This window comes from Nocardia aegles, from assembly GCF_052545135.1.
In genome coordinates, this window is record NZ_JBQWRI010000007.1 from 229,777 (window position 1) to 287,088 (window position 57,312).

Annotated in this window: 47 protein-coding genes and 3 tRNA genes (2 of these 50 cut by a window edge); 20 read left to right on the forward strand and 30 right to left on the reverse strand. The window is 68.0% G+C overall.

The annotated features are described in order from the left end of the window. Together pks13 and ACT89H_RS20615 are read left to right on the forward strand one after the other, a co-directional pair. Positions 1-1,525: the 3' end of a polyketide synthase Pks13 gene (gene pks13 / locus ACT89H_RS20610; RefSeq protein WP_445110250.1), read on the forward strand. 3,815 nt of this gene lie to the left of the window's left edge; the window shows 1,525 of its 5,340 coding nt (coding positions 3,816-5,340); its start codon lies beyond the left edge, outside the window; its stop codon occupies positions 1,523-1,525. Beyond that, positions 1,522-3,066 (forward strand): acyl-CoA carboxylase subunit beta, encoded by a 1,545-nt coding sequence (locus ACT89H_RS20615; protein WP_445110251.1) that lies wholly within the window; start codon positions 1,522-1,524, stop codon positions 3,064-3,066. Before pks13 ends, ACT89H_RS20615 begins: the two co-directional genes overlap by 4 nt. A gap of 67 nt (positions 3,067-3,133) precedes the next feature. Here the strand turns inward: ACT89H_RS20615 and ACT89H_RS20620 are convergent, their stop codons facing one another. Continuing rightward, entirely contained in the window at positions 3,134-3,631 is a 498-nt protein-coding gene (locus tag ACT89H_RS20620) for a peptidylprolyl isomerase (RefSeq protein WP_445110252.1), read from the reverse strand. A 223-nt stretch (positions 3,632-3,854) separates the two neighbouring features. On the opposite strand from ACT89H_RS20620, the gene ACT89H_RS20625 reads away from it, so the two are divergent. Beyond that, complete coding sequence (locus tag ACT89H_RS20625; protein WP_445110253.1) at positions 3,855-7,220, forward strand: arabinosyltransferase domain-containing protein; 3,366 nt, start codon at positions 3,855-3,857, stop codon at positions 7,218-7,220. Positions 7,221-7,465: 245 nt separating this feature from the next. Here ACT89H_RS20625 and ACT89H_RS20630 read toward each other — a convergent pair whose 3' ends face one another. The 5 genes from ACT89H_RS20630 to dprE1 all read right to left on the reverse strand — a co-directional run bounded on the left by ACT89H_RS20630 (position 7,466) and on the right by dprE1 (position 15,867). Then, positions 7,466-7,624 carry a hypothetical protein gene (locus ACT89H_RS20630; protein WP_169332658.1) on the reverse strand — a complete coding sequence of 53 codons (159 nt, stop codon included), beginning with the start codon at positions 7,622-7,624 and terminating at the stop codon, positions 7,466-7,468. A 261-nt stretch (positions 7,625-7,885) separates the two neighbouring features. Then, positions 7,886-11,233, reverse strand: coding sequence for an arabinosyltransferase domain-containing protein (locus tag ACT89H_RS20635; protein WP_445110254.1), 3,348 nt, complete (start codon positions 11,231-11,233; stop codon positions 7,886-7,888). 223 nt (positions 11,234-11,456) lie between these two features. Further along, complete coding sequence (locus ACT89H_RS20640; protein WP_445110382.1) at positions 11,457-13,412, reverse strand: galactan 5-O-arabinofuranosyltransferase; 1,956 nt, start codon at positions 13,410-13,412, stop codon at positions 11,457-11,459. Between the two features lie 209 nt (positions 13,413-13,621). Next, a complete protein-coding gene (dprE2, locus tag ACT89H_RS20645; protein WP_445110255.1) occupies positions 13,622-14,383 on the reverse strand; it encodes a decaprenylphospho-beta-D-erythro-pentofuranosid-2-ulose 2-reductase in 762 nt (253 codons plus the stop codon). Further along, positions 14,380-15,867 (reverse strand): decaprenylphosphoryl-beta-D-ribose oxidase, encoded by a 1,488-nt coding sequence (dprE1, locus tag ACT89H_RS20650; RefSeq protein WP_445110256.1) that lies wholly within the window; start codon positions 15,865-15,867, stop codon positions 14,380-14,382. Before dprE1 ends, dprE2 begins: the two co-directional genes overlap by 4 nt. A gap of 208 nt (positions 15,868-16,075) precedes the next feature. Between dprE1 and ACT89H_RS20655 the strand changes: the two genes are divergently transcribed. After that, positions 16,076-16,513: a GtrA family protein gene (locus ACT89H_RS20655; protein ID WP_445110257.1), complete on the forward strand. Its 438-nt coding sequence runs from the start codon at positions 16,076-16,078 to the stop codon at positions 16,511-16,513. Positions 16,514-16,751: 238 nt separating this feature from the next. Here ACT89H_RS20655 and ACT89H_RS20660 read toward each other — a convergent pair whose 3' ends face one another. Beyond that, entirely contained in the window at positions 16,752-16,967 is a 216-nt protein-coding gene (locus ACT89H_RS20660; protein ID WP_445110258.1) for a hypothetical protein, read from the reverse strand. 326 nt (positions 16,968-17,293) lie between these two features. Between ACT89H_RS20660 and ACT89H_RS20665 the strand changes: the two genes are divergently transcribed. After that, positions 17,294-17,734: a MarR family winged helix-turn-helix transcriptional regulator gene (locus ACT89H_RS20665; RefSeq protein WP_445110259.1), complete on the forward strand. Its 441-nt coding sequence runs from the start codon at positions 17,294-17,296 to the stop codon at positions 17,732-17,734. Between the two features lie 208 nt (positions 17,735-17,942). Here the strand turns inward: ACT89H_RS20665 and ACT89H_RS20670 are convergent, their stop codons facing one another. From ACT89H_RS20670 to ACT89H_RS20680, 3 genes are all read right to left on the reverse strand, one after another. Then, on the reverse strand, positions 17,943-18,575 hold the full coding sequence (locus ACT89H_RS20670) for a pyridoxamine 5'-phosphate oxidase family protein (RefSeq protein WP_445110383.1): 633 nt from the start codon (positions 18,573-18,575) through the stop codon (positions 17,943-17,945). Positions 18,576-18,797: 222 nt separating this feature from the next. Then, entirely contained in the window at positions 18,798-20,984 is a 2,187-nt protein-coding gene (locus tag ACT89H_RS20675; protein ID WP_445110260.1) for a molybdopterin-dependent oxidoreductase, read from the reverse strand. A gap of 189 nt (positions 20,985-21,173) precedes the next feature. Next, positions 21,174-21,692, reverse strand: a complete 519-nt coding sequence (locus ACT89H_RS20680) for a hypothetical protein (RefSeq protein WP_445110261.1) — start codon at positions 21,690-21,692, stop codon at positions 21,174-21,176. Between the two features lie 329 nt (positions 21,693-22,021). Here ACT89H_RS20680 and ACT89H_RS20685 point away from each other — a divergent pair, with 329 nt between their 5' ends. After that, positions 22,022-22,600, forward strand: coding sequence for a DUF4282 domain-containing protein (locus tag ACT89H_RS20685; protein WP_445110262.1), 579 nt, complete (start codon positions 22,022-22,024; stop codon positions 22,598-22,600). A gap of 106 nt (positions 22,601-22,706) precedes the next feature. Here the strand turns inward: ACT89H_RS20685 and ACT89H_RS20690 are convergent, their stop codons facing one another. Beyond that, positions 22,707-23,135, reverse strand: coding sequence for a MarR family winged helix-turn-helix transcriptional regulator (locus ACT89H_RS20690; protein ID WP_445110263.1), 429 nt, complete (start codon positions 23,133-23,135; stop codon positions 22,707-22,709). Positions 23,136-23,220: 85 nt separating this feature from the next. On the opposite strand from ACT89H_RS20690, the gene ACT89H_RS20695 reads away from it, so the two are divergent. Beyond that, positions 23,221-24,687 carry an MFS transporter gene (locus tag ACT89H_RS20695; protein WP_445110264.1) on the forward strand — a complete coding sequence of 489 codons (1,467 nt, stop codon included), beginning with the start codon at positions 23,221-23,223 and terminating at the stop codon, positions 24,685-24,687. A 277-nt stretch (positions 24,688-24,964) separates the two neighbouring features. Here the strand turns inward: ACT89H_RS20695 and ACT89H_RS20700 are convergent, their stop codons facing one another. Beyond that, entirely contained in the window at positions 24,965-25,540 is a 576-nt protein-coding gene (locus tag ACT89H_RS20700; RefSeq protein ID WP_445110384.1) for a dTDP-4-dehydrorhamnose 3,5-epimerase family protein, read from the reverse strand. Positions 25,541-25,542: 2 nt separating this feature from the next. After that, complete coding sequence (gene rfbA / locus ACT89H_RS20705) at positions 25,543-26,415, reverse strand: glucose-1-phosphate thymidylyltransferase RfbA (RefSeq protein ID WP_445110265.1); 873 nt, start codon at positions 26,413-26,415, stop codon at positions 25,543-25,545. Between the two features lie 222 nt (positions 26,416-26,637). Here rfbA and ACT89H_RS20710 point away from each other — a divergent pair, with 222 nt between their 5' ends. Continuing rightward, positions 26,638-27,627 carry an alpha/beta hydrolase gene (locus ACT89H_RS20710; RefSeq protein ID WP_445110266.1) on the forward strand — a complete coding sequence of 330 codons (990 nt, stop codon included), beginning with the start codon at positions 26,638-26,640 and terminating at the stop codon, positions 27,625-27,627. A gap of 300 nt (positions 27,628-27,927) precedes the next feature. On the opposite strand, the gene ACT89H_RS20715 is transcribed toward ACT89H_RS20710, so the two are convergent. Beyond that, complete coding sequence (locus ACT89H_RS20715; protein WP_445110267.1) at positions 27,928-28,626, reverse strand: DUF8020 domain-containing protein; 699 nt, start codon at positions 28,624-28,626, stop codon at positions 27,928-27,930. A 306-nt stretch (positions 28,627-28,932) separates the two neighbouring features. On the opposite strand from ACT89H_RS20715, the gene rfbB reads away from it, so the two are divergent. After that, positions 28,933-29,949 carry a dTDP-glucose 4,6-dehydratase gene (gene rfbB / locus ACT89H_RS20720; protein WP_445110268.1) on the forward strand — a complete coding sequence of 339 codons (1,017 nt, stop codon included), beginning with the start codon at positions 28,933-28,935 and terminating at the stop codon, positions 29,947-29,949. 27 nt (positions 29,950-29,976) lie between these two features. Here the strand turns inward: rfbB and ACT89H_RS20725 are convergent, their stop codons facing one another. Both ACT89H_RS20725 and ACT89H_RS20730 read right to left on the reverse strand, forming a co-directional pair. Then, a complete protein-coding gene (locus ACT89H_RS20725) occupies positions 29,977-31,569 on the reverse strand; it encodes a DUF2142 domain-containing protein (RefSeq protein ID WP_445110269.1) in 1,593 nt (530 codons plus the stop codon). Beyond that, a complete protein-coding gene (locus ACT89H_RS20730; protein WP_445110270.1) occupies positions 31,566-32,534 on the reverse strand; it encodes a glycosyltransferase in 969 nt (322 codons plus the stop codon). Before ACT89H_RS20730 ends, ACT89H_RS20725 begins: the two co-directional genes overlap by 4 nt. A 147-nt stretch (positions 32,535-32,681) precedes the next feature. Here ACT89H_RS20730 and ACT89H_RS20735 point away from each other — a divergent pair, with 147 nt between their 5' ends. Together ACT89H_RS20735 and ACT89H_RS20740 are read left to right on the forward strand one after the other, a co-directional pair. Beyond that, complete coding sequence (locus ACT89H_RS20735; protein WP_445110271.1) at positions 32,682-33,218, forward strand: GtrA family protein; 537 nt, start codon at positions 32,682-32,684, stop codon at positions 33,216-33,218. Positions 33,219-33,352: 134 nt separating this feature from the next. Continuing rightward, positions 33,353-35,263, forward strand: a complete 1,911-nt coding sequence (locus ACT89H_RS20740) for a glycosyltransferase (RefSeq protein WP_445110272.1) — start codon at positions 33,353-33,355, stop codon at positions 35,261-35,263. A gap of 15 nt (positions 35,264-35,278) precedes the next feature. Here ACT89H_RS20740 and ACT89H_RS20745 read toward each other — a convergent pair whose 3' ends face one another. The 7 genes from ACT89H_RS20745 to ACT89H_RS20775 form a co-directional block, all read right to left on the reverse strand. Next, a complete protein-coding gene (locus ACT89H_RS20745) occupies positions 35,279-36,148 on the reverse strand; it encodes an SDR family oxidoreductase (RefSeq protein WP_445110273.1) in 870 nt (289 codons plus the stop codon). 111 nt (positions 36,149-36,259) lie between these two features. Beyond that, positions 36,260-36,973 carry a chromosomal replication initiator protein DnaA gene (locus tag ACT89H_RS20750; protein ID WP_445110274.1) on the reverse strand — a complete coding sequence of 238 codons (714 nt, stop codon included), beginning with the start codon at positions 36,971-36,973 and terminating at the stop codon, positions 36,260-36,262. A gap of 56 nt (positions 36,974-37,029) precedes the next feature. Next, a complete protein-coding gene (gene rsgA / locus ACT89H_RS20755) occupies positions 37,030-38,076 on the reverse strand; it encodes a ribosome small subunit-dependent GTPase A (RefSeq protein ID WP_445110275.1) in 1,047 nt (348 codons plus the stop codon). A gap of 256 nt (positions 38,077-38,332) precedes the next feature. Next, entirely contained in the window at positions 38,333-39,340 is a 1,008-nt protein-coding gene (gene glfT1, locus ACT89H_RS20760) for a galactofuranosyltransferase GlfT1 (protein WP_445110276.1), read from the reverse strand. A 220-nt stretch (positions 39,341-39,560) separates the two neighbouring features. Beyond that, complete coding sequence (wzt, locus tag ACT89H_RS20765; protein ID WP_445110277.1) at positions 39,561-40,397, reverse strand: galactan export ABC transporter ATP-binding subunit Wzt/RfbE; 837 nt, start codon at positions 40,395-40,397, stop codon at positions 39,561-39,563. Positions 40,398-40,407: 10 nt separating this feature from the next. Further along, positions 40,408-41,289, reverse strand: coding sequence for a galactan export ABC transporter permease subunit Wzm/RfbD (gene wzm / locus ACT89H_RS20770; RefSeq protein ID WP_445110278.1), 882 nt, complete (start codon positions 41,287-41,289; stop codon positions 40,408-40,410). 225 nt (positions 41,290-41,514) lie between these two features. Further along, positions 41,515-42,117, reverse strand: a complete 603-nt coding sequence (locus tag ACT89H_RS20775; protein WP_445110279.1) for a bacterial proteasome activator family protein — start codon at positions 42,115-42,117, stop codon at positions 41,515-41,517. Positions 42,118-42,368: 251 nt separating this feature from the next. On the opposite strand from ACT89H_RS20775, the gene ACT89H_RS20780 reads away from it, so the two are divergent. Further along, complete coding sequence (locus ACT89H_RS20780; RefSeq protein ID WP_445110280.1) at positions 42,369-43,571, forward strand: cysteine desulfurase-like protein; 1,203 nt, start codon at positions 42,369-42,371, stop codon at positions 43,569-43,571. 7 nt (positions 43,572-43,578) lie between these two features. Here ACT89H_RS20780 and ACT89H_RS20785 read toward each other — a convergent pair whose 3' ends face one another. Beyond that, entirely contained in the window at positions 43,579-44,583 is a 1,005-nt protein-coding gene (locus ACT89H_RS20785; RefSeq protein WP_445110281.1) for an NAD(P)H-quinone oxidoreductase, read from the reverse strand. A gap of 117 nt (positions 44,584-44,700) precedes the next feature. Between ACT89H_RS20785 and ACT89H_RS20790 the strand changes: the two genes are divergently transcribed. From ACT89H_RS20790 to ACT89H_RS20810, 5 genes are all read left to right on the forward strand, one after another. Then, the gene (locus ACT89H_RS20790) at positions 44,701-45,879 is read left to right on the forward strand and encodes a lactate 2-monooxygenase (RefSeq protein ID WP_445110282.1); all 1,179 of its coding nucleotides are present in this window, start codon (positions 44,701-44,703) and stop codon (positions 45,877-45,879) included. 131 nt (positions 45,880-46,010) lie between these two features. Then, a complete protein-coding gene (locus ACT89H_RS20795; protein ID WP_445110385.1) occupies positions 46,011-46,421 on the forward strand; it encodes a MarR family winged helix-turn-helix transcriptional regulator in 411 nt (136 codons plus the stop codon). Between the two features lie 24 nt (positions 46,422-46,445). Continuing rightward, positions 46,446-46,530, forward strand: a tRNA-Ser gene (locus tag ACT89H_RS20800). 284 nt (positions 46,531-46,814) lie between these two features. After that, positions 46,815-47,861: a Nickel transporter NicT gene (nicT, locus tag ACT89H_RS20805; RefSeq protein WP_498049539.1), complete on the forward strand. Its 1,047-nt coding sequence runs from the start codon at positions 46,815-46,817 to the stop codon at positions 47,859-47,861. Positions 47,862-47,933: 72 nt separating this feature from the next. Next, positions 47,934-49,004 (forward strand): alpha/beta hydrolase, encoded by a 1,071-nt coding sequence (locus ACT89H_RS20810; RefSeq protein ID WP_445110283.1) that lies wholly within the window; start codon positions 47,934-47,936, stop codon positions 49,002-49,004. A gap of 18 nt (positions 49,005-49,022) precedes the next feature. Here the strand turns inward: ACT89H_RS20810 and hisC are convergent, their stop codons facing one another. Further along, on the reverse strand, positions 49,023-50,096 hold the full coding sequence (gene hisC / locus ACT89H_RS20815; protein WP_445110284.1) for a histidinol-phosphate transaminase: 1,074 nt from the start codon (positions 50,094-50,096) through the stop codon (positions 49,023-49,025). Positions 50,097-50,214: 118 nt separating this feature from the next. On the opposite strand from hisC, the gene ACT89H_RS20820 reads away from it, so the two are divergent. The 3 genes from ACT89H_RS20820 (at position 50,215) to ACT89H_RS20830 (ending at position 51,203) form a co-directional block, all read left to right on the forward strand. Continuing rightward, entirely contained in the window at positions 50,215-50,919 is a 705-nt protein-coding gene (locus ACT89H_RS20820; RefSeq protein WP_445110285.1) for a dienelactone hydrolase family protein, read from the forward strand. An 88-nt stretch (positions 50,920-51,007) separates the two neighbouring features. Next, positions 51,008-51,097 (forward strand) — tRNA-Ser (locus ACT89H_RS20825). 33 nt (positions 51,098-51,130) lie between these two features. Beyond that, positions 51,131-51,203 (forward strand) — tRNA-Arg (locus tag ACT89H_RS20830). 411 nt (positions 51,204-51,614) lie between these two features. On the opposite strand, the gene ACT89H_RS20835 is transcribed toward ACT89H_RS20830, so the two are convergent. The 5 genes in view from ACT89H_RS20835 to ACT89H_RS20855 are tightly spaced (at most 51 nt apart) and all read right to left on the reverse strand, a layout consistent with a single transcriptional unit that may run on beyond the window. After that, positions 51,615-52,739 carry an MSMEG_0565 family glycosyltransferase gene (locus tag ACT89H_RS20835; protein ID WP_445110286.1) on the reverse strand — a complete coding sequence of 375 codons (1,125 nt, stop codon included), beginning with the start codon at positions 52,737-52,739 and terminating at the stop codon, positions 51,615-51,617. Continuing rightward, the gene (locus ACT89H_RS20840) at positions 52,739-53,590 is read right to left on the reverse strand and encodes a carbon-nitrogen hydrolase family protein (RefSeq protein ID WP_445110287.1); all 852 of its coding nucleotides are present in this window, start codon (positions 53,588-53,590) and stop codon (positions 52,739-52,741) included. The genes ACT89H_RS20835 and ACT89H_RS20840 overlap by 1 nt, the downstream gene beginning before the upstream one ends. A 9-nt stretch (positions 53,591-53,599) precedes the next feature. Next, positions 53,600-54,871 carry an MSMEG_0569 family flavin-dependent oxidoreductase gene (locus tag ACT89H_RS20845; protein ID WP_445110288.1) on the reverse strand — a complete coding sequence of 424 codons (1,272 nt, stop codon included), beginning with the start codon at positions 54,869-54,871 and terminating at the stop codon, positions 53,600-53,602. A 51-nt stretch (positions 54,872-54,922) separates the two neighbouring features. After that, positions 54,923-55,846 (reverse strand): carbon-nitrogen hydrolase family protein, encoded by a 924-nt coding sequence (locus tag ACT89H_RS20850; protein ID WP_445110289.1) that lies wholly within the window; start codon positions 55,844-55,846, stop codon positions 54,923-54,925. Then, positions 55,843-57,312, reverse strand: partial view of an MSMEG_0567/sll0787 family protein gene (locus ACT89H_RS20855; RefSeq protein ID WP_445110290.1) — the 3' portion only. It continues 12 nt past the right edge of the window; only the last 1,470 of its 1,482 coding nucleotides appear in the window; its start codon lies off the right edge, out of view — the gene reads right to left on this strand; its stop codon occupies positions 55,843-55,845. Before ACT89H_RS20855 ends, ACT89H_RS20850 begins: the two co-directional genes overlap by 4 nt.

Below are 57,312 nucleotides of genomic sequence, written 5' to 3' on the forward strand. Positions count from 1 at the left end.
GTTCGACATCCCACAGTTGCAGGTGCAGGCCGTGCGGGACGCCAGCCTGCACGAGGTCGGCAAGGTGCTGCGCTACGCCATCGAGCACCGCGACGAGGTGCAGGCGATGGCCGATCAGCAGGCCGCCGACAAAGCCGCGGGCGGTACGGGCGAGTTGGCCGTCGACGCCGATTTCATCGCCACGGCCCGTGCGGCCCTGGCCACCGGCGCCGACCCGGTCGCGGCGGTGACGGGCGCCACGTCCACCTCGCCGGACGCCGGTACGGCCACCGTCACACCGGCAACCACTGTGACCGAGGCGGATACGGCTCCCGGAAGCCAGGAGAAGGCTGTCGAAGGGGAATCGGCACTCGTGGCCGAACCGGTCGCTCAGGCTGCCCCGGCTCCGGCCACGCCCGCGGCTGTGTTCGGCGGCGGCGCGCAGCAGTCCGCCGACGAGGACGACGTCCCGCCCCGCGACGCCGCCGAGCGCCTGACCTTCGCCACCTGGGCGGTGGTCACCGGTAAATCGGCCGGAGGCATCTTCAACACGCTGCCGATCCTCGACGAGGACACCGCGGAGAAGCTGGCCGCGCGCCTGACCGAGCGGGTCAAGGCCGAGGTCACCGTGGATGATGTGCTCGACTGCGAGACCATCGAGCAACTGGCGGACATCGTCCGCGAGTTGCAGGACAGTGGCGCGGACGTGGACGGATTCGTTCGTCCGCTGCGGGCGCGGCCGGAAGGCTCGAATGCCGTGCCGGTCTTCGTGTTCCATCCCTCCGGGGGCAACACGCTGGTGTACGAACCCCTGCTGAAGCGGCTGCCCGCCGATACGCCGATGTACGGCTTGGAACGGGTGGACGGCTCCATCGAGGAACGTGCCCGTCAGTACCTGCCCGAGCTGCGCAAGCTCCAGGGCGATGGTCCGTTCGTGCTGTACGGATGGTCGCTGGGTGCGGTGCTGGCCATGCAGACCGCGCAAATGTTGCGTGCCGAGGGTGCGGACGTCCGCGTGGTCGGCCTGATCGATCTGGCCATTCCGACGCAGGGCGAGGACAACAGTCCCGAGGAGCGGGTACGCCGGATCGAGCGCTACCAGGTGTTCGCCAAGAAGACTTACGGCGTCGACGGCGAACTGGACCGCGAACAGCTCGAGACGCTGGCCGCGGCATCCGACGAAGAGCAGTTCAAGATGATCAGCGACCTGATCAAGATCAGCGGTACCAAGATTCCCGGTGGTGTGCTCGAGCACCAGCGCACCTCGTGGATCGAGAGCCGTGAGCTCGCCAAAACCCAGCCGTCTCATTACGACGGCAATGTGGTGCTGTACCTCGCCGATCGCTATCACGACGGGATGATCGAACTGGAGCCGCGCTTCGCCGATCGCTTGCCCAACGGCGGCTGGACCGAGTACATCCCGAATTTGGAGGTCGTCCACATCGCCGGCGACCATCTGCAGATCATCGACGAACCGCGGATCGGCAAGATCGGAGCCGACTTGACCGCGAAGCTCGCCGCGATCGAGGCGAAAGGGGCCAAGTGAGCACTACTGCCGAAAAACTCGCCGACCTACGCAAGCGCCTGGAACTGGCGCAGGAGCCGGCGGGTGAAGCAGGCGTGGCCAAGCGGGCGAAGAAGGGCATTCCCAGCGCCCGCGACCGGATCAACATGCTGCTCGATCCGGGAACCTTCGTGGAAATCGGTGCGCTGGTACGTAACCCGGGCGATGCCGCTGCGCTCTACGGCGACGGCGTCGTGACCGGGCACGGCTTGGTCGAAGGCAGGCCCGTGGCGGTGTTCTCGCACGACCAGACCGTCTACGGTGGTTCGGTCGGCGAGATGTTCGGCCGTAAGGTGGCCGGGATCCTCGAGTACGCGGCCAAGGTCGGGTGCCCGGTGGTCGGCATCAACGATTCCGGCGGTGCGCGCGTGCAGGAAGCGGTGACCTCGCTGGCCTGGTACGCCGAGCTGGGGCGGCGGCAGGAGCCGCTGTCCGGCCTGGTTCCGCAGATCTCGATGATCCTCGGCAAATGCGCTGGTGGCGCCGTCTACGCCCCGATCAATACCGACGTGGTAGTGGCGACCGAGCAGGCGTACATGTTCGTCACCGGGCCGAAGGTGATCCGGGAGGTCACCGGCGAGGAGGTGAGCCTCGAGGAGCTCGGCGGCGCGCGCAGTCAGGCCGAGTACGGCAATATCCACCACGTGGCCAAGGACGAGGCGGCCGCGTTCGAATGGGTGCGCGAGTACCTGAGCTATCTGCCGACCAGTTGCCAGGAGTTGGCGCCGATCGTGAATCCGGGCTTGGAGCCGGAGATCACCGAGACCGACCTGGAGCTGAACTCGATCGTCCCGGATTCGGACAACGCCGGGTACGACATGCACGAGATCCTGCTGCGCATCTTCGACGACGGCGCCTTCCACGAGGTCGGCGCTTCGGCGGGGCGCAACGTGATCACCGGCTTCGCCCGGGTGGACGGCCGCAGCGTCGGCGTGGTGGCCAACCAGCCGATGGTGTACGCGGGCGCGCTGGACGCACGCGCCTCGGACAAGGCGGCGCATTTCGTTCGGCTGTGTGACGCGTTCGAGATCCCGTTGGTGTTCGTCGTGGACACGCCGGGGTTTCTGCCCGGTGTGGAACAGGAGAAGATCGGCGTCATCAAGCGTGGTGGACGGTTCCTGTTCTCCTATGTGGAGGCGTCGGTGCCGAAGGTCACCGTGGTGATCCGCAAGTCCTACGGCGGCGGTTACGCCGTGATGGGCTCCAAGCAGCTGGGCGCCGACGTGAATCTGGCCTGGCCCACGGCGCGGATCGCGGTCATGGGCGCCGAGAGCGCGGTCAGCTTGATCGGAGCCAAGCAGATCGACGCCGCGCCCGAGGAGCAGCGGGCGGCGATTCGCAAGCAGATGATCGACTTCTACAACGCCACCGTGGCGACGCCGTGGGTGGCCGCAGAACGCGGCTACATCGACGCGGTCATCGAGCCGTCGGCGACCCGGCTGGAAATCCGGCGTGCGCTACAGCTGTTGCGGGACAAGGCGGTTGCCCGCAATCCGCGCAAGCATCACCTGCTGCCTTTGTAGCAACCGGAATACGATCGGGCCGCACCCCTTGGGGCGCGGCCCGATTCGCGTTGTGCGTCTCGAATGATCAGCTGACGGTGGCGGATTCGATGACGACGTCATCGACCGGCACGTCCTGATGCATGCCCGCCGAGGATGTGGCGACGCCCGCGATCTTGTCGACCACGTCGGTGCCCTCGGTCACCGCGCCGAAGACCGCGTAGCCCCAGCCCGACGGGGTGGGAGCGGAGTGGTTGAGGAAATCGTTGTCGGAGACGTTGATGAAGAACTGCGCGGTGGCCGAATGCGGGTCGTTCGTGCGCGCCATCGCGACGGTGTACTTGTTGTTCTTCAGGCCGTTGTTCGCTTCGTTCTGGATCGGGGCTTTGGTGCCCTTCTGGCGCAGGCCGGGCTCGAACCCGCCGCCTTGGATCATGAAGCCGGGGATGACGCGGTGGAAGATGGTGCCGTTGTAGTGGCCGGCGTTCACGTAGTCCACGAAATTGCGCACCGTGTTCGGCGCTTTCTGATCGTCCAGTTCGAGCACGATCGATCCGTAGTTCGTCGAAATATTCACCTTGGTCATACGCTTACCTTTCCATCCCCGGGTAGCCGGATGCGTCATATGGGTACTTTTACGGTGCCCGGTCCGGACAAGGGCGGCTGGTCTCGACCTACTTGGGTAACTCGCCGGGAACGCCCGGAACCCGCGCGGCACCGGCGCAGGACCTGACCGCGACTTCTGTGCTGCCCGACTGGCACGGCCTAAAGACCCGGAGCGGCGGGGGAGGCAGCTAGCATTGCCAACCGTGCCCGACGCCGCAACCGCTGTTCTCACCAAACCGCCCGCCGCCCCGATAGTGACCCCGAACGATTTCCGGGCCGCCCGGCTCATCGCGCTGGTGGCCGGAGTGCTCGGCGCGCTGTTCGCGCTGGCGACGCCGTTCCTGCCGGTCACGCAGACGACCGCGGTGCTGAACTGGCCGCAGGGCGGGACGCTGAACAACGTGCAGGCGCCGCTGATGTCCCAGGTCCCGATCGACCTGAAGGCGACGATCCCGTGCGTGACGATCGCCCAGCTACCCGAGCGCGGCGGCATGCTGCTGGCGACCGCGCCGCCGCAGGGTGATCGGGCCGCGCTGGAGGCGATGTTCGTACGGGTCTCGGAGACGTCGGTGGACGTGGTCGACCGCAACGCGGTGGTGGTGTCGGCCGACCGGAGCCGCATGGGCGAGTGCACGGCGCTGACCATCGACTCGAACAGTGACCGCACCTTCGCCGGGTTCACCGGGCTCACCAGGCGGGTGGAGCGGCCGGTCGAAGGCGGGGCGTCAGGGGCGACGGAATCGGTCATCGTGCCGGTGGAAGGGCAGCTCGGCGGTGATCTGCGGCCCCAGGTGGTCGGTGTGTTCTCCGACCTGAAGGGCGCGGCGCCGACCGGTTTGTCGTTCACCATGACCGTGGACACCCGGTTCTCGTCCAGCCCGACCGCGATCAAGCTGATCGCGATGATCGCGGCGGTGCTGTGCACGCTGATCGCCCTGGCGGCGCTGGCCCGGCTCGACAGCAGCGACGGGCGCGGGCACCGCCGGTTCCTGCCCGCGAACTGGCTGAAGCCGACCTGGGCGGACGGCGCGGTGGTGGGCACGCTGCTGCTGTGGCATTTCGCGGGCGCGAACACCTCCGACGACGGCTACATCCTCAGCATGGTGCGGGTGGCCCCGCACGCGGGCTACATGGCCAACTATTTCCGCTGGTACGGCGTGCCGGAGGCGCCGTTCGGCTGGTACTACTACGTGATCCAGATCTTCTCGCAGATCTCCACCGCCAGTCCCTGGGTCCGGTTGCCCGCGCTGGCCTGCGCGATCCTGTGCTGGCTTGTGATCAGCCGCGAGGTGGTGCCCCGTCTGGGCCGCGGGGTGCGCACCAGCAAGGTGGCGCTGTGGACCGGTGGACTGGTGTTCCTGGCGTTCTGGCTGCCGTTCGACAACGGTCTGCGCTCGGAGCCGATCGTCGCGCTCGGCGCGCTGCTGACCTGGGTGTCGATCGAGCGGGCCATCGCGACCGGACGACTGCTGCCCGCCGCGGTGGCCGTGCTGGTGGCGGCGTTCACCCTGGCAGCCGCGCCGACCGGTCTGATGTGTGTGGCGGCGCTGCTGGCCGGTATCCGTCCGATGGTGCGCATCGTGGTGCGCAAGCACCGGCAGTTCGCCGCGCTCGGTGCCGGGCGGTGGGGCTCGACGCTGCCGCTGCTCGCGCCGATCGCCGCGGCCGGCGTACTCGTGCTGACGGCCGTCTACACCGATCAGACCTTCGCGGGCATCCAGGAGGCCAACCGGGTGCGCCAGGTGACCGGGCCGAACCTGGCCTGGTATGAGGACTACCTGCGCTACTACTACCTGTTCGTGGAGACCGTCGACGGCTCGCTGTCGCGCCGCTTCGCCTTCCTGGTGATGCTGCTGTGCCTGTTCACCACCATGCTGGTGCTGCTGCGGCGCAGGCAGGTGCCGGGTATCGCGAGCGGGCCGACCTGGCGGCTGATGGGCGTGGTCTTCGGAACGATCTTCTTCATGATGTTCAACCCGACCAAGTGGACCCACCACTTCGGCGCCTACGCGGGCATCGCGGGTTCGCTGGCGGCGGTCACCGCGGTCGCGGTCTCGGCGAGCGCCCTGCGGGCCCGCAAGAACCGGGCCATCTTCCTGGCCGGGTTGCTGTTCGTGCTCGCGGTCGCGTTCTCCGGCATCAACGGGTACTGGTACGTGTCCAGCTTCGGCGTGCCGTGGTTCGACAAGCGCGTCTCGCTGCACGGCTACCAGTCGAACACCTTCCTGCTCGTGCTGTTCGGCGTGGCCTTGGCGCTGGTCGGCTGGTACGCGCTGCGGGAGGACTACACCAAGCCGCAGCCGTCGGCCAAGACGGCGCGCGGCAGGCGGATCCGCCGGTTCGCCGCGATCCCGCTGACCGTGGTCGCCGCGCTGATGGTCGCGCTCGAGGTACTCTCGCTGGTGAAGGGCGCGGTCTCACAGTATCCGGCGTACTCACTGGCCCGGTCGAATATCGACGCGCTCGGCGGCAGCACCTGCGGCCTGGCCAACGACGTGCTGGTCGAGCCGGACCCGAACGCGGGCAAGCTGGAGCCGATCATCGATCCCGCGCATCCACCGACCAATCCGTCCGATCCGCTGGCCGGCGTCGACCCGGTCGGATTCGACCCGAACGGCGTGCCGAACGACCTGTCCGCAGACACCGTGGAGGTGAAGCCGGGTACCGGCAACACCTCCACCCAGTCGGTCGGCGCGGCGTTCGCGGAAGGGCAGAGCGCGGGCACCGGCGGCGGTCAGGGCGTGCGCGGCGTCAACGGCTCCACCGTCGCCCTCCCGTTCGGCCTGGACCCGGCGACCACGCCGATCCTCGGTAGCTACCAGAACGGCATGCAGCAGCCCGCGAACGTCACTTCGAGCTGGTACCAACTGCCCGCGCGTTCGGCGGACAAGCCGCTGGTGGTGATCTCCGCCGCCGGTCGCATCCTGTCCTTCGACGGCACCGGGGCGATGAAGTACGGCCAGTCGCTGACCGTCGACTACGGCAAGCGGCAGCCCGACGGCAGCGTGCAGAAGCTCGGCACCTACCTGCCGCGCGACATCGGCCCGTCCCCGTCCTGGCGTAACCTGCGTGTGCCGCTGGACGAAATCGCGCCCGACGCCGACGCCGTGCGCATCGTCGCCAACGACCCGATCCTGATCGGTGACCAGTGGCTGGCGTTCACGCCGCCGCGGATGCCCGAACTGCGGACCCTCAACAGCCTGCTGGGTTCCCAGCAGCCGATCCTGCTGGACTGGGCGGTGGGCCTGCAGTTCCCGTGCCAGCGGCCGTTCGACCACCGCAACGGTGTGGCCGAGGTGCCGGGCTACCGCATCCTGCCGGATCGCCCGCTGGCCGTCAGCTCGACCAATACCTGGCAGGCCGAGGAGTTCGGCGGTCCGCTCGGCTTCGCGCAGATGCTGGCCAAGTCCACCACCGTGCCCACCTACCTGAAGGACGACTGGGCGCGCGACTGGGGTTCCCTGGAGCGCTACGACCAGTACGATCGCAACGCCGTCCCGGCCAAGCTGGACACCGGCACCGCCACCCGCTCGGGCTTGTGGTCTCCGGGCAGTATGCGGGTGTTCTGACGTTCGGGACCAGTCGGCTAGAGGGCCGTCGCGCAGGAAACCTGTGCGACGGCCCTTTGTTGTCACGCGTCAGGTACGGCGGCGCGTCGCGAATCGCCGGGGTATGAGTGCTGCGGACGTGCCGATACCCGTCGATGTCGCGTTCAGCGAGCCGACTATGGGCTAAGTGCCCAGACGCAGGGCCGCCGCGCAGGTGAATCCTGCGCGGCGGCCCTGCCGTATGTCGCCGGTGCGATGCCGGGCGCTCAGACCTTCAGCCGAAGGCCGAGCTCGCGCCGGAGCACCTCTTGCGAAGGGAGGCGGCCGAGCACGCGCAGCACCGCAGGCCGCAGCTCCCGTTGTTCCTCTTCGTTGAGCAGTCCGACAAGATCGCGCAGATCCATTTCATCGAATGCCGTTGTCATGGCAATCAGATTAAGGCCACCGGTCCGATTCGTCATGCGATGCGTAGCCACAGGTGGGGGCGCATTTTCAGACCGGACAACCGGTTTTCTGCGCGGTCGAGGCGTAGCGTTTTCCGCGCGGCGATGATGTCGTCCATGCGGGCCTCCGCCGACCCTTCGACCGCACTCACGACCGGCTGCGGGCTGTGCCCCAGCGGGGCGAGTTCGCAGCACGCTGCGGCGAATCGTGAGAAGGCACTCCGCCATGTGTCACTCGCGGGTTCAGCGGACGCGGATGGGGTCGTCGGTGGCGAGGCCGCTACGGGTTTCGACCGTGACCCCGATGGTGGCGGGGGTGGTTTTCGGGTCGTAGGGGGTGAAGCGTTCGAGGGAGCCCCAGTCGCGGGCCCAATCGCGGTTCAGGTAGGCGGGGACGGTTTGGGCTTTCAGTAACAGGCCGGTCCAGCCGAGCGGGCCGCCGCCGATGTCGTCCTGCCAGGCGTTGGAGGCGTCGGAGCCGACCCGGTCGGGCAGGATGCGCCACTGCGGGATCTCGCCGACGCCGTCCTTGTGGTCGAACGGCCGCTGGCACGGGAAGGCGAGACCGACGTGCCAGTCGAGCAGCACCGGAGCCTGCGACCCGACCACGGAGTTCAGCGTGGCAAGCTTGGGCAGCCGGGGCGGGGTGACGGCCAGCCACTGCTTGGGCGTGATGTCGTTGTCGATCGCCACCAGCCGCACCGCGTTCACTTCCGCGGGCAGCCGGTCCAACGGCACCCGCAGGTTGCGCCAGGACGGCGCGGGACCGATGTCCAGCGGATCGATCGAGCCGAGCTCGCGCACCTCGCCGTCCGCGCCGCGGACGCCGTACTCCAGGTGAAGTTCCTGGCCGTAGGTGAGTACACCGTCGGCGTCCACCGAGCGGATGCGGCCCGCCGCGGTGATCGCGAGCACCTGGTAGGCGGGGTCGTGACGCATGCTGTCGGTCAGGTCGAGGCGGTACCACTGGGTGGTCAGCTTCGCCTGCTGCTGCTCGCCCTCCTGGTAGCTGCCCAGCACCGGGGTCTTCGCCGGGTCGAGGCCGAACGGCAGCGCGACGGTGCTGCCGTTGATGCCCGCCTGCTCGGTGGTGCCGCCACCGGTGCCCGCGCCGGTGGTGTTGGTGGTCTTGTTCTCCGAATCCTTGTCCACGGAGTTCGCGCCGCCGGTGACCGTCTCCTCCGCGTCGGCGGTGAGGTCGCGCGCTACCCCGTTCGGGGTGAATCCCTTGTTCTGCGCGGCCAATCCGTCGGCGGGCGATCCGGTGACGGGTTGCAGCAGCGAATCAGCGGTGTCGGTCTCTACGAGTACCTCGTTCGCCAGTGCGCACGAATCCCCGCCGACCGATTCCACATTCGACTTGGTGATCGAGTAGGCGGGATATTGCGTGGCCGCGGCCTTGGCGAGCGAGGCGACCTCGAAGATCACCAGCAGCGCGGCGGCCACGGTCAGTGGCGCCGAGCCCCACCGGTCGAATCGCCGTGTCGCCCCGCCGGTCTCGCGCCGGTACGGCTCGCGGTAGTGCTGCCAGATGGCGACCAGCAATGCGAGGCCGCTCAGGCCCAGGAACAGCGTGGACAGCCCCTTGCCCGCGATCAGCGGCGCTTTGTCCCACCACGGGACACCGTAGCTGGACACGTACCACCAGCCGTTCGAGCCGGTGAACGTCACCGCGAGCAGGAACAGCACCGCGGCGGCGAACAACGCGCGGTTGCGCGGCGAGCGAATACCGGCGGTGCCCACCGCGACCGCCGCGAGCGCGGCCAGCGATCCGGCCAGTCCGGCGTACACGCCGAAGTGGTGGGTCCACTTGGTGGGAGTGAACATCATCAGGAACAGCGACGCGAACACGATGCCGAGAATGCGCACCGAGGGGCCGCGTGAGGTGCCCGGGATCCGGCCCTTCCGCAAGACTTGCAGCACGCATACGAGCAGGCACAGCAGCATGACCAGGACGCCGAACCGCCGCGCCAGCGAACCGTCCGGCGAGAGCATGAGCAGCGAGTCCCAGCGGGTGCGCTCGTCGAACCAGGCGACGTTCGGTCCCACGATCGTGCGCACCCGGGTGGCTTCCAGCACGGTCGCCAGCGTCTGGTCGGCGAAGATCACCGCCAGCACCAGCGTTCCCGCGGCCAGGCCGGGGGCGATCGACGCGGCGAATCGGAAAACCGTGCTCGCCCGGGACGGTGTGCGCACCTGGACGGGGGCGTTCACCGCGGCTGCTGCTCCGGTGGAACCTGCGGCGGCCGCATCGGCGTCGGGGCCGGTCCGGGCCGGGACGGCACCGCGCGCACGCTTGATGATGATCAGCAGCACCGGCCGCGAGCCCGCGATCAGCGCCGCGATGCAGATCAGGCCGGTGGGACCTGCCGCCAGCGAGAACGCCGCGATCAGGACGGCCACCGCGGCGGGCAGCAGCCGCCCGGTCGCGATGGCGCGTTCGATCGAGCACCAGGTGAGCAGCGCGCCCGCCGCGATCAGCGGTTCGGGGCGCAGGCCGTTGTCGTAGGGCAGCCAGAAGGCGAGGAACACCAGGCCCGCCGTCCACAGCGCCACCTTGTTTCGGCGCACCCGCGCACCGAGGCGGGGCAGCACCTCGCGGCTGATCACCAGCCAGCAGATCACGCCCGCCAGCAACGTGGGCAGTCGCATCCACACGCTGGCGTCGGAGATCCGGGACATCCAGGCCAGCACCTCATACGACCAGCCGAACGGCGCCTCGGGGACCGCGAACCAGCGGTAGTAGTTCGCCATGTAGCCCGCGTGCCCGGAGACGCGCGCCATATTGAGGATGTAGCCGTCGTCGGAGGTGTTCGCCCCGATGACGTGCCATAGCGCCAGCGTGCCCAGCACGACGCCGTCCGCGGGGGTGACCCGCCACCAGTGGGCGGGCAGGAACCGGCGCGGTCGGCGCCCGTCGGCGGTGTCCAGCAGGTGCAGTGCGACGAGTGCGATCAGCGTGAACACGGCGGCGGCGATCATGGCGGCCAGCTTCAGCGGCGTCGGCGTGGAGGAGAAACGCGAGTCGATGTCCGCGTGCACCCGCGCCCCGGCGAGCCGATCGGCCTTCAGATCGGTGAACACGCCCACCAGCTGCGGCCGGATGTCCCGGGCGACCGTGGACCGGAACGGCGTGCCGTCCTGCCGGGTCACGCCGGTGAGTTCAGCGGTCGTCGCCGCGGCGGTCGACTCGATGCCGATCGCGGTGCAGGACCCGACCTCGGCCAGCGGCGCCGACAACAGCGGGATGTCGCGCAGCACCACCGAGAGGACGCCGTCGGCGACCGAGACCACCAGGCCCTTGGTCGCCGCCTGGCCGGAGGCCACCGGGGCCGTGGACAGCAGCGTGCCTCCCGATCCCAGCTCTGCCGTCAGCGCGCAGGGCAGTGTGGCATGAAACCGCAGCGGCTCGTAGGACACCAGCGGCGCGGCCACGCTCCCGGCGCCGGACTCGGGCCAGTCCAGGCTCGCCCGGTCCTGCCGCACCGGCAGCAGCGGGGTCAGCACTGCCAGCAGGAATCCGAGAAGCCCGGAGAGGAGGGCGATCAAGCGGATACGGGTGAACGCTCGAGTAGATCGGTCCGGTCGCACGGTGGTTGATGCTAGCCACCGCCCGGTGTGCTGCCGACCGCCCCCGACGTGCGCAGCGTATGAACCTCCCGCAGCCGGACCTCCGCCACCCGCGTCGGTGTGCATCCGAGCAACTGTGTCACGGTCTCGCGCAGCACCTCTGCGTTCTTCGCCGCGGGCGATCCCTTTCTTCCCAGTACCGGTCGCGCCGCCGAAGTAGCCGCCCGTCAGCGGGAAGACGAAATCAGCGGTGCACGGTGACGAGGGTGAACGGCCCGATGTCCGTGGTGGTGAAACGTGGATCGGCGAACTGTTCCTTGGGGAAGCTCACCGAGTAGCGCGCCACGTTCGGATCGTTCGGGTAGACGTCTTTGGCCAGCCGCAGCGTGTAAGCGTCGCCGCTGCGCCGGAACAGGAAGGCGTCCGGCGCGCGCCACGGGCTCGCGGCCAGCGCGTCGAGCAATTCCTGCGGCGTCTTCAGCTTGCTCCAGCTTTCGATGGTCGCGGCCCGGCCCGCGAAGTCGGCGAGGGGATTGGCGTAGTGCGACGTGAGCGCCTGGAAGCCGAAGTAGGGATAGAAGGACAGGAAGCTGGTGTCGGCGGTGAGCACGACCGTGTCCGAGCGCGGCTTCCCGGTCTGCGCGGTGAGCGCCTGATCCACCTTGTCGTACTGCGACACGGCCGAGGGAGCCCGCTGGTCGGCGCGAGTGCCGTCGCCGTCGGTGTCGGTATACGCGGTGGTGATTTCGGGCGTCAGCACGCGCGGAATGTCCTGGGCGAACGCCAACGCGCCGATCGTCGCCACCACGATCGCCATGAGCCGGAACCGCGCGGGCTCGTTCAACGCCTGGTAGATCGCCCGCGCGCCCTCCACGAACCCGAACGCGCCCGCGACCGACAGCAGCACCAGCAGCACCGGCTCCAGGCGGAACGACAACAGTGTGGTGCCCGCTGCGGTCGCAGCCATGGACAGCAGGGTCCACAGGTAGATCGCCGCCACCCCGATGCCGAGCGCCTGCGCCCGTCGCGACGACGCGCCGCGCAGCACCAGCCATATGGTGCCGAGCAGGCACAGCCCTCCGAGCAGGGAGAACTGGAACATCGGCAGCGGAAGTTCCGCTCCCGCCTCCGGCAGATAGTGGAGGGCGGTTCCGGAGCTCGCCATCGTGCCGCGCAGCGCCTTCGCCAGGTACGGCGCCCACACGACGAGCGCGACCAGCCCGGCGATCACCGCGATGACCACCAGCCGTGCCAGCGGCGGCACCGCCGCGCGCCGAGCGGGACGGGTCGCGTCCGTCGTCGTGCGAGCACGACGCGGACGGTTGGCGACGCGGCCCGCACGCACCGCGAGGACGGCCGCCACCAGACCCATCAGGGCCACCGCGAAGGCCGCCACGAGGAAGTAGAGGGTGTAGAACGTGGCCGCCCAGCCGAGAAACAGCCCGGTGCCCACCACCGCGCCCCAGCCACCGGCCGTGCGCGGCCGCTGCGTCGATCGAACATCCTCCAGCGGCCGGTGCAGCGCCCCCCAGGCGAGCACGAGCGCGGGCGGCAGCAGCAGCACGATGACGGCGCTGTAGGCCTCGGGCGCGGCGTAGGCCAGGGTGACCGCAGTGCTCGCCGCCGCGACGCCCACCGCCCAGTCCGCGCGGATCAGCTTCGACCACAACACCAGCGCGACCACCGCGGCCACGGCGAGGAATGTGATCGCGTACGGCTTGAACACTTCCCAGCCGTCCATCCCGAGCAGATTCGCCACCCGGCCGCCGATCCAGAACCAGCCCGCGGGATAGAACGACGGCAGATCCGCGTAGGTCATGTCGCGCAGCGCGGCGGAATCGGTGAGCCGGGTGAGGAACTCGGTGCGGAACTCCTGATCCACCGAGACGCCGAACAGATACAGCTTCGTCGCCGCCAGCGGCATGCCGACGGTGAACGTGACGAAGGTCGAAAGACCAACCCAGGACAGCACTTTCGCGATCCAGGGCCATTTGCGCAGCCGCAGCAGCGCGATCGCGACCGCGAGCACGACCGTCGCGCCGACCTGCCCGACCGTGGTCAGCGCCCGCGTCACGTTGGAGGAATTGAACGCCGGCCACTGCACCAGCGAGAACGCGACGAGCCCGACAACGGCCACCGCGGCGGCGACGACCGCGGCGAGCACGGCCTCGCCGGCGCCGGAGGCGATCTGCCGCAGCACGAGCGATCCGCGCCCCGGCGCCGGGACCGGATCGACGGGCTGCGGCGGCGCTTCGTCCGCTGCGGTCACCGTGCTCAACGGACCGCTCCGCGCTCGTCGCACTGGATTACTCGCATGGCGCCTCCGGGTTCACAGGGTCACTCCGTCAGACGATAGGTGCCCGCGCGATCACCGATCACGCGGGCACGAGGTCCGAACTCGATCGCCGATCAGATCGGCAGTCTGCGGAAGATCGAGCGCGGGATGTGCCGCAGCACCATCATCACGTAGCGGAAGGCTCCCGGCGCCCAGACCAGTTCCTTCCCCCGCTGCGACGCCGCGACCGCCAGCGCGGCGACGTCTTCCTTGTCGACGGTGAGCGGAGCCTCTTTCACATGCGCGGAGAACTTGGTCCGCACCATGCCGGGACGGATCACCAGCACGCGGGGGCCGTGCGGCCGCAGCGCCTCGCCGAGCCCGAGGTAGAAGCCGTCCAGACCCGCCTTGGTCGACCCGTAGACGAAGTTCGAGCGGCGCACCCGCTCACCCGCCACCGAGGACATGGCGATGATCCGCCCGAAGCCCTGCGCCTTCATCTTCTCGCCCACCAGCACGCCGACGGAGACCGCGGCGGTGTAGTTGATCTGGGCGACCCGCACCGCCTTGGCCTGGTTCTGCCACAGCTCTTCGGGATCGCCGTCGAGAGCGAAGGCGACGATCGCTACGTCCACGTCGCCCGCGTCCCACGCGGCGTCGATCACCTTGGCGTGACCTTCGGTATCGAGCGCGTCGAAGTCGATGACGTCCACCTGGCTCGCGCCCGCGGCCTTCATCTGGGCGACCGCGCCCTCCCGCAGCGGATCACCGGGCAGTGCCGCGAGGGTGATGCGCGCGGGCCCCTTCTTCAGGTACTCCGCGCAGATTGCCAGGCCGATCTCCGAGGTGCCACCGAGCAGCAGAATCGACTGCGGGTTGCCAACGGCATTGATCACTGCAGCTCCAGCCTTCTCGCCATATCGGACATGAAAACGCCTGTGGGGTCGACGCTACGACGGACCTTGATCCACTCGTCGATCCGGGGATACATCTTGTGGAAAGTCTCGGCGGTGGTCCGCGAGTCCTTCGCCGTGTACAGCCGCCCGCCGAACTCGAGCACGCGTCGGTCGAGTTCGCCGACGAGCTCGTTGAGACCCGGCTTGATCGGGAAGTCGACGCAGATGTTCCAGCCCGGCATCGGGAAGCTCAGCGGGGCCTGGTTGCCCGGGCCGAACAGCTTGAACACGTTCAGCGCCGAGTAGTGCCCCGACGCCTGGATGTCGATGATGATCCGCTTGAACTCCTCGACCGCCTCGGTCGGCACCACGAACTGGTACTGGAGGAAGCCGTTGGAGCCGTAGCCGCGGTTCCACTCCGCGATCATGTCCAGCGGGTGATAGAACTGCGTCAGGTTCTGCACCTTGCCGGTGTAGTTGCCGCCCATCCGGTAGTAGGCCTCGCCGATGGACATCAGCGTCAGCTTGTTCATCGTCCAGTTCGGGAAGATGTCCGGGACGGTCATCAGCTGCGGCGCGTCGAACTTCAGCGGCTTGCTGCGCAACTTCTTGGGCAGTTCGTCGACCTTCGCCAGCCTGCCCCGGGTGATGGTGGCCCGGCCCAGTTTGGGCAGCGGGCTGATCACGTCGAACCAGGCGCTCGAGTACGTGTAGTTCGACTCGCTGCCGTCGCTGTGCGCGGCGATGGTCTCGTCGAGGGTGGTGGTCTTCACGCCGTCGTTGCGGAAGTAGGCGGTCTCCGTCGGCACCATCTCGATGGTCGCGCGCAGGATGATGCCGGTGAGCCCGTTGCCGCCGACGGTCGCCCAGAACAGCTTGGTGTTGCGCTTCGGTGTGATGTGCTGCACCTGCCCGTCGGCGGTGAGCAGATCGATCGAGCGCACGTGGTTGCCGAAGCTGCCCTCGCTGTGATGGTTCTTGCCGTGGATGTCGGAGGCGATCGCGCCGCCGATGGTCACCTGGCGGGTGCCGGGCAGCACCGGGACCCAGAGGCCGAACGGCAGCGCGGCCTTCATGAGCTGATCCAGGCTGACGCCGCCGTCCACGTCCACGATGCGGGTGTCGCGGTCGATCCGGTGGATGTTGTTCAGCGCGGTCATATCGACGACCAGGCCGCCCGCGTTCTGCGCGTGGTCGCCGTAGGAGCGGCCGAGGCCGCGTGCGATCACGCCGCGCCGCAGGTGGGCGGGCTTGCCGTCGTTGTCCTCGGCGACCATGGCGACTGCCTTGGCGATCAGTTCGGGATCGCTGGTCGAGAGCACTTCGGAAGAGGTGGGTGCGGTGCGACCCCACCCGGTCAACGTTCGGGTGCGCGTCGGAAGAGTGAACGCGGTGCCCGCGGCCGGGCCGTCGTTCGTGACGCCGGCGCCTTCGTCGTTCCCGGTTGTCTTGGTGGCGGTCGGAGCTTTCGTGGACATCGGCATAGAGGCTACAGGTATGACGGCAGATCGGAGCGGGGTCGCTCTACCCGCGGGTAGAGACGGACACGTCGGTTCCGAACCGAATCCCGGTTATCGCACGTTCGACGCTACGCTCATCGGCGTGCAAGCCGAACCCCACCTGCCGCTTCCGGCCGAGTTGCCCCTGGTCGACGAGCCCGCCGGCGCGAGCGACGGGCCCGAAGGAGGCAGCATGCGTGACCACGTAGGGTCCCGGGAGCGCCGAATCGCACCCAGCACCGAGGTCGACCTCAAGACGCAGATCATCCGGTTCACCCTCACCGGCGGGTTCTCGGCCGTCGTCGACTACGGGCTCTACAGTCTGCTGCTCAACTTGGTCGGCCTCCCGGTCGGCGTCGCCAAGTCGATCAGCTTCGTGGCGGGCACCACAACGGCTTACCTGATCAACCGCCGCTGGACCTTCCAGGCCCCGCCCAGCCGCGCCCGCTTCCTGGCGGTCGTCGCGCTCTACGCCCTCACCTTCGCGGTGCAAGTCGGCATCAACAACCTGCTCTACTTCACCCTCCCCGGTGAGTGGTGGCGGCAGCCGCTGGCCTTCGTCATCGCCCAGGGCACCGCGACCGTCATCAATTTCGTCGTCCAACGCTTGGTGATCTTCAAGCTCCGCTGAGTGGTGGACTGATCGCTTGTCGCGGCGCAATTGGCCAGACAGTTCCCGATCAACCAGACAGTTCTCGATCAAAAGGGGGGACCTCTGCGGCCGCGAGGGCGGACGCCACGCAGCCAACTGACCCTGTCATCGCCGGCAACAGCCGCCACGAGCGGCACATGGCTGCGGCATATCCCGAGAGACGCTCTCGGTGGTGTGCCACTCGCCGTTCGGCCGTGGCGGTGCCGCTTCCGGCTGGTCAGAACGAGCAGTCGGTGGGACGGCCCGCCCAGCCCCCCTTCAAGAATTTGATGACGGCGCAGAACAGGTCCTCCGACCAGGAACCGGCCGGAGTCACGGCCGAGGTCGTGGCGGCGGGTGCGGCGAGAGGTGTGGCGAGAGGTTCTGCGGCGGCCGAGCCAACCGGAGCGACGAGTCCCGCGAGCACGGCGGTGACGACGATGAGCTTCTTCATCAGGTGTCCTCTTCTGTGGCTGTTGGATGGCGGCTCGTAGCGCCGCATGACCGACTGATCGGTAGCAATCGCTTTGGCGTAACGAATCATGTTGTGCACCAGGGAATTCGACACTGGCGGGTGCTGCACCGCCCCGCTGAAAGCCTCGGTCGAGGCGATGGGTGGCACCCTGCTGCGGCATTGCCCGAGAGTGGTCTCCGTGATGTGCCACTCGCGGGCAGGAGGTGACCTGAGGCCGCTGGACGGCTTCAGGCCCGCTTCCGTTGGCCGGGGTCAGTAGCGTCGACCTATTAGTTGGCTTCGCCAACGAGGTATGGTGGGCTGTCGTGAAGGACACACCCGCGCGCTTGGCCGCGAAGCCGAGTTGGCTGCTCACCCAGTTGGCTGTGCACGCCCACCGGTTGGCGTCCGACAGCTTCGGCGAGGTGGGTGCGCGTGGCTACCACTACCGCATCCTGGCCGCGCTGGACGAGTTCGGGGCGGCCAGTCAGGCCGAGCTCGGCCGCCGGTGCAACATGGACCGCAGCGACGTGGTGGCGGCGATCAACGAACTGGCCGGTCAGGGGTTTGTCGAGCGGACGCCGGACCCGGAGGATCGAAGGCGCAATATCGTGACCCGCACCGAAGCGGGCGATCGGCAGCTGCGGCGCATGGACCGGGCGCTCGACAAGGTGCAGGACGACCTGCTCGGACCGCTGTCGGCCGAGGATCGAGCGGACCTGACCCGCCTGCTCACCCGCCTGCTCGCGCACCACCAGCGGGGGTGAAGGGCGCGTCCACCCCTTGGGGACGCGGTTGGGCAGTCGGCGGACGTGCCTCTAGTTTGTGACATCGCGTGACGAAAAGCCGTGCCTGTCAGTGTCTTCCGCTGGCGCGATGAGCGGAAGGGAGCGGGCCGTGCTGCCACTACTGGTCCGGTCGGTGAAGAGACCGAGCGTGGACCGCTGGCCGGGCCACACGGTGATGCGACGCCCCTCAGGAACCGCTGATAACGGTGTCGGCCAACTCGGCTTTCTCCGCCTTCGCTCCGAAGTAGTCGCCGCCTTTGGCGCGAACGTTGTCGGTGCCCCAGTCACGTTGTTCGCGGGCGGCGGGAACCAGGTGCGGGATGTGCTTGCGGCAGTGGATGTATGCCTCCTCCACGTCTACCACTACCCAGCGTTCGGCGGCGCGGCCCTTGTGGTTGACGGGGAGGTCGGGCACGTTGGCGCGGAGTGCGGGGTCGGAGACGATGCGCGCCGTGCCGTTGATGTGCAATCCGATGAGGTCGCGCACGAAATCGATGAGCAGGATCCCGATGTGCGGGTTTTCCAGAATATTGCCGAGGCTTGCCATGACGCCGTTGCCACGGTATTCCGGATAGGCGATGGTGTGGTCGTCGAGCACATGGAGGAAACCGGGCGGCCCGGCTCGGAAGCTCGAGTCGCATTCGCCGTTTTTGTCGGCTGTGGCGATGAACGCCATATCCATCCGGCCGATGAAATCGATCATCGTCGGATTGAGTCGGTCGAGTACTTGATCGTCGTAGAAGCGCTGCGCTCGATCCTGTGTGCCGTGCCGTTCTTGCAGAACATGTTCCCCGTCGCTGCCACTGTGTCCACCGGGCATCGCAGTCCCCTCCGGTCGCCGGAATGCGGGTTCTAGCAGGCTCGACGTTGAACCGCAGTCGTACCGAGATCGCGTCGATTTTCGATGAGAACCGCTCGGCGAAACGTCGAAATCCCCGTTGAGAATGCCTCTTATCTCGCTGTGGCGCAAGTATCTCCGACAGTTTGCCAAAAGACGACCGGCCGGAATATTTTCCGGAAGGTCAGGATTTGCTGGATCGGGTCAGGCCGGAGCCAGCGTCACCGGAACACCGTTGAACACGGCGTTGCCGGAGGGCGCGTCGACCACCGAATCATCGGTCAGCGCATTGGCGTTGACGCCCGCGTGCGTGCGGGCCACGGTCTGCGCGCTGTCGCCGTGACCCCATCCGTGCGGCAGGCTCACCACGCCGGGCATGATGGTCTCGGTCGGCTCCAAGGGAACCGTCAGCGTTCCGGCGGCCGATTTCACCACCGCGTGATCGCGGAGCCCGAGCCGGGCCACATCGGCCGGATTGATATGCAGCGTACAGCGATTCGATCCGCTCACCAGCGTCGCGATGTTGTGCATCCAGCTGTTGTTGGACCGCAGCTGCCGCCGCCCGATCAGGACGATCTCCGGCGCGGCGTCGGACAGGCGCGCTCGCATCCGCGCCACGTCGTCCAGCAGCGGCTGCGGGGCCAGGTCCACCCGTCCGCTCGCGGTGCGCAATACACCCGGCAATCGCGGCCGCAACGGGCCGAGGTCGATGCCGTGCGGGTGGTCCAAGAGCACTTGCAGATTGAGTGTGCCACCGTTCCATTCGCCGTACGGCCCGAGGCGCAGCATCAGGTCGATGCGCTGCTCGGTGCTGTTCTCGCCGATCAGATCGCCACGCCGCTCGGGAATCCCCGCCTGGTGCAGCATGCCCGCGATGACGAGCTCGTCCACGGCGGTCAGCGGGTCCACCCCAGCGGAGCCGTCGTGCGGCCTGCCGGTCAGCGCGGCGGCGAGACGAGCCACGATGGCGGGCTCGGAAGGCCGGTCGCCCAGCGGCACCAGTGGGCGCGAGTAGCGCGTGTAGTTGCGCACGGCGAAGTGCAGCAGCGCGAAGTCGTAGTGCGGGGACTGGGTGGGACGCGGAGGAGGCAGGATCACATCGGCGTGCCTGGTGGTCTCGTTCACGTACCGGTCCACGCTCACCATGAAGTCGAGTTGGGCGAACGCCTCGTCCAGCCGTGCGCCGCTCGGTGCGGACAGCACCGGATTACCCGCGACCGTCAGCAGGGCGCGGATCTGGCCTTCGCCCGGCGTGGTGATCTCGGCGGCGAGCGTCGCGACGGGCAGCTCGCCCATTGCCTCGGGCAGCCCGCGGACCCGGCTGGTCCAGCGTCCGGGGCGAAACGGCGTGGTGCGCGGGATACCGCCGGCCGCGGCGGTGGCGAACATCGCACCGCCGGGGGAGTCGAGGTTGCCGGTCAGCGCGTTGATCGCGTCGACGAGCCACTGCGTGATCGTGCCGAATTCGGCAGTGCACGTGCCGATCCGGGCGTACACCGCGGCGGTCGGCGCCGCCGCGAGTTCACGGGCGAGCCGCACGATGGTGGATGCGGGCACGCCGGTGCGTGTCGCGACCGTCTCCGGATCGAACGCGGCGGCGGCCGTGCGCAATTCGTCCAGGCCGGTGACCTCGACGCGCAGATCGGTCAATTGTTCGGCGAAACGCGTGTGCACGATCCCGAACAGCAGGTACGCATCGCTGCCCGGCCGGATGAACAGGTGCTCGTCGGCGAGTTTCGCGGTGCGGGTAACCCGTGGATCGACCACCACGAAGCGGCCGCCGCGCCCGCGTAGCGCCTTCAGCCTGCCCGGGAAATCCGGTGCCGTGCACAGCGAGCCGTTCGACTCCAGCGGATTGGCCCCCAGCATCAGCAAGTAATCGGTGCGGTCGAGGTCGGGCACCGGCACGGTGCGCGGATCGCCGAACATCAGCCCACTGGCCACCTGCTTGGGCATCTGGTCGGCGGTGCTGGCGGAGTAGATGTTCTTGGTGCCCAGCGCGCGTAGCAGCGCGGGCAGGTACAGCGTGCCTGCCACGGTGTGCGCGTTGGGATTGCCCAAGTAGGCCGCGGCCGATTGGCTTCCGTGCTCGGCCACGACTGCGGGAAACCGCTCGGCGATGTAATCGAAGGCTTCGTCCCAGGTCGCGGTGCGCCAGGCGCCGGTCGCGCGATCGCGGATCAGCGGTTCGGTCACCCGATCCGGGTCCTGGTCGAGGTGGCCGAAGCTGGCTCCCTTGGGGCAGATGAAGCCCTTGCTGAAGGGGTCGCTGCGGTCGCCGCGGACCGAGGTCACATGGTTGTCGGGGTCCAGGGTGATTTCCAGGCCGCAGACCGCCTCACAGAGCGGGCAGGTCCGCAGCAGATTGCGCGATTGCGTGATCGGGGTCATACCCCATCCTTGCGTTCCGCGGTCGAACTGAAAAGAGAACGCGTGATGTCGGCAACGCCGAACGACCGGTACCCGGCAGCGCTCCGGGGTGGGGATCCGGAGCGCCGGGACGGATACCGGTCGCCAACAGGCCGGGTAGCGCGGCCCCGGCCCGCGATCAGCAGGTGAATTCGGTCAGAGGTGCGCTGTTCAGCAAGCGATGGTCAGCTTGGCGCGGCGCGAGGAGGTGGCGGCGCGCACGGCCGCGGCGATCGCGACGACCGGCGGTACCCAGCGGGCCTCGGCGGGCGCGACGCCCCAGCAGGCCGAACCGGCCGAGAGCTGGGTGGGCGGCAGCGGGATGCCCGCGCCGTCGGTGTACACGGTGGCGCCGGCCTCGCGCAGCGCCTCGAGCGCCATCGCGGCCTTGCGGACGCCGGTGACCAGGTGGATCTCGCGACGTTCCGCGCCCGGAATCTCGATCACCGGACCGGACAGGTTGTTCGCCCGCAGGAAGCGGCGGACCTCGCCGGCCAGTTCGCCGGTGACCTCGATGCCGGACAGGTCGTTGTCGGTGATCAGGCTCAGACCGTTGGCCGTTTCGGCGACCGTCCATCCGCGCTGGTTGTAATCCTGCGCAGCGGCGGTCGGCTCGGCCGCCGTGACGGAAGTCGGAAACGTGGTGCGCACTGTCTTCTCCATTCCCCGGTAGATCTCTGGGTCCTGCATTCATGGGTCGTATCGGCTGGGGGCGCCGTGGGCGTTACGGGTTCTCCGAAAGAATTTCCGGAGTGTCACCTACGTCTCATTTCCGAGGGGTGGATCCGTGTGCCGCCGGGCGTCCCGAGGTGGCTCGCCATGGTTGCCACGCAGCTACTTTCGGCCGTGGACCTGGCCACTCGCTGCGCGGGAGCTGTGAGGTCGCTGTGGGGGGTGTGATGGGTGTTGCGGGTGCGAAAACATACCGGCGGCGGGTGTTTCCCGGCTGGATACGCGCGCCCCCGGCAGGGAGGATTCTCGGCATGAGCCTCGAGCCTCGGGCGGAAAGAGGACACGACATGAGTGATGCATCCAACGGAACCGGCGCGCCGGCGGGCGGCGCGCTCGCGGACGCCGACGAGCATGAGCCCGAGTCGCGCTCGATCAGGTGGAAAGAGTCGGCGGCCGAGCGGTTCTCCGGGACCGTCTCCGACGAAGAACAACCCGCCGAGCCGTTCCGCAGCCCGCGGGCGTTCGCACAGTGGAGCGCCGCGGCTGCGCGCGCCCTGCTCGACGTGCAGTTCCACCGCCCGGCCACCCGCACACTCCTGCCGCTGGCCTACATCCTGGGTCTGGTGTTCGCCTTCGCTGTGCCCATCACGCTGACGGTCTCGGCATGGCGGATGTCCGCGGTGCTCGGCGTGCTCGCCGCGGTGCTCGGCGTGCCGCTCGGCCTGACCATCGCCGCCGCCGTCCGCCTGATACTCGAGTTCCTGGTGAACGCTTCACGCCTGGCGACCAGGGTGGAGCACATCAGTGAACTGGCCGACGACCTCTTCCAGGCGTTGTCGGACGTGGCCGAGCCGGTCAACCAGCTGTCCGAAGACGTTCGGGCGGTGCAGTTCTGGCGCTTCCGCAAGCGAAACCCGCGCAGGTAGCGACGAAATCGCGCCGCGCGGAAGTATTTGACGCACGGTAGTTTTCGGCCCAGCTGCGGATCGCGGCTATCACGACGGCATGGCGGTATGGCCTCGAGCGCGCTGATCAGCACTTGGGCGAACCCGGCAGCGCCCAGGTGTCGCTCAATACCGCGCGGTGGGTGGGCAGGGCCTGCTCGTGGACCTCGCGGCCCTTCTCGGTGAGGCAGACGAACACGGCGCGGCGGTCTTGCTCACACATGGTGCGCTGGACGAGTCCGTCGCGCTCCAGCCGCGCCACGGCCCGTGACAGTGCGCTCTGGCTGAGGTAGATGTCGTTGGCGAGGTCACTCATCCGATAGTCGCCGCAGTTGGCGTCGACGAGCCGGTCCAGCGTCTCGAATTCGCTGAGCCCGATGTGATGGCCGTTCTGGAGCGCTTTCTCCAGCGCGCAACTCACCGCCGCGTGCCGGTCGAGCAGCTCACGCCACTCTCCAACGAGCCCGGCCGGTGCGGGAGCGCGCCGGGTTGTGCTCAGGGTGGTCGGCTTCGACATGGCCCCATCTTAGTGGGTCCGCATAATCTATGCAATCGCATTTAATGTATTGGCATCTAATGCACGTGCATGTAAAGTTCGCCGCATGACTTCACCGACAACGCTTTCGGCCGCTCCGGCGAGCGGTCCGGCCAGATGGTCAGCCCGGCTCTGGGGCATGCTGATCACCCTGTGCATCGTGTTGTTCCTCGACGGCCTCGACGTCTCGATGATCGGTGTCGCGCTGCCGTCCATCGGTGCAGAACTCGATCTGTCCACCTCGACCCTGCAATGGCTGATCAGCGGTTACGTCCTCGGCTACGGCGGTCTGCTGCTGCTCGGCGGCCGCACCGCAGACCTGCTCGGGCGGCGCAAGGTCTTCCTGATCGCGCTCGCGGTCTTCGCGGTCGCCTCGCTGGCCGGCGGTCTGGTCAGCTCCGGTCCGCTGCTGATCCTCACCCGCTTCGTCAAGGGCCTCGCCGCCGCGTTCACCGCGCCGACCGGCCTGTCCATCATCACGACGAACTTCGCCGAGGGTCCCGCCCGCAACAAGGCGCTGTCCATCTACACGGTGTTCGGCGCGGGCGGCTACTCCATGGGCCTGCTGTTCGGCGGTCTGATGACCGGTGTCGGCTGGCGCTGGACATTCTTGCTGCCGGTGCCGATCGCGCTCGCCGCGCTGGTCGCCGCCCTCGCGCTGGTGCCCAAGGACAGGCCCGCCGAGGACGGCGGACACGACCTCCTGGGGGCGCTGCTGTCCACCGCCGCCATGCTGCTGCTGGTCTACACCGTGGTCGCCGCGCCGGAAGTGGGCTGGGCGTCGGTGCGCACCATCGGTTCGTTCGTCGCGGTCGCCGCTCTGTTCGCCGGGTTCGTCGCGGTGGAGAAGCGGGTGCGCTACCCGCTGGTTCGCCTCGGGATCCTGCGCAAGGCCTCGCTGGTGCGGGCCGGTCTCGCAATCGTCGCGGTGGCGGGGTCCTACTTCAGCTGGCAGTTCATCGTGACCCTGTACCTGCAGGACACTCTCGGCTGGTCTCCGTTGCAGCTGGCCATGGCGCTGCTGCCGGTCGGTCTGCTGGTGGTGTTGTCGGCCTTCTTCTCCGACAGGCTTGTCGATCGTCTCGGCACCGGCCCGGTGATCGCGGTGACCACGACCGTGATGGCCGTCGGTTACCTGCTGTTCCTGCGGCTGGACACCGCTCCTTCCTATCTGACGATGTTGCTGCCCGCGGTGCTGCTCATCGGTATCGGGTGGGTCGGCTTCCCGGCCATCAACATCCAGGCCACCAACGGCATCGACGACGAGGAACAGGGTCTCGCCGCCGGCGTGCTCCAAACGTCCATGCAGGTCGGTGCGGCCATCGTGCTCGCGGTGACCACGGCGATCATCTCCTCCGGCGCGCACGCCGACATCTCGGCCGCCGGGATGCTCGACACCTACCGTCCCGGTCTGGAGTTCGCCGCGGGCGTGTCCATCGTCGGCGCGCTTGTCGCCCTGCTGGCCTTCGTGCCGCGGTTGCGCGGTCAGGATCGGGCGGCGAACGAGAAGAAGGAACTGCAACCCGTCGGCTGACCGAGGTGGTGAACGCCCAGCGCCGTCACCCGGAATCGGGTGGCGGCGCGACTGTGCGGCTGCCAGCCCTCGGCCTCGGGTTCCGGAGCGCCTGCGCCCGGCTGTGGTGGCGGCTGCTCGGTCTCGCTCAGTCCGGCGCGGGACTCGAGCCCGACCGTGCCGCGTTGTGTTCATGGCGCGGCTGCCCGGTCCGACTCCGTCCGGTGCCATGGCCTGCCTTGCCCGATGCGGCCCGCGTTGCCTCGCCGCACGGTCCGGTGCCGACGTCAGAATGCCCCTATGTCCGGCCGCTTATCCGTCCGGACCGCGAAAACGGCGGGGCGACGGCGTCTTTCGCGGATCGAATGAACGCGAGTGCCCGGCCGTCGCGTCCGACCCGCGGCCACTCGATGCCGAGCGTTGGATCGAACGCGTCGATATCGTGGTCGAACTCCGGCTGATATTCCAGGGAGCACAGGTAGGTGACCGTCGAGCCGTCCTCCAGCGAGAGGATCGCGTGGCCGAGTCCTTCGGACAGGAAGACCGAGCGCCGGTCGACGTCGTCGAGCAGCACGCTGTCCCAGCGGCCGTAGGTCGGCGAGCCGGGGCGCAGGTCGACGACCACGTCGAGGAACGCGCCACGCACGCAGGTCACGTACTTGGCCTGACCGGGCGGGTCGTCGGTGTAGTGGATGCCGCGCAGCACCCCGGCCGCCGAGACCGAGCAGTTGACCTGTCGCAGGTCGAACGGACGCCCGGTCACCTTCTCGAACTCCGAGGCCTTGAAGCCCTCGAGGAACATGCCGCGGTGGTCGCCGTGCCGGCGCGGCGTGATCACCCACGCGCCCGGCACCGTGAGTTCCCGGAACTCCATGCTCACCAGTCCCGACCGCGTTCGAGCAGATCGAGCAGGTAGCGGCCGTAACCGGAGCGGACCAGCGGTTCGGCGAGCGCGCACAACTGCTCGTCGTCGATGAAGCCCATCCGCCAGGCCACCTCCTCCGGCACGCCGATCTTGAGGCCCTGCCGCTCCTCGATGGTGCGTACGTAATTGGCGGCGTCGAGCAGGGAATCGAAGGTACCGGTGTCCAGCCAGGCGGTACCGCGGGCGAGCACGTCCACGCTCAGACGATCCTGTTCCAAGTAGGCGCGATTGATGTCGGTGATCTCGTACTCGCCGCGGGCGGACGGACGCAGCGACCTGGCGATCTCCACCACGTCGTTGTCGTAGAAGTACAGCCCCGGAATGGCGTAGTTCGATCGCGGTGTCTTGGGCTTCTCCTCGATGGACACCGCGCGTCCTTCGGTGAACTCCACCACGCCGTAGGCGGTCGGGTCGGAAACCCAGTAGGCGAACACCGCGCCGCCGTCGATGCCGTGGAAGCGATTCAGACTGGTGCCGAGGCCGGGGCCGTGGAAGATGTTGTCGCCGAGTACCAGCGCGGCGCAATCTGTGCCGATGTGATCGGCGCCGAGGACGAAAGCCCTGGCCAGGCCGTCCGGCTCGGGCTGGACCACGTAGCTCAGCGACAGCCCGAACTGCGTGCCGTCGCCGAGCAGGCGCCGGAACGCGGCCGCGTCCGCCGGCGTCGTGATCACCAGGATGTCCCTGATCCCCGCGAGCATCAGCGTGGACAGGGGGTAGTAGACCATGGGTTTGTCGTAGACCGGGACCAGCTGCTTGCTCACCCCGCGCGTGATCGGGTGTAACCGGGAGCCGGTGCCGCCCGCCAGAATGATTCCGCGCATGCCCTGGAGTCTGCCAGTCGTACGGCCGCGGGATTCGGTGAGGTTCCGAGTAGTCCTCGATTCGGTTACGGGCGTTTCGCCGCCGCGGGGTTGGAGCGATTCTGTTGCATAGGTCACAAGCGCATGGTGTTCGGAAAGACACTGTGTGAGATGTCGGCGCCGACAGCTCGCCCTGGGACGGTCCGGTCGTGATAGGCGCGCCAGTTGTGAGGTAGGTACGCGATGGCGACCAGAGACGGCGAGCCCGGTGTGGTGATGAATCCGCAGGGCCCCAGCCCGCAATCACGCTTGCTGCTGGCCACCTGCATGGGCGTGGTCCGACCGGCGCTGCGAACCGTCCCGGTGACCAGGGTGACCATTCCGGTCGGCGCGGTCACCGTCGACGGGCTGGCGCGGCTGCGTCCTCGACCGCACGGGATCGATCGGGAGCAGGTGTCGCTGCGCGGCATCCGCCTGGAGATCATTCGCCCGGCCGGTGCGTCGCGTGCGTTGCGGCACGGCGCGGTGCTGTACATGCACGGCGGCGGCTTCGCGATCTGCAATACCCGCAGCCACCGCCCGGTCGCCGCGAGCCTGGCGCGCCGCACCGGCCTGCCGGTGATCAACGTCGAGTACCGCCAGCTGCCCCGTACGCGGATCAGCGAGTCGGTGCGCGACTGTCTGGCGGCCTACCGCTGGCTGCTGCGTCACGGAGCGGATCCGGGGCGGATCATCTTCGTGGGCGATTCGGCGGGCGGATACCTCGGCTTCGCGACCGCCCTGCTGGCTCTGGAGTCGGGGCTGCGCGCGCCGGCCGGGCTGGTCGGATTGAGTCCGCTGCTCGACCTGGACTACCGGGCGAAGCGGGATTACGTGAACCTCGCGCGCGATCCGTACATCCCGCTGTCGGCGCTGGAAGCCGTGGTGCGCATCGGCGCCGAGGTCGACGGGACGCTGGATCCGAGCCTGTCGCCGGTCAACGCGGTGCTGTCCGCGCTTCCGCCCGTGCTACTGATCGCCGCGGAGGACGAGGTGCTGCGCTTCGACTGCGAATTGATGGCGCAGCGGCTCACCGCGGCGGGCGTGCCGAACGCCCTGGAACTGTGGCGCGGCCAGGTGCACGCCTTCATGAGCATCGCGCCCAACCTGCCGGAGAGCAGGGCGGCGCTGGCCCGGGTCGCACGGTTCGTGCGTGCCCGCATCGGGGACGACCAACAGGCGCGGACGGCTTGACCGTCCCGCCTTTCCAGGCGAGCCTCGCCCCGCACTCGGCCGGGACGGGGCTCGCGTCCTGTGTGGGGCGCGCTGTTTCAGGGTGTAGCTCGGGGGTGGGGCCCGCCAGGGGAAGCTATTAGTTCCGAATTGAAGTTATTTGCCCTTGATAGTTCAGGCCGACGCCCGGAAAAATCTCGTTGGTTACATTTTGTCCATCTATTGTTCATCTGATAGGCAGCAGAAATACTCGAAGCCCCGCCCGCGCAACCGCGCGGGCGGGGCTTCGATTCGTTTCAGTTGTGTGCGTTCAGGCGTGGATTACTTCGGCGCGTTGAACGGCTGGTTGATCGTCGTGACGTACTGGATCGCGGCGAGAATCGCGACCGGAGCGGTCACGAACAGCTGGCCCGCCAGGGTGCCCAGGAAGCCGACGGCGGCCGCACCGGCGATGCAGCCGGCGATCGGGCCCGCGCCGAACAGGGTCAGCAGCGCACCGGTCAGGACCAGGCCCACGCCGGCGCCCGCGACGCAGCCGAGGGCCGCGCCGCTGAGGCCACCGACCAGGGTGCCGATGGTGGCACCGGTGGAGATGGTGTCCTTCATGCGGTTGAAGGCGGCCTGCTCACGGTCGTACTCGGTCTTCCACGGCGCCTTGTCCTCGAACGGCAGGGCGACGGGCTTGTAGACCGCGTGCTCCATGTCGTACTGCGGCATCAGGACGGCGGTGTGGTCGGAGATCTCGGCAGCAATCGGGAACTCGAAGTCGTCGACGCGGAACTTCAGCTCGGTACCGGCCACGGTGGCTCCGTTGGCGGCCTTGATCTTGAACACGCCGTCCTCGTTGACCAGCGAGCCGCTGTCGGTCTTGATAATGGTCGACACCGGGGTGGCGGCCGCGCTCCAGTTCACCACGCCGCTGTCGGCTTCGGTGGCCGGATCCGCGTAGACGGTGCCGGCGGTGACGCCGAGAGCGGCGATCAGCAGTGCCGACGTCGCGGCGAATTTCCTCATCAGCATTTTGTTTGGAACCTCGATTGAAGCGTTCGGAGGGGACTAGAGGAGCAAAATCTAGGCCAGCTAACGCGTGGTGAACCCTTTGTGACTGTTTATTCAAATTCTGTTCACCATCGAGACTTGCGGCTTGGTGGGGTCGCGGAAATAGGGGCGCTGACCGGGCTTTTCCGCACTGAAACAATCTGAGTGCTCTAAACATTGGGAAGTCAATGAGACGAATATCACAGATCGAAACCATGGAGTTTGGTTAAGCCGCACCGGGTTTCGAGTCCGTCGCCGAGGCGGCGCGGCCCCACGTACAGTCATAGCGTGCGATTGCTCGTCACCGGTGGCGCCGGTTTCATCGGCGCCAACTTCGTCCAGCAGACCGTGTCCGACCACCCGGATGCGACCGTCACCGTCCTCGACGCCCTGACCTATGCCGGGAACCGAGCCTCGCTCGACCCGGTGGCCGACCGCATCGAGTTCGTGCACGGCGACATCGCCGATCTCGACCTGGTCGACGAACTGGTCAGCAGCGTCGACGCGGTGGTGCACTTCGCCGCGGAGTCGCACAACGACAACTCCCTCGCCGAGCCGTGGCCGTTCGTGCAGACCAATATCGTCGGGACCTATGCCCTCCTGCAGGCCGTGCGCAGGCACGACGTGCGCTACCACCACGTGTCGACCGACGAGGTCTACGGCGACCTGGCCCCGGACGACCCGGCCTTCACCGAGACCACCCCGTACAACCCGTCCAGCCCGTATTCAGCCACCAAGGCGTCGAGTGACCTGCTGGTGCGCGCGTGGACCCGCTCGTTCGGCGTACGCGCCACCATCTCCAACTGCAGTAACAATTACGGTCCCTACCAGCATGTGGAGAAATTCATCCCGCGCCAGATCACCAATCTGATCGATGGGGTTCGTCCCCGCCTGTACGGGGCAGGACACCAGGTACGCGACTGGATCCACGTCGACGACCACAATCGCGCTGTGTGGGAGATCCTGCGCCGGGGCCGGATCGGGCAGACCTACCTGATCGGCGCCGACGGCCAACTCGACAACAAGTCCGTGGTGCGGCTGATCCTCGCGGAGTTCGGCCGCGACCCCGACGATTTCGACCACGTGACCGACCGGCCCGGCCACGACCAGCGCTACGCGATCGATGCGACGTTGCTGCGTTCCGAGCTCGATTGGCGACCCCGTTACGCGGACTTCCGCGCCGGACTGGCGGCGACGATCCAGTGGTATCGGGGCAATGAAACCTGGTGGCGCCCATATAAAGCCGCGACCGAGCGCGCCTATCTCGCCGCCGGCGAGCGGACGCTCAGCGCGACGGGCGACTGAGAAGGGCGCCCGGGGCCGCCACGCCGCTCAGCCCCAGACGATGGTGTAGTACTTCGCCGCCGCCGCGATCAGTGCCACACTCGTCGCCACCACCACGGTGACGGCCGGGCCCACCGCCGGGGTCTTGCCCGCGGAGTCGGTGAGCCGCAGCGGCATCCAGCGCAGCAGCACCGCGAGTGTCACGATCGCCAGCGGCACGAAGTAGCGGCCCTGCACGCCGTCGATGATGTAGTAGCCGACCGGCGTGAACGACATGTACAGCGTCACGTAGATCATCGCGACGCTCGCGGCCATGGTGAGCGCGACGATCAGAGTGCGGCGGAAAGCCGGGGTCGTCATCCGTTCCGCGACGCCGATGCTCACCGCGAACGCCAGCAGGCAGGCCAGCATGGACAGGGCGGGCACGTCGACGTAGGCGAAGCCGAGTTCACCGAAGAACTGGCTGAACCAGCGCTGGTCGCGCAGCGCGATGCTCTCGCCGAACACGCGCACGAACTCCGGCGGGTCGCGCAGGATGCCGCTGAGCTGGTCGCCGGGACGCACCGAGTGCCACTGGTGCGGCGGCCGCATCAGGCCCATGCCGTCGCCGGTCGGCGCCGCGATCTTCATCCACACCGCGAACGCGAGCGCACCGGCCGCGGCGAAGGCCCAGGGAATGCCGCGCCACCGGCCGCGGAACCCGAATCGGTCCGCGGGCACCAGGACGACCAGCATCGCGAGCAGCACATAGGTGGGCTTGCTCACCGGCAGCAGGATCGTCGCGGCCAGCAGCGCGCCGATCTCCACCCGGCCCAGGCGCTCGCCGAGGAACATGGCCTTCACCAGCAGCGCTGAGAACAGGATGGCCAGCGCGTTGGTCATGGTGTCGGCGGTGACCGTGCCGGCCTGAAACACCGCGATCGGCAGCGCGGCGACGGTGAACGCCGGCCACTGCACCCGATGCGCGCGCAAGGCGTACAGGCCGAATCCGACCAGCGCGAGGTAGGCCAGCAGTCCGGCGAGCCTGGTGAGCAACAGCAGGCCGCCCACGTCGAGCCCGAAGAGCTCGCCGAGCCGGATGCCGATCGCGGCCGGGAGGTAGGGCACCGGCGAGTAAGCCGCGGTATTGGTGAACCACACCGGTTCGGTGGCATCCGAGACCGTGGCGCTCGTCAACTGGTCGTAGCGGGCCGGGTCGGCCACCATGGGGTCGGGCTCGCCCGGATTGGTGGAGTAGTCCTGCTGCGCGTAGCCCATCAGCTCGGTGATACTGGCCGGGACGTCGCCGCCGTAGGCGATGCCGCGATCGTCGTGGATCCGCTGGGGCAGGAACCCGCCGTGCGCCACCTGATAGGCGCGACCGAACTGGGTGATCTCGTCATGACCCCACATCGGCGGGGTGAGAACGGTGAACAACGCACCGAATATGGTCGCCAGCAGGGTGAAGGCGATCGTCGCCCCGCCCAGGCGCGTCACCACTCGCGCCGCGAAGCCCAGCGCGGACCGATCCGTTCCCGCGGTGGCCACGTCGGCGTCGACCGCCGGTAGCGGTGCGGTGTCGGTCGCGGGTAGCGGCGCGGTGTCCGAGGGCTCGCCCAGATTCTCCTCCGGCGTCGCGGTCCGATTCGCCGAGGCCGTCAACGCCCGGCTCCGCCCTTGCTCCGCGGGTCCTCCGCACCCACCGCGGTATAGCGCAGGTACACCAGGCGCGCGGCCTCGTGGCGGGAGCGCCGGATGCCGTCGAGGATCAGGCCCGCGGTCCACGCGAGGCTGCCGAGCAGCAGCAGCGTGAAGGCGAGGAACAGCGTCGGGAACCGCGGCACCGTGTGGGTGTTGTAGAACTCGACGATGATCGGGATGGTCAGGATGATCGAGACCAGCCAGCTCAGCGTGCCGAACACCCCGTAGAACGCGACCGGCCGTTCGTGCCGGGCCAGCCCGATGATCAGCGCGAGGATCTTGAACCCGTCGTGATAGGTGCGCAGCTTGCTCTCGCTGCCCGCCGGACGATCGCGGAAGCCGACCGGCACCGCGGTCCGCGGCACCCGCAGGTGCAAGGAATGCACCGTGAGCTCGGTCTCGATCTCGAATTCGCGCGACACCGCGGGGAAGCTCTTCACGAAGCGGCGGGAGAACACCCGGAAGCCGGAGAGCATGTCCTCGACGTTCTCGCCGAACACCTTCCCGACCACGCCGTTGAGCACCTTGTTGCCGGTCTCGTGGCCCGCGCGGTAGGCCGTGGCGCCCTCGTCCTGCTTGCGCACGCCGAGCACGTGGTCGTAAGGGCCGTCGAGCAGCGTCTTGATCATCAGCGGCGCGGCGGACGCCTCGTAGGTGTCGTCGCCGTCGATCATCAAGTACACGTCCGCCTCGATGTCGGCGAAGGCGCGGCGCACCACGTTGCCCTTGCCCTTGGTGTGCTCGTGCCGCACGATCGCGCCGGCCTCGCGTGCGCGCTCGGCGGTGTTGTCCGTGCTCAGATTGTCGTAGACGTAGACGACGATTCCCGGCACCGCGGCCTGCAGATCGGCTACGACCTTGGCGACCGAGGCCTCTTCGTTGTGACACGGAACCACGGCGGCAATACGGAGCTCGGTGGAGTCCACCCGGGTCAATCCTCGCGATCGGTGGTGAATGTGGGAACACGGGGAGGGTACAGGGATCGCACAGCTTGTGCGTGGCCGACCTCACCGTGTGCCGGAGCGGATTTTCCCGGCGCGGGCGCCGCGGTGTTCCTGCGGTAGCGTCGGGCCGTGCCATCCAGTGAGTCCACCGCATCCGCGGGCGAGCCAGTGACGCAGGAGACCCGAGCGGTCGTTCGCAAGGTGCTCGCCGGGCTGCGTAGCGGCGGGGCTTTCCTGGTGGTCGGCGCGATCGGCTTCCTGGTGGACGCGGGCACGTACAACCTCCTGGTCTTCTGGGGTGGCGAGGGCGTGCTCTATCACTACCCACTCCCGGCCAAGATCATCGCGATCGCGGTGGCCACGGTGGTGACCTATTTCGGCAACAAATGGTGGACCTTCGCGCATAAGCAGACCGACAATCCCGGGCGCGAGTATCTGTTGTACGCCGTGTTCAACGTGATAGCGATCGGCCTGCAACTGGGCTGTCTCGGCTTCTCCCGTTACCTGCTCGACCTGTCGAGCCCGCTGTCGGACAACCTCTCCGGTACGTTGATCGGGCAGATCGTGGCCGTGGTGTTCCGGTATTGGGCCTACGACAAGTTCGTCTTCACCGGAGTGCGAGCGGGCAAGGACAGCGCCACCGACAACGAATCGGCGAACGTTTAGCAATGCTTCGGGCACACGTCGGCGTTGCCGTACGGCGGGCAACCGCGGAGGGTGGTTGATATCCTCACCCCCGCCGTGAAGGCATCGAGGGGCGTGTCTGTCCCGTCCGGCACAATGAGAATTTCGAGGATTTCATGGATCAGTCGGCTATCGAGGCCGTTACCGACACAAACGATCGCTCGACGGCCGCTGAGGCGCCTGCCGCGCTGCGCGCCGACCATCGGGCGCCGGACCGGCTCGTGCTCCAGCGCGGTATCTTCACCGGTCCGTCGGCGAAGGTGAGCGATGAGCTGTACGCCGTCGTGAAAGGTGGCGCGCACCGAGAACGCCTGACCCTGCGCTTGGACAAGGGCGCGACCGCGCACACCAACACCTACTTCGGCCGGTTCGCCGCCAGCTACTGGCAGCGCTGGACCACGGTGACCGAGGTGCGGGCCACCATGGTGCTCGACGTCGCCGCCAAGGCGAACATCCGCCTGGTGGCCTCCGACATCGCGGGCCATCGCAGGATCATCGAGACCCAGCGGGTCGACGCGAGCGGCTCGGTCACCCTGACCGCCCCGCTCGACCAGTACGTCGACGGCGGCGCGCTGTGGCTGGAGTTCGACGCTATCGGCGGCGCGCTCGGCGTCGCGGAACTGAGCTGGACCGCCGTCGCGCCGGAACGCGTCCGCCCGGTCGCCATCGCCATCTGCACCTTCAACCGTGCCGAGGACTGCGCCGAGACGGTCGCCGCGCTGTCCTCCGATCCCACCGTGCTCGCCGCGATCGACGCGGTGTACGTCGTCGACCAGGGCACCGATCTGGTCGAGAACCGGCCGCGCTACCAGGAGGTCGCGCCGGTCCTCGGGGAGAAGCTGCGCTACCTGCGCCAGCCGAACCTCGGTGGCGCCGGCGGCTTCACCCGGGGGCTCTACGAGGTGTCCGCGGTCAATGAGCACGCCGACGTCATCCTGATGGACGACGACATCCTGTGTGAACCGGAGACGGTGCTGCGGTTGAACGCGTTCGCCAACCTGACGGTCGAGCCGACCCTGGTCGGCGCGCAGATGCTGTTCCTGCTCAATCCCGACTACCTCAACGTCGGCGCCGAGGAAGTGCATCTGAACCGGCTGCGGCACGGCCAGAAGGTGCCGAAGGCGCTGCGCAACACCAGCATGTTGAAGAAGAACCAGGAGCGCCGCGTGGACGCGGGCTACAACGCCTGGTGGACCTGCCTCATCCCGGCCGAGGTGGTCGCGAAGATCGGCCTGCCGATCCCGATCTTCTTCCAGTGGGACGACGTGGAATACGGCATCCGGGCGCGTGAGCACGGTTTCGTCACCGTCACGCTGCCCAACGCCGCGGTCTGGCACGCCGATTTCTACTGGAAGGACTACGACGACTGGGCGCGCTACTTCAGCACCCGCAACTCGCTGATCGTCGGCTCGCTGCACACCGAGCTGGACGGTAAGGACGTCGCGGGCAGGTTGTTCCGGGAGATGGCGGAGCAGTTGGTCGCGATGCAGTACGGCCTGGTGCACACCACCCTGCAAGGCATCGAGGACTTCTTGAACGGCCCGAAGGTGTTGCGGGACGGCGGTATCGAAGCGCTGGCCGCCGCGCGGACCAGCCGGGCCGACTACCCCGAGACGATCAAGCATCCGGCCTCGACACCGCCTGTGCGCTCCGCGGATATCCAGCTGCGCCGGGCGGGCGGGGAACCCAGCCGCGCGAAGCTGGTGCTGATCAAGCGCGCGATCACGCAGTGGCTGGGGCGTACCCAGCACGGCATCATCGGCGTCACCCGGGAAGACGCCTACTGGTGGCATGTCTCGCTGTTCGACCATGTGGTGGTCACCGACGCCTCGCAGTCCGGCGTGCGGGTGCGTCAGCGTGACAAGGCCCGCGCGCTGCGGCTGTTGCGTCGTATGGTGCGTGTGCTGCGTCGCCTGCGCCGGGAGCTGCCCGCCGTGCAGGCGCAGTACCGCGCCGCCATGCCGGAACTGACCAGTCGCGAGAACTGGGAGCGGTTGTTCGGGATCGAAGGCCGGCGCGACAGCTGATTTCGTGCGTCCGGGCTAAAGACGCGGAGCGTCGGACAAGAAAAGATCAGTGGAGAGTTCGCCGTCGCCGGGGGTGACGCGGTACTTGTCCAGATCGGTGATGCCGTGGGCGGCGAGGACCTCGTCGTCGATGAAGAAGTTGCCGCTGGTCTGCTCGCCGGGCGAAGTGAGCACCAGGTAGGCGGCGTCGGCGTAGATATCGGGGGTGCGCGAGGTGGAGATCATTTCCTCGCCGCCGAGCAGGTTCTTCACCGCCGCGGTGGCGATGGTGGTGCGCGGCCACAGCGAATTGACGCCGATGCCGTCGCTTTTGAGTTCCTCGGCCAGCCCGAGCGTGGTCAGGGACATGCCGTACTTGGCGATCGTGTAGCCCAGCGCCATGCCCGCCCACTTGGGGTCCAGGTTCAGCGGCGGGGACAGGGTGAGGATGTGCGGGTTGCGCCCGGCCTTCGCCGATTCGCGCAGATGCGGGATGCTCAGCTTGGACAGCAGGAAGCTGCCCCGGCAGTTGATGTCCTGCATCAGGTCGTATTTCTTCATCGGCAGTGCGTCGGTGGGGGACAGGTCGATCGCGGAAGCGTTGTTCACCACGATGTCGATGCCGCCGAACCGCTCGACCGTCTGGCGCACCGCCTCGGCCACCGACTCGTCGACGCGGACGTCGCCGACGAACGGCAGTACCTGCCCGCCCGCCGCCTCGAGTTCCGCGGCGGCGGTGTGGATGGTGCCCGGCAGCTTGGGATGCGGCTGATCGGTTTTCGCGATCAGGGTGATGTTCGCGCCGTCGGCCGCGGCCCGCTTGGCGATCTCCAGCCCGATGCCGCGACTGCCCCCGGACATGATCATCGTCCGGCCCGCCAGCGGCTTGGATCCCGGTTCCGTCATCTGACCTGCTCCTTCGTTTCCGCCGCGGGCACCAGCCTGCGGCTGTACGCGCTTGCAGGTCAAGCCTAAGTGCGAAGAGAGGGCACCGGCGTACCGGTGCCCTCCTCCGATTCAGGCCGTCGCGGCGATCAGGATGATGTTCAGCAGGAACATCAGGCCGACCAGGGCCCAGACGATGTACAGGAACAGCACGCCCGGAGCCTTCTGCGGAACCGGCCCGATCGCGCCGTTGAGGAAGATCACCACCGGCGCCTTGTAGTAGAACCGGGTGGCCTGCCCCTCGGCGATCGGCACGGTGACCTCGGCCGGACCCATATCGAACAACCAGGGGGTGGCGACCCGGACGTGGTACTGGCCGGGGCCGACCGGGATGTGGTTCGCGCCCCAGCGGGTGTTGGGCACCCGCTGGCCGTTGACCAAGATCTTCGGCTTGGTCAGCGCGAGCATGAACGTCCAGAGCGAATACGAGGCATCGATGGTGATGCCCGGCGGATCGGCGGGCGCGCCGTAGCCCTGCGGGCCGAACTGTTGTGGCTGACCGTACGGTTGCGGCTGGCCATAAGGCGGCTGGCCGTAGGGCTGTGGCTGCCCGTACTGCGGTGCGGGCCCGCCGAATTGGGGCGCTGGCTGCCCGTACGGCGGCTGGCCCGGCTGCGGTTGGGCGAGATGCGGTTGACTCGGATGCTGCCCCGCGGGCGGCGCGTACTGCGCGGGTGCCTGCGGCGGCGGGTACTGGCCGACTGGCGGCTGCTGACCGAACGTCGGCTGCCCGGGCCATTGGCCGGGCTGCTGACCGGGTGGCGGGTACCCGCCGGGTTGACTCATCTATCCCTCCCAGATAGCGAACGGTGCGAGGGGCACCCTACCGTGCTCCCGCTCGATCAGCGTCGCGAGTTCCGTTCCCGGAACATCTTGCGGTGCTGCTTGGTGATGTCCCGCCAGGCTCGCTCGCGTTCGGCTCGCAACCGTTTGTCGGTGCGCGCCAGCATCCATTCGTTCTCCCGCGCCAGCTTCTCGTAGCTGTCGAGCCTGCGCTGGGTGAGTTCGCCGTTGTCGATCGCCGCCCGCACGGCGCATCCCGGTTCGCCGTGGTGTGCGCAGTCGCCGAATCGGCACTGCGCGCCAAGGGATTCGATGTCGCTGAAGGTCTTCTCGATCCCTTCGGAGGCGTCCCATAGACCGACGCCGCGCAGCCCGGGAGTGTCGATCAGGGTGCCGCCGCCGGGCAGTGGGCGCAGCTCCCGGTGCACCGTGGTGTGCCTGCCTTTCTTGTCGGCGTCGCGGACCGCGTTGGTGGCGAACACCTCCGCGCCGAGCAGCGCGTTGGCGAGGGTCGACTTCCCAGCGCCGGAGGGTCCGAGCAGCGCGACGGTGCCGTCGAGCATCGCCGTGAGCACGTCGAGCCCGAGGCCGGTGCTCGCGCTCACCTCGAGCACGGCTGCGCCAGGAGCCACGGCGCGGACCTCGGGGAGCGGGAGGTCGTCGGCGGCGTCGGCCTTGGTGAGCAGCACGATCGGCTGGGCGTTGCTCTCCCAGACGAGCGCGAGCATGCGTTCGATGCGGCCGAGATCCACGTCGCCGTCGGCGGCGGTACAGATCAGGACGGTGTCGACATTGGCGGCGAGCACGTGGCCCTGCGATCGGCCGGAGGCGGACGACCGCGTGATCGCCGACCGGCGCGGCAGCAACCGGCGCACCGCCGAGGTGGCGTCGACGGTCACCCAGTCGCCGGTGCACAGCCCGCTCACTTCGGAATCCGGGCGCGGGCAACGGGCGCGGGCCAGCCCGTTCGGCGTGGCGACGTCGCATTCACTGCGATCCATGCGGATCACGCGCGCGGGCACACAGTCTTCCTCGATCATCGGGGCGTAGTGCGAGGCAACGGCTTCGGTCCAGCCGTAAGGGACGAGAAGGTCGTGGTCGACCATGAGGGAAGGAGTCCTTCGTCGGGCGCCGAACCCGACGGCGGGTTCAGCGAGCGGAGAATGAGGGGGAGTTTCGCGTGGCGGCATGACGGACGTCAGCGCGCCTGAGCACGACAACCCGAACGTTCCTCGTCACGGTCCACACCTCCTTGCCTCTCTCGCAGTCCCCATCACCTTCGCAGCCGACCCCCGCCGCGCACAACCGATTTTCCGGAATCGCGGATCGACTGTGCGCGTCGGGCCGAGGCGCTACCCGGCCTCAGTCCGGTTTGCCGAACTGCTCGTGCCGGCCGAGGGAACGCAGGTGGAACCATTCGCGCAGGCCCGCGGGGTCGCGGCGGGTGACCAGAAAGAACCAGGAGAACCGAACCCATTCCTGAGGCAACAGCTTCCGCATGCCCGGCTGGGACATCAGGTAGCCGCGGTTGCGGTAGGTGAAGTAGCGCTTCACCGGATCGTCGGGATACTGCGTGTGCATCCGGCCGCCGAGGATCGGCTTGAACTCGGCCGCGCCGTTGGGATGCAGATACGCCGTCTGCAGGCAGGTGCCGAACGGCAGCCCGGAGCGCACCAGCCTGCGGTGCACCTCCACCTCGTCACCGCGCACGAACAGGCGTAGGTCCGGCACGCCGATCACATCGACCGCCCGTGCGGAGATCAGCGCGCCGTTGAACAGCGAGGCGATGCCGGGCAGGAAATCGTCGTCGCCGAGTTCCGAGCGCAGCCTGCGCCAGACCACGCCGCGGCGCAGCGGGAAGGCGAGCCGGTCGGGCTCATCGATGTCGCAGACCACGGGCGAGACCTCGACCAAGCCGTGCCGGTTCGCGCAGTCCAGCAGGGTGGACAGCACGTCGGGGCCTTCGGGTCTGCCGTCGTCGTCGGCGAGCCACACCCAGTCCGCGCCGATGCTCAACGCGTGCAGCATGCCGAGTGCGAACCCGCCCGCGCCGCCGAGGTTGTGCGCCGAGCCCAGGTAGGTGGATTCCACCGGCTGGTCGCGCACCAGGTCGGCGACCTCGGTCTCGTTGCCGTTGTCGACCACGATCAGGTGGTCCACCGGCCGGGACTGCGAGGTGACGGCCTTCAGCGACTCGGCGAGCAGTTCGCGGCGCTTGTGCGTGACGACCACGGCCACGATGCGCGGTTGCGAATTCGACGTCGGCACTGCGGATTTCGCGGCGGGCTCGACAGCCTCCTCCAGCGCGGAGCCGATCCGGGTCTGCGCCCCTTCGTCGATCGGGGTGTCCTGCCCGGTCGGCTCACTCATGCTGTGGTCTTTCTCGCATGAGCGGGGCGCTCCGTGGTCACGCTTCGCTGCCGCCTCCGCGCCTGACCGCTCATGCTGTGGCCTTCCTTGGCATGAGCGGGGCGCTCTGTGGTCACGCTTCGCTGCCGCCTCCGCGCCTGACCGCTCATGCTGTGGCCTTCCTTGGCATGAGCGGGGCGCTCCGTGGTCACGCTTCGCTGCCGCCTCCGCGCCTGACCGCTCATGCCTGATTCCGCTCCAATTCTCGTTCGTTTGTCCCGCCCCGTTCGGCTTCCATCTCGCGCAGCACGGTCGCGACGTGATCGCCTGCCTCCGGCCCCTCATAGGCTCGCACCACTTCTTCGATGCCGCCACGCAAGCGGATTTGGCCGTGATCGATCCACAGCGCTGTATCGCACAGCTGCGCGAGGAATTCGTTCGAATGGCTCGCGAAGACCAGGATGCCCGAACGCGTCACCAAGGACTGCAACCGCTTGCGAGCCTTCTTCATGAATTCCGCGTCGACGGCGCCGATACCCTCGTCGAGTAACAGAATCTCCGGATCGATCGAAGTGACCACACCCATCGCGAGGCGAACCCGCATACCGGTGGAATAGGTGCGCAGCGGCATGGACAGGTATTCGCCGAGCTCGGTGAAATCGGCGATCTCGTCGATCTTCGACAGCATCTGCTTGCGGGTCTGCCCGAGGAACAGGCCGCGGATGATGATGTTCTCGTAGCCGGAGATCTCCGGGTCCATCCCGATGCCGAGGTCGAACACCGGCGCCACCCGCCCGCGGATGCGCGCACTGCCGCGCGAGGGTTCGTAGATGCCCGAAAGCAGGCGCAGCAGCGTCGATTTGCCCGCGCCGTTGTGCCCGACCAGGCCGACCCGATCGCCTTCTTGCAACGACAGATTGATGTCCCGCAGGGCCTCGACCACGACCACGTCGGATTTGTTGCGCCCGATCGCGCCGCCCGCCTTGCCGAGGAACGCCTTCTTCAACGACCGCGATTTGGCGTCGAAGATCGGGAATTCGACCCAGGCCTGCTGGGTCTCGATACTCACACGACTCATCGGGGCGCTCCTATACCCAGTACGGTACGCGCGAACGGAACTGCTTCATGGCGAGAATCGCCACGATCCAGCCCAGCACGGTGATCACGCCGACGACCAGCCAGTGCCGCAGTTCCTGCGGTTCGCCGAGCAGGGGCGCCCGGACGATTTCGAGATAGTGGAACGTCGGCACGAGTTCGGCCAGCTTCGCGCGGTCGCCGTTGTTCATCTGCGATTGCAGCGTCTTGGTCGTCCACATGACCGGCGTCAGCACGAACAGCATCAGCGTGGTGCTGCCGAGAATCGGCGCGATGTCGCGGTAGCGCGTGCTGAAGATGCCGAACACGATCGACACCCACATCGAATTCAGGAAGATCAGCGCGATCGCCGGAATCGCCAGGAGACTGGCCACGCCGAGATGGCGCCACAGGCCGAACGCGACGAGCATCACCACGTAGATGACCAAGTTGTGGGCGAAGAAGAGCAGTTGCCGCCACACCAGCCGGTAGACGTGCACGCTCAGCGCGGAGGGCAGCTGCTTGATCAGGCCCTCGTTGGCGATGAAGACCTCCGAACCCTCCAGGATGCTGGCCTGGATGACGTTCCAGATGATCAACCCGACCGTCACGTAGGGCAGGTACTCGCGCAGCGGCTGGCCGAGCAGCGCCGCGTACAGCACGCCCATCGCCACCGCCTGCAAGCCGGTGGCGATGGTGATCCAGAACGGCCCGAGCACCGAGCGGCGGTAGCGCTGCTTGATGTCCTGCCAGCCGAGCGACAGCCACAGCTCCCGCTGCGCGAAGCCGCTCGCGAAGTCCTGGAACGCGCGCCGGAACGTCTGCGAGTCCGGCACGATCTTCGCCTCGGTGGCTCCGGCGTGCAGGGTCTCCGTCTGCGGTGTGGCCGCGCTCACCGGATCCTCCGGTGAGTCGTCGCCGGAACGCACCGTGGGCTCGGTCGAGGGGGTCGGCGAGCTGTCATCTGAACGGGCTTGGTCATCGGAACCAACTGAGCTCTCTTCAGGACGCACCGCACTCGGGTCGGAAACCGAGTCGGAGCGAGCGGCAGCGGCGGGCACGGTGCACGAGACTACCCCGGCGGCTTCCCGCCACCGCGTGGCACACGCGCGTCGCCGGTCTCACAGGTACTGGCCGGAACCGCCGGTGACGTGGCCGGCCTGGCTGCCGCGCGGGTCGGCGGCGTTGAGGCCGGGCGGCAGCGCGCCCTGGCGCATCTGTTCGAGCTGGGCGCGCGCGGCCATCTGCTGGGCGAACAGCGCGGTCTGGATGCCGTGGAACAGGCCCTCCAGCCAGCCGACCAGCTGGGCCTGCGCGATCCGCAGCTCGGCGTCGGACGGGACGGCGTCGTCGGTGAACGGCAGGGTGAGCCGCTCGAGCTCTTCGCGCAGTTCAGGGGCGAGACCCTGCTCCAGCTCGCGCACCGAGGAGGTGTGGATCTCCTTGAGACGATTGCGGCTGGCCTCGTCCAGCGGAGCGGCGCGCACCTCCTCGAGCAGTTGCTTGATCATGGTGCCGATCCGCATGACCTTCGCGGGCTGCTCGACCATGTCGGCGAGCGATTCGCCGGAGTCGTCCCGGTCACCCGACTTGTCCTTGTCATCGTCGGTCACCACCTGCGCGGTGAACGGCGCCTCCGATCCGGCTGCCGCCGGGATGGCCAACGGCCTGCCGTCGGGTCCGACAACGACGATATGGTCCGGTGCCTCATCCGAGTGCGTCATGGTCCCTATCATGTCGTGTCCGCTCGGAAGGCGCTAAGCCGGTGTTCCGCAGCGGGCCCACCGGGCAGGGTCCGGCGCGTATCGCGGGTACGCGCCGCCGTGGGAGTCGGCGTTCTATCCTGTTCGGGTCGTGCGGTTCGGATTTGTCGAAAGTCGGTCGCCATGCTGAGTCCCAGGTCGCTGTGCTCTCGCCACGATGTGGAGGGGAACGCGGTTACACAGGCTCGCCCGCTGCCCTTAGAGTGGCCAGCATGACTTACGACGTCGCGCGGGTTCGGGGCCTGATACCGTCCCTGGGCGACGGCTGGATCCATCTCGACCCGCAAGCGGGGATGCTGGTTCCGGACGCGGTATCCCGCGCTGTTTCAACAGGTTTCCGAACCTCCTCCTTCTCGCATATCGGCCGGACCGCCGCGGCCGTACGCAGTGCGGCGATTCTGGACGCGGCCCGCGAGGCCGTGGCCGACCTGGTCGGCGGCGACCCGGCGGGTGTCGTGCTCGGCCCCGACCGCGCGGTCCTGCTGGCCTGGCTCGCCGAATCGCTGAGCTCCCGCCTCGGCCTGGGCACCGGCATCGTGCTGTCCCGGCTGGACGACGAGGCCAATGTCGCGCCGTGGCTGCGCATCGCCAACCGCTACGGCGCGCACGTGCGCTGGGCCGAGGTGGAGATCGAGACCTGCGAGATGCCGTCCTGGCAGTTCGAGGAACTGATCGGCCCCACGGCACGGCTGGTGGCGCTCACCGCCGCCTCGCCCATCGTCGGCTCGGCGCCCGCCGTGCGGGTGGCCGCGGACCGGGTGCACGAGGTGGGCGGCCTGCTGGTGGCGGACGCGTTCGGCGCCGCACCGTATGCCCTGATCGATATCGAGGAACTGAACGCCGACGTCGTCGCGTTGAGCGCACCGGCTTGGGGCGGTCCGCAGATCGGCGCGCTGGTCTTCCGCGATCCCGCGTTCCTGGACCGGATCCCGTCCATGTCGCTCAACCCCTACGCGAAGGGCGCCGAGCGGCTCGAGGTCGGCGGGCACCAGTACGCGCTGCTCGCGGGCCTGACCACCTCGATCGACTTCCTGGCCGGGCTGGACGAGCGGGCGCGCGGCACCCGGCGCCAGCGCCTGGAGATGTCGATCACCTCGTTGCAGGACTACCACGACCATCTGTTCGAGCACTTGATGAGCATGCTCGACTCGATCCCCAGCCTCACCGTGATCGGCCGCGCCTCCACCCGCATTCCCACGGTCAGCTTCACGCTCGCGGGCATGCAGGCGGAGAAGGTCGCGGCGAAGCTCGCCGACAACCGGATCGGCACGGTCAGCGGCGTGCACGGCGGCAGCAGGCTGCTGGACGCACTCGGCGTCAACGACGAGGGCGGTGCGGTGACCATCGGCCTCGCGCCCTACACCACCAAGTTCGAGATCGATCAGCTCGGCCGGGCGCTGCTGGCGCTGGAGTGAGCGGCGCTCACAGTTCCGCCACCCGCAGCACGACCTTGCCGAACGCCTCGCCGGACTCCAGCAGCCGGTGCGCTTCGGCGGCCTCCTCGATCGGCAGTTCGGCCGCGATGACGGGCGCCACCGTGCCGTCGGCGATCAACGGCCACAGCTGCCCGCGCACCTCGGCCACGATCTCGGCTTTGCTGCCCGCGCCGGTCGCTGGCCGCCCGCGCACGTTGGTGGCGTGGACGGTGCCCCATTTGCGCAGCAGGGCGCCCAGGTTCAATTCGGCGCTGACGCCGCCCTGCATGCCGATCACCACGAGGCGGCCGTGCTCGGCCAGCGCGTCGACGTTGCGTCCCAGGTAGGCCGCGCCCATGTTGTCGAGGATGACGTCCGCGCCAGGGCTGCCCGTGGCGGAGCGCTCGGCGCGTACCGCGGCGACGAAGTCGTCTTCCTTGTAGTTGATCAGCAGGTCCGCCCCGAGCTCCGCGCAGCGCGCCAGCTTCTCGGCCGATCCCGCGGTCACCGCGACACGCGCGCCGAGGGCTTTGGCGACCTGGATGGCGTGCGTGCCGATTCCGCTGCCGCCGCCGTGGATCAGCACCAGCTGGCCGGCCCGCAGACCCGCGGTCATCACCAGGTTCGACCACACGGTGGCCGCCACTTCGGGCAGCCCGGCCGACGCGCCCAGGTCGAGGCTGTCCGGAACCGGAAGCACCTGGGTGGCGGGTACGACGACCCGCTCGGCATAGCCGCCGCCGGACAGCAGCGCGCACACTCGGTCGCCGACCGCCCAGTCGCGGACTCCGTCGCCGATTCCGGCGATCACGCCGGAGCATTCCAGGCCGAGCAGGGGGCTGGCTCCCGGCGGGGACGGGTAATAGCCCTGACGCTGCAACAGATCGGCCCGGTTGACGCCCGCGGCGGCCACCTCGATCAGCACGTCGCCGTGTCCCGGCGTCGGCTCCGGCACCTCGGACAAGATCATGACCTCGGGACCGCCGGAACCGTTCAGATCTATCGCGCGCACCCTGCCATAGTGCTCCGCGCGGACGGACGGCTGCGCGCTGACCCCCCGAGCCGGCTTTTCCGGACCGATCCGGCAAGCGGCCTGCGGTCACCGGCACCACGGACTAGCGTTCCGGTGATGAGCGGCGGCTTCATCGATTTCCAGAACGAGATCTATCTCGGGGGCCTGGGTGGCGTGACACCTGAATTGCCCATGACCGCAGCAGGTTTGGAGTCGCTGGCGCAGCAGCGGCTGGATCCGGCCGCTTTCGCCTACCTGGCGGGCAGCGCGTCCGCGGAGCGCACCGCCGCGGCCAACCGGTCCGCCTTCGACCGCTACCGCATCTTGCCGCGGATGCTGCGCGGCTCCACCGGCCCCGGCGAGCGGGATCTGTCCGTCGAGGTGCTCGGCACGAAACTGGCCGCGCCCGTGCTCACCGCGCCGGTCGGCGTCCTGGAACTGCTGCACGAGGGCGGCGAGGTGATCGTGGCCGAGGTGACCAAGGAACTCGGCATCGGTACCGTGCTGTCCACCGCCGCCTCCTCGACCATCGAGGATGTCGGCGCGGCCGCCGGTGCCTGGTGGTACCAGCTGTACTGGCCCGCCGACGACGACCTGGCCTGCTCCTTCGTTCGGCGCGCCGAACGAGCCGGGGCCTCGGCGATCATAGTCACCGTGGACGCCCCGGTCCTCGGCTGGCGGCCGCGCGACCTGGAACAGGCGCACCTGCCGTTCTTGCACGGCAAGGGCATCGCCAACTACCTGTCCGATCCGGTCTTCCGGGCCAAACTGCCCACCGCGCCGGAGGAGAGCGAGGAGGCGATGCGGACGGCCATCCTCACCTGGGCAGGGCTGTTCGGCAACCACACGTTGCGGCTCGCCGACGTCGCGCGCCTGCGCGAATGGACGGACCTCCCGATCGCGGTGAAGGGCATCCTGCACCCCGACGACGCCCGTCAGGCGGTGGATGCCGGTGCCGACGCGGTGGTGGTGAGCAATCACGGCGGCCGTCAGCTGGATGGCTCGATCGCGGCGCTGGACGCGCTGCCCGCGGTCGTTGCCACCATCGGCGATCGCGCCGACGTGCTGTTCGACTCCGGCCTGCGCACCGGTTCCGACGTGCTCGTCGCGCTGGCCTTGGGCGCGAAGGCGGTGCTGTACGGGCGGCCGTGGGCCTACGGCCTCGGGTTGGCAGGAGCCACGGGGGTCCGGCACGCGCTGCGCACCGTGCTCGCCGATTTCGACTCCGCGCTCGGCCTCGCCGGCTGCACGAGCCCGGCCGCGGTGGACCGCGCACTGCTGTCCACGGTGCGCTGACCTGCGATAGTTGCCCATTTCCGCACTTCGCCGCGCATAGAATGACCACCGTGCATCCCGAATCGATCGGTCGCGTCGTGACCGAGCCGCGTTGGCTCACCCCGGCGCAGCAGCGGGCCTGGCGCGCCTACATGGACGGCCACCAGCGCCTGATGACGGCGCTGAATCGTCAGCTACAACGGGACAGCGACCTGACCGTCGCCGAATACCGAATCCTCGTCCTGCTCTCCGAGGCGCCCGACCGCTCGTTGCGGATGAGCGAACTGGCCGACGGCGTGCTGTCCTCGCGCAGCAAGCTGACCCATCAGATCCGGCGGCTCGAGGCGCAGAAGATGGTCCGCCGCAACACCTGCCTGGAGGATGGCCGCGGCGTGCTCGCCGAACTCACCGACGAGGGCCTGCGCCGGCTGCGAGCCGCCGCGCCCGGCCACGTCGAAGCCGTCCGCCGCCACTTCATCGACCTGCTCGCCCCAGCCCAGCTCGAGGCGATCGCCGACGTCTTCGAACGCGTCGACGAGGAAATCGGCAAGCACGCTCCCTGAACCGTCCGCTACGATCAGGTCCCTGGAGACGTGGCAGAGCGGCCGAATGCACTCGCCTTGAAAGCGAGCGTCGCGAGAGCGACCGGGGGTTCAAATCCCTCCGTCTCCGCTGCACTCCTCGCTTCCCCATGTCCAGGGAAGGCGTGAGCAGGGGTCGTTTCGCTATGTGTTGGGTGCGTGCAACCCCACCCACTCGGCGGGCTTCCGCCCCCGGACACGGCCTATGGTCGTTCGGGGCGTGCTGGAGCGCGCCACTGGGTCAGCCTGCTGCGCGAGGGACAGCACGCCGTTGTGCCGGATGTGATTTGCTGGATCGACCGGAGACGCGGACCGGTGTCGGTGCGGTCGAGTATCGTTGGCAGGTCTGCATTTCGGGGGTCGAGGGGTTCGCTCGTGCGCAGTGTCATCGGAATGGCCGTCACCGTCCTCGCTCTTCACGTTCTCGGCTGGGGGACACTTCTGCTGCTCGTCGCTCCGGGCCACTATGTGATCGACGGTTCGGTGTTCGGCGTCGGTCTCGGTGTGACGGCGTACACGCTCGGCATGCGGCACGCGTTCGATGCCGACCACATCGCCGCCATCGACAACACGACGCGAAAACTGGTGGCGGACAGCGGGCAGCGGGTGCAAACGGTCGGCTTCTGGTTCGCGCTCGGTCACTCCAGTGTGGTGTTCGCGCTCGTGGGGTTGCTCGCGTTCGGTGTGCGGGCGTTCGCCTCCAGCTTGGCGGACGAGGATTCGGCTCTGCAACGCTGGACGGGACTGTGGGGCACCAGCGTCTCCGGCACGTTCCTGATCCTGATCGGTTTGCTCAATCTCGCATCGCTGGTGGGAATCTGGCGGGTGTTCCGGCAGCTGCGCCGCGGCGAATTCGACGAGGCGCAGCTGGAAAAGCAGCTGGACAGCCGGGGGCTGCTCAACCGGGTGCTACGGCCGGTCCTCGGCCTGGTTCGCAAGCCGCGGCACATGTACCCGGTGGGCGTGCTGTTCGGCCTCGGATTCGACACCGTCACCGAGGTCGGACTGCTCGTGATCGCGGGCGGCGCGGCGGCGACCGGGCTGCACTGGTACTCGATTCTGGTGCTGCCGGTGCTGTTCTCGGCCGGCATGGCGCTGTTCGACTCGCTGGACAGTTCGTTCATGAGCTTCGCCTACGACTGGGCCTTCGCCGAGCCGGTGCGCAAGATCTACTACAACCTGGTGATCACGGGACTCTCGGTGGCAGTGGCGCTGTTGATCGGCGGGCAGGAGATCGTCTCCATCGTCGCCGATCGGCTCGAGATCGAATCGGGCGTCGTCGCCTGGATCGGGAATCTCGATCTGGGCGATCTCGGATACATCGTCGTCGGGCTGTTCGTGCTCACCTGGGCGGTCGCCGCCGCGGTGTGGCGTTTCGCCGGAGTGGAGCGGCGCTGGCAGGACGGCCTCACCGCACGGTGAATGCGCTGCTCGGCCCGCGATCCGGCGACGATCTTTCTTCGGCCGATCGATGTCTCTGGCAGGATGGTTCGCATGCTGTGTCGCGGGGTGCGGCGTTGGCTTTCCAGCGCCCTGATCAGTGCCGCACTCGTCTCCGGTGTGGTGTCATTCGGTGCTCCTCAGGTCACGGCAGCGCCCGGCAATCCGCCGCCGGGCAACACCGGTTCCTCGGACGGTCCCGGCCCGGCCGAGCCGACCAGTAAGCAGCCCTCGACGCCGCGGATCGAGCGCGTCGAACCGATCAACGATCGGTGGCTGCGGGTCTACGTCGCCTCGCCCGCGATGAGCCGGGTGGTCGAGGTGCAGGTGCTGCTGCCGCGCGACCAGTCGCGCCCGCGTCCCACCATCTACATGCTCGACGGCCGCAGCGCGAGCCCCGACAGCAACAACTGGACCGAACTCGGGCACGCCGACCGTTTCTACGCCGACAAGGACGTCAACGTCGTACTCACCGTCGGGGGGCCGGCCAGCTTCTACACCGACTGGCAGCAGCCCGACCCGGTGCTCGGCACCAACAAGTGGGAGACGTTCCTGACCAAGGAGCTGCCTCCGCTGATCGACGCGAAGTTCGACGGCAACGGCACCAACGCGGTGATGGGCGTCTCGATGGGCGCGGAGGCCGCGATGATGCTCGCGTTCCGGCGGCCGACGCTCTACAAGGCGATCGCGGCGCACAGCGGCTGCTTCTCGATGGGCACCGACATCGGTCAGGCGCAGGCGCGGGCCGTGGTGGCCACCTACATGGGCGAGCCGGACAATATGTTCGGCAAGCGGGACGACCCCGAGTGGCTGGCGCACGACGTCACCCTGCACGCGGACGCGTTGCGGGGCAAGACGATCTACCTGTCGGTCGGAAGCGGTCTGCCCGGCGTGCACGACGTACCGGGGACGCCGAACGTAGACCTGCCCAGCACGATCACGTTCGGCGGCCCGCTGGAGGCCGCGACCAACGCCTGCACGCTGCGGCTCACCGAACGGCTGCGCTCGCTCGGCATCCCGGTCACCGCGCACTTCCGGGCCACCGGCACGCATTCCTGGCCGTACTGGGAGGACGAACTCGCGCTCTCCTGGCCCGTCATCGCACCCGCGATCGGCGTCCGCTAACCCCGAGCTAACCCCCCGCTAACCCAGGAACCGGGCCAGCACCTCCGGTTCACCGGCGAAGCTCAGGAACAGATCGTTCTCGTGCGGGTCGCCGATGGTGACGCGCACCCCGTCGGCCCCGTACGGGCGCACCAGCACCCCGGCCGCCGCGCTGGCCTCGCCGAACTCGGCGCTGCGCGCCCCCAGCGGCAGCCACACGAAGTTCGCCTCACTCGGTGGTACCGGGTACCCCGCCGCCACCAGCGCGTCGCGCACCCGTTCGCGTTCGACGACCAGAGGGTCGGTGCGATCGAGCAATTCATGGCGTGCCTCCAGCGACGCGATCGCCGCCGCCTGCGCGAGCCGGCTCACGCTGAACGGGATGTGCACCTTCAGCAGCGCCGTGATCACGGCCGGATCGCCCACCGCGTAGCCCACCCGCAGCCCGGCCAGGCCGTATGCCTTGGAGAAGGTGCGCAGCACAACCACGTTGGGCCTGGTCCGGCCGATCTCGACACCGTCGGGGTGGTCGGCGAGCCGTACGTATTCGTAGTACGCCTCGTCCAGCACCACCAGCACGTGCGACGGCACCGCGTCCAGGAACCGGACCAGCTCGGTTCCGCCGACCGCGGTGCCGGTCGGGTTGTTCGGGTTGCACACGAAGATCAACTTGGTCCGCTCGGTGACAGCGGCGGCCAGCGCGTCCAGATCGTGCACCTGACCGGCCGTGAGCGGCACCTGCACCGCGGTGGCGTTGCCCACCTTCGTCACGATCGGGTACGCCTCGAACGAGCGCCACGCGAACAGCACCTCGTCCGACGGGGACGAGCAGGTGATCTGCACCAGTTCCTGGCACAGCGCCACGCTGCCGCAGCCGACCGCGACATTCTCTAAGCCGACGCCGAGGAACTCGGCCAGCGCCGTCCGCAGCTCGGTGGACTGGTTGTCCGGATACCGGTTGGCCAGCTCGGCGGCTTCGGCGATGGCTTTGGCGGCGGCGGGCAGCGGACCGATGGTCGTCTCGTTGCTGGCCAGCTTGACCGCGCCGGGATTGCTGCGGCCGGGGGTGTACGCCGGGATCGATTCGAGATCCGGCCGGATTCGCGCTGTCACACTCCAACCCTAATCGGCGCCGGGAAAAGCCCGATCGGCGTACCGGAAATTTCTCTGGGATATCGGCCCCCACGTGCAATTTCTACCGCAGATCAGCAACTCGCCCTACGCTGGTTTCATGTCGGGCACCTACGACGATATGGCCCCGCTGCGGGCAAGCGACCAGGACGACGAGCGGCCGACCCGCGGTGGGCAGGTGCCCATCACGGTGGTGGAGCCGGAAGGAAACGCCCGCGGCGGGATCGTCCTGCTGCACGAGTCGCGCGAGTTCACCGGCGCGTTGCGCGACCTGATGAACGCGCTGGCCGGCGAGGGCTGGACGGTGATCGCGCCCAAACTCTTCCATCGGACGGACGAAGACCCCTGCACCGGCGTCTTCGGCGACGAACTGTTCGAGGACTTCGACGCCTGCTTCGACTGGCTCACCCGGCGCGGAGTGTTCCCCGACACCATCGGCGTGCTCGGCTTCGACTCCGCGGGCACCGCCGCGTTCCTGGTCGCCACCAATCGGCCGATCGGCGCCGCGGTGAGCGTCGCGGCGCACGGCATCACCCAGCCGCTCACCGACCAGGCCGACGCCCTCGTGCGCGCCGCTCCCAACCTGCAAGCCCCGTGGCTCGGCCTGTTCGGCGTCGACGATCCGGCCACCCCGCCCGCCCAGGTCGACCAGCTACGCGACGCGACCGCCCGCGCCGCGGTCGCCAGCCTCGTGGTCACCTACCCCGGCCTGCACCACCGCGCCGACACCTCCGAAGCGGACGACGGCGACGCGGTCGATTCACAGACCAGAATCTTCGATTGGTTCGACAGCAACCTACGCTGACCAGCCGTTTTGTGATCTGGTCGGTAGCTGCTGTAACCTTTCTGCTCGGCGGTTCGAAAGGACCGGTGCCCTCGAAGAGAAGGCTCCAGGAGGCGTGCCAGAGCGGCCGAATGGGACTCACTGCTAATGAGTTGTCCCTTCACGGGGACCGGAGGTTCAAATCCTCTCGCCTCCGCCACCCCGGGTAACCGGGTACAACTGAATAACACATGCGCCCGTAGCTCAACGGATAGAGCATCTGACTACGGATCAGAAGGTTAGGGGTTCGAATCCCTTCGGGCGCACACAGGCAGAAGGCCTCTCCAGGGACAGCGGAGGGGCCTTCTGGCTATTCGATGACGCCGCCATCTGGCGCGCGTGGCGTGACGCTACCCTCGCATCCGGGTCCGACAAGTAACGAAGCCACTGAGCGGTGGAGTACCGGCGACCACCACATACTGAGCCCGCTCCAACTCCATCCCACCCGGCTCCCGTGCCGCATCCAGGCGATTTGAATCGCCAACCGGACCACGTGACAGTACAAGGCGCAGGCGGCGGCATTCATCATCGACGAGGGACGGCCGGTGGCCGAAGTGGCACGCTACGGCCGGCGCCGACATCGTCATGTGTTGGCAAGGGCGGCTGAAGTTTGACATCCGCATGGGTCAGCGGGATTTTCACTGTCGCGTGCCTGTTGGACGATCCGGACCTGGATGTCACCGCTCACCGAACTTCCGGGCCAAAGCCGGATAGGGCTGTTGGGTGCGGTAGAAGTCGAGGTGTGCGGCTGCTGCGGCTTCCCAGCTGTAGCCTGCTGCTATGGCTCGGCCGTGTTGCGCGCGGGTGGGGTCGGGCTGTAGCGCTGCGGTGACAGCGGTGGCCATTCCATCGGGTGTTGCGGCGAATTCGACTGCTGTGCCGAATATTTCGCGCAGCACCGGGAGATCTCGGGCGACGACGGGGACTCCGGCGGCGAGGGCCTCCATGGCGGCCAACCCGAAGCCTTCCTTCGTGGAAAGGAATGGAAGCACGGCGGCACCGGCGACCAGGTAGGCGAGGTCGGTGTGGTCGATGGTGCCCAGGATGATCGGTTCGATGCCGAGTTGGGCTGCACGGAGGTCGAATTGGGTGCGGAAGTCGCGGTAGTCGAACAGTGTCTCGCCGCCGGCGATGACGAGTTGTAGGTCGGGGTGGTGGACGGTGGTGCGGGCGAAGGCTTCGAGGAGGTCGAGGCTTCCTTTGCGGGGTTCGATGCCGCCGACCGCGAGAATGTATCGCCCGAATCGTCGGTGCCAGCGTGCTCTGTGCGCCGTGGCAATGGGATCGGCAGTCGCGGCTGCGGCGAACCGGTGGTATTCGACGCCATTGGGGATGACGGCGGCTTGCAGGCCCCAACCTTCTCGCACTTCGTTCGCGACGGCTGCGGATACGCAGATCCGGGCATAAGGTTCGACGATGGCCCGCTCGTGACAGCGGGCCAGTTCCGGTGTGGCGAAGGTATCGAGATGGTGGATGGTACGGATGCACCGGCCAACCGCGTTTGCGCTGATGCAGTCCTGAGCGTGCACGATGTCGTAGTCGGATGGCGAAAACGCGTCGCGCAGCGCGTCGATGGACCGCGTGATCCGCTGGCCGACGGTTTCGTTCTCGGCGGCTTCGAAAGGAACGACCTGGATTTTCACCCGCGGATCGACGGGACGGAAGAATCGAGTGTCGCCGCCCCGTCCAAGGGTCCATACGGTGACTTCGGCGCCGGCTCTGGTGAGGGCTTCGGCCAGGTTGAGAGTGTGCACGACCCCGCCGCGCGGTTTGGTCGAATAGGTGAGTAGCGCGATATGCATCAGTGCCTGTTCTTGTCGGTGAGCAGGTTGTGGTAGGTGTCGGCACGGCGTTCCTCGAGATGTCTGAGGGTGCGCCGGGCTCGGTCCACTTCGGCGTCTATGTCGATGTCGGCAACGGCCAGGCCTCCCTTGGACCAGGTTTTGGCCAGGATGTCGCCGCCTGGGCCGACGATCTTGGCTTGGCCCAGAAAGCGGAGGTTGCCGGTGATGCCGGTTTGGTTGGCGGAAGCGAGTACGACCTGATTCTCGGCGGCGCGGGCCTGATCGTAGAGGTCGAACAACCGGGCTTGGCGGTCGCTGGGCAGGCGGGATGCTCGGTCGGTGGTGCTGGCGGGCCACGCCGAAAGGGTCGCGATCGTGCGTGCGCCGTCCAATGCCAGAACCCGTGCCGATTCGGGAAATGTCTTGTCGTAGTCGATCAGCATTCCCACTCGGCCCACCGGGGTGTCGAAGGCGTGGAAGCCATCACCAGCCGCGTAGACGAGATGCTCACCGGCGGGCTGGTGCACCTTACGGTGCCGACCTAGGATGCCGTCTCCGGTGAGGCATACCGCCGAGTTGTAACGGTGGCCGTCGGCGGTTTCGGCGTAGCCGACACACACGGTCATGGCACCGGCCATTCGGCACAGCAGCCGGATCTCGGGACCGTCGGGGTCAATGGCTTCAGGACCACTGTCGGGCGCTGGATTACGTAGGTCGCCGATATAGCCGCCCAACGTGGCGTCGGGCAGGACCAGCAGATCGGTGCCCTCGATGGCCAAACGATCGATGATGCCCGCGATCTTGCCGAGAGCGCGGGCGATATCGGCGCCGAAATGTCCGGCGACAGCGGCGATTCGGGTAACCGGCATAGGTGTGCCTCAGGCCGCGGCGGCCTTGCGGACCGCTGATTCGATCCGGTCGGCGAGGTACTCGGCGTCACGGGCAATGGCAGCGAACCGGCCCGAGCCCCAGGTGTGCAGCCACGGTAGCCCCAGAAAATACAGGCCAGGCGTAGCGGTGACGCCGCGGTTGTGGCAGGGGTGGCCTTCGCCATCGAACACGCCGACGCGCAGCCACCGGTAGTCGGTGCGATAGCCCACCGACCAGATCACCGAGGTGATGTTGTGGGAGGCCAAGTCGACTTCGGTGATCTCGTGTTCGGGCCGCCACACCGGAACGTAGCGCGGTTGCGTGGGGGCGTCGATGTGCATGCGGGCGATGTAGGCGTCGATGGAGTCCTTGATGCTTTCGGCCACAGCGTCGGCAGCATCGAGCGACTTTTCGAGGGTTGGTGCGAAATGCGCGGTGCCGTTGCGCACGTCGGTCATTCGTCCGTAGAGCGCCATGCCCTCGAGTGCGAATTGCCGAAGGTCGATGTCACGGCCACCGTCGCGGCCGGTGACATAGTGGTTGGTGTTCTCCCGTTTGCCGAGACCGCCGGGCTGTTCCTGAATCGGGATGTCGTAGTGGCCCATGTCGTGCAGCCACGCGACGCAGTCCCGGCCTCGATAGAAGCGGGCCACGCGCGGTGCGTCACCGGCGGCCAGATGTACTCGGCGGCCGTCGCGGTGCAGGTCCTCGGCGATCTGTGCACCGGATTGCCCGGTACCCACGACGAGCACCGCGCCGTCGGGCAGATGCGCGGCGCTGCGGTATTGCGCGGAATGCAGTTGATGGATCGATGCGGGCAGCTTCTCGGCGAAACGGGGCACGATCGGCACGTGGTAGCCGCCCGTGGCCACCACGACTTGATCGGCATGCAGTGGGCCGGTGGTTGTTTTGATGTCGAATCCGCCGTCCGGGGCCGGAACGAGCGAGAGCACCGCTATATGTTCGCGGACCGGCGGGTCGAAGGTGTCGACGTAGCGGCGCAGCCACTCGTACACCTCGCCACGCCGCATGAACCCGTGTGGGTCGGGGCCGTCGTAGCGATATCCCGGCAGCACGCACTGCCAATTGGGGGTGACGAGAGTGAAGTTTTCCCAGCGGCTGTCGTGCCACTCGTGGGCGATTGTGTCGCGCTCCAACACGACGTGGTCGATGCCTTGCGCGGCGAGGTGCCAGCTGACCGACAGTCCGGCCTGGCCGCCGCCGATGACAATGACATCGTGATGTTCGGAATCAACAGCGGAGTTGTCGTGGGCGATCATGGTTTTCCTCCGGCATTCGCTGACACGACGGTGGGTGGGTCGAATGTCATTTCAGGCACGGGTGGCCGCCATGGCGTCAGGCAGTAGCGGCTGTCCCACTACGCCGAATGGTTGAACCACCCGGTGGTAGAGCTCAGGGCGGCGGTCACCCAGGTTGTACATCCCGCCCTGCCGGGCCAGCCGCAGTGCCTCGCCGACATCGACGGTGGTGGTGGCCAGACCGGGGGCGGTACCGGTGGTAGCGAGCACATCGCCGCCGGGGCCGACGATCTTGGCGCTGCAGACGAAGCGCAGCGACCCGAAGGTGCCTGCCTGATTCGAGGCCACCCACACGAGCTGGTTCTCCACGGCCCGAGCCCGATCGAAGATGTCGAACCGTTGTGTCCAGCGGTCGTCGGCGAGTTGTTCGACGACGGCGGTGCGGGCAGTCGGCCATGCCGACAGCGAGGTGATGATCTCTGCTCCGTCCAGGGCGAGGCTGCGTGCCGCTTCGGGGAAAGCTTTGTCGTAACAGATCTGCATCCCCATCCGGCCGATCGGGGTGTCGAACGCTCGGTATTCGGAACCCGCTGCGTAGCAAAGGTTTTCGCCGAGAGGCTGGTGTACCTTGCGGTATGATCCGAGGATGCCGTCGCCGGTGAGCGTAACCGCCGCGTTGTATCGGGTGCTGCCGTCGGCTTCACAGAATCCCAGGGTGACGATGAGATCACCGGCCATACCCGCGATTCGCCGGAGTTCGGGGCCATCCAGTTCGAGGGCTGGTGGGAGGCTGCGTAGCCGGCGTTGCTTGGCTTCCTCTGTCTCGTCACCGCCGCCGAGGCTGGGCAGATAGCCGCCGAGGCATGCTTCCGGCAGTACCAGCAGATGGCTGCCGCGCTCGCGGGCCTGCCCGATCAATGCCGCGATGGTCGCATAGCATTCATCCATATCGCGGCCGAATTCCGCTGCGGCGACGGAGATGGTGACGTCGTTCATGATTCTCCCAGTCCGGTGACCGGGCCGGCCACCGCTTGTGTTGTTGTTCCGTCGGGCCACCGCAATCGCACTCCCGACGTGGGGGTCAGTACGCCGCACACCGCAGAGGTAGCTGGACCCGTGGGACCGATCGTTGCCCCGGCCCGGTCGGCGGTGAGCATGGCGAAACCCGGAAAGCAGGTGAGCCACTCGGCAAATGCGGTGTCGGCCGGTCGGGGGATCCGAGTGACATCGAGTTCGACGCCGACACCACTTGCTTCGGCGAGCATTCCCGCCGTGCCGACCAGACCCGCCATACTGACGTCCTTGGCGGCCGCCGGTGCGGTACGTGCGACAAAGCGAGCGAGTTCGCGCAGTTCCGAGCCGGTGCGTGCGGACGAGGAGTCCCACTGGCGGCCGCGATACCCGGGTCGCCAGCCGCCACCGAGATCGACGGTCAGCCGCAGCTCATGCCCGACCCTGCCCCCGCCGCCGGGTACTGGCTGTTCGGTTCGGCCCAGCGCTGTGACCGATAGCGCCGCCGGCACTCCCAGTTGGGTGTGGCCGCCCAGCACGGGTACACGCCAGGCATGGCTCGCCCGGGCCAGTGCGCGCATAAGGCGGTCCAACAGCGATCGGTTCGGTGCGGCGACCGCGTCGAGAAGACCGACTGGTTCGGCTCCCATCGCGGCTAGATCGTTGAGGTTGACCAGGGCGGCGCACCATCCCGCCCATTCCGGATCACGTTCGACCATCGACGGAATGATCGCGTCGCATGCAGCGATCAGATCACTGCTCGGCACGAGTGCACCGTCGTCGCCTCGGAATCCCTTGCCGCCCAATCCCCAAGGCTGGCCACCCAGCGGGGCAAGTGCCGATCCGAGCATCGCCTTGGTCGAGCGCGCGAGTCGTTCGATCCGGTCGATCGGCCAGGACATCCGCACGTGCGCGACTCCCGCGAGTTCGGTCTGACACAGTCGAATCCACCCGAGGCGGGTGAACATCGATTCGTACCGGGCTTGGACCGTAGCCTCGAAACGCAGCACGTTGTTGTCCTCCGCAAACGCGCAGGCCGCCCGAACCAGCGCCTGGCCAACCCCGCGGGCGTGGAGTCGGCGGTCCACGACCAGTCGGCTGCCAGTCCACCAACCGAGATCATCGGCGCTCGCCGGCGCCACCCGGACTCCGCCCAGCAGTGCCCCATCAGGTGCCAACGCCACCAGAACTCGGGTGCGCGGGTCATCGTCGATATCGTCTGCATCGCTACCGGCGAACAAACCCTGTTCTACGACGAAATGGTCGCGACGAAGCGCCCGATAGGTCGCCAACTGCCGACCGTCGGCCAGCCGGATGAGGTACCCGCTTCTGGCCGCCGCGGTGCCGGGAGCGCCGGACAACACGCAGTGGTCCGTGGATTCGCCTGCGCCAGACACATATTCAACCGAGGTGCGCGGTGTCGCATCTCCGACCAGGTAGGTGTCGATTCT

Bases quoted from the DNA above. Each gene is read 5' to 3' on its own strand.
- ACT89H_RS20620 (WP_445110252.1), bottom strand. From the start codon at position 3,631: ATGACCAAGGTGAATATTTCGACGAACTACGGATCGATCGTGCTCGAA.
- ACT89H_RS20630 (WP_169332658.1), bottom strand. From the start codon at position 7,624: ATGACAACGGCATTCGATGAAATGGATCTGCGCGATCTTGTCGGACTG.
- dprE1 (WP_445110256.1), bottom strand. From the start codon at position 15,867: ATGCCGATGTCCACGAAAGCTCCGACCGCCACCAAGACAACCGGGAAC.
- ACT89H_RS20655 (WP_445110257.1), top strand. From the start codon at position 16,076: ATGCGTGACCACGTAGGGTCCCGGGAGCGCCGAATCGCACCCAGCACC.
- ACT89H_RS20660 (WP_445110258.1), bottom strand. From the start codon at position 16,967: ATGAAGAAGCTCATCGTCGTCACCGCCGTGCTCGCGGGACTCGTCGCT.
- ACT89H_RS20670 (WP_445110383.1), bottom strand. From the start codon at position 18,575: ATGCCCGGTGGACACAGTGGCAGCGACGGGGAACATGTTCTGCAAGAA.
- ACT89H_RS20675 (WP_445110260.1), bottom strand. From the start codon at position 20,984: ATGACCCCGATCACGCAATCGCGCAATCTGCTGCGGACCTGCCCGCTC.
- ACT89H_RS20680 (WP_445110261.1), bottom strand. From the start codon at position 21,692: ATGCAGGACCCAGAGATCTACCGGGGAATGGAGAAGACAGTGCGCACC.
- ACT89H_RS20685 (WP_445110262.1), top strand. From the start codon at position 22,022: ATGAGTGATGCATCCAACGGAACCGGCGCGCCGGCGGGCGGCGCGCTC.
- ACT89H_RS20690 (WP_445110263.1), bottom strand. From the start codon at position 23,135: ATGTCGAAGCCGACCACCCTGAGCACAACCCGGCGCGCTCCCGCACCG.
- ACT89H_RS20695 (WP_445110264.1), top strand. From the start codon at position 23,221: ATGACTTCACCGACAACGCTTTCGGCCGCTCCGGCGAGCGGTCCGGCC.
- ACT89H_RS20700 (WP_445110384.1), bottom strand. From the start codon at position 25,540: ATGGAGTTCCGGGAACTCACGGTGCCGGGCGCGTGGGTGATCACGCCG.
- rfbA (WP_445110265.1), bottom strand. From the start codon at position 26,415: ATGCGCGGAATCATTCTGGCGGGCGGCACCGGCTCCCGGTTACACCCG.
- ACT89H_RS20710 (WP_445110266.1), top strand. From the start codon at position 26,638: ATGGCGACCAGAGACGGCGAGCCCGGTGTGGTGATGAATCCGCAGGGC.
- ACT89H_RS20715 (WP_445110267.1), bottom strand. From the start codon at position 28,626: ATGCTGATGAGGAAATTCGCCGCGACGTCGGCACTGCTGATCGCCGCT.
- ACT89H_RS20740 (WP_445110272.1), top strand. From the start codon at position 33,353: ATGGATCAGTCGGCTATCGAGGCCGTTACCGACACAAACGATCGCTCG.
- ACT89H_RS20745 (WP_445110273.1), bottom strand. From the start codon at position 36,148: ATGACGGAACCGGGATCCAAGCCGCTGGCGGGCCGGACGATGATCATG.
- ACT89H_RS20750 (WP_445110274.1), bottom strand. From the start codon at position 36,973: ATGAGTCAACCCGGCGGGTACCCGCCACCCGGTCAGCAGCCCGGCCAA.
- rsgA (WP_445110275.1), bottom strand. From the start codon at position 38,076: ATGGTCGACCACGACCTTCTCGTCCCTTACGGCTGGACCGAAGCCGTT.
- glfT1 (WP_445110276.1), bottom strand. From the start codon at position 39,340: ATGAGTGAGCCGACCGGGCAGGACACCCCGATCGACGAAGGGGCGCAG.
- wzt (WP_445110277.1), bottom strand. From the start codon at position 40,397: ATGAGTCGTGTGAGTATCGAGACCCAGCAGGCCTGGGTCGAATTCCCG.
- ACT89H_RS20775 (WP_445110279.1), bottom strand. From the start codon at position 42,117: ATGACGCACTCGGATGAGGCACCGGACCATATCGTCGTTGTCGGACCC.
- ACT89H_RS20780 (WP_445110280.1), top strand. From the start codon at position 42,369: ATGACTTACGACGTCGCGCGGGTTCGGGGCCTGATACCGTCCCTGGGC.
- ACT89H_RS20790 (WP_445110282.1), top strand. From the start codon at position 44,701: ATGAGCGGCGGCTTCATCGATTTCCAGAACGAGATCTATCTCGGGGGC.
- ACT89H_RS20795 (WP_445110385.1), top strand. From the start codon at position 46,011: ATGGACGGCCACCAGCGCCTGATGACGGCGCTGAATCGTCAGCTACAA.
- ACT89H_RS20810 (WP_445110283.1), top strand. From the start codon at position 47,934: ATGCTGTGTCGCGGGGTGCGGCGTTGGCTTTCCAGCGCCCTGATCAGT.
- ACT89H_RS20820 (WP_445110285.1), top strand. From the start codon at position 50,215: ATGTCGGGCACCTACGACGATATGGCCCCGCTGCGGGCAAGCGACCAG.
- ACT89H_RS20835 (WP_445110286.1), bottom strand. From the start codon at position 52,739: ATGCATATCGCGCTACTCACCTATTCGACCAAACCGCGCGGCGGGGTC.
- ACT89H_RS20840 (WP_445110287.1), bottom strand. From the start codon at position 53,590: ATGCCGGTTACCCGAATCGCCGCTGTCGCCGGACATTTCGGCGCCGAT.
- ACT89H_RS20845 (WP_445110288.1), bottom strand. From the start codon at position 54,871: ATGATCGCCCACGACAACTCCGCTGTTGATTCCGAACATCACGATGTC.
- ACT89H_RS20850 (WP_445110289.1), bottom strand. From the start codon at position 55,846: ATGAACGACGTCACCATCTCCGTCGCCGCAGCGGAATTCGGCCGCGAT.